The sequence below is a fragment of the Aequorivita capsosiphonis DSM 23843 genome, from assembly GCF_000429125.1.
Taxonomy (GTDB): Bacteria; Bacteroidota; Bacteroidia; order Flavobacteriales; family Flavobacteriaceae; genus Aequorivita; species Aequorivita capsosiphonis.
The window spans coordinates 220,647-278,317 of sequence record NZ_KE386849.1 but is presented as its reverse complement, the minus strand read 5'-3'; the positions used below and the strand labels follow the sequence as shown (position 1 = coordinate 278,317).

Genomic DNA, 57,671 nt, shown 5'->3' with positions numbered 1-57,671 from the left:
AGGCAATGCACTAATTGACTATAGTTTTGTAACCGGCGAGGCGGAACCCATTTCAAAACAAAGCGGCGATAAGCTCTTTGCCGGTGGAAGACAACAGGCTGGAATTGTAGAAGTAGAAGTTTTAAAACCAGTTTCCCAAAGCTATTTAACCCAGCTGTGGAGTAATGATGTTTTTAGTAAAGACAAAACGGGTATTTTTGAATCCTTGACGGACAGTATTAGTAAGCGCTTTACCGTAACGCTGCTTTCCATTGCCTGTATTTCGACTATTTTCTGGTTAATTGTTGATCCTTCAAAAGCGTTTAATGTATTTACGGCGGTGCTAATTGTCGCTTGTCCGTGCGCCATTGCATTAGCTGCTCCTTTCACATTGGGGAACGTGCTACGTATCTTCGGAAGAGAAAAACTGTATTTAAAAGAAGCTCCAATTATTGAACAAATGGCGAAGTTGGATACCGTCGTTTTCGACAAAACGGGAACCCTCACCACCAATAAGAAAAACTTGATTACGTATGAAGGCGTTGCGCTTTCTTCGGAGGAAAAAAAATTGCTAACCAACACCCTTCGGGCTTCCAGCCATCCTTTGAGTCGTTCTCTTTACAGCATTCTTGAAAAAAATGATATACAGACTTTAGATGATTTTGAAGAAGAAGTAGGAAAGGGAATTTCCGCAAGTTTTAACGACAATTCCATAAAGGTTGGTTCTTATGAATTTGTTGGTTCTTATGATGACACTATCAGGGAAGTTAAAAATAAAACCACGGTTCACATCAGTGCAAACAAGGTTTATAAAGGGTGTTATATTTTCAACAGCGAATACAGAAGTGGCGTTGCCGATGTTTTTAAACAGTTAGGGGAAGATAAAGAAGTAATAGTTCTTTCCGGCGACAATGAAGGCGAACGCGAACGTTTGGAGGCTATGCTTCCAAAAGGAGTGAAGTTGCATTTCAACCAAAAACCGAACGACAAGCTCAACTTTATAAAATCACTACAACAAGAGGGCAAACGCGTCTTGATGATAGGCGATGGGTTAAATGACGCTGGAGCCTTAAAGCAGAGTGATGTGGGTTTTGTTATTTCAGAAAACACGAATGTTTTTTCTCCTGCTTGTGATGGGATTTTGGATGCCACGCAATTCAACAAAATTGCTGATTATTTAAACTTTTCAAAGATTGGCGTAAAGATAATTAAATGGGCATTTTTATTCTCTTTGTTTTATAATTTAATAGGCTTAAGCTTTGCAATTACGGGACATTTACGACCTGTAGTGGCGGCCATTCTAATGCCTTTAAGCTCTATAAGCATTGTAGTTTTCACAACCCTCGCAACACAATATGTTGGGAAGAAATTAAGAATGAATATAAATAAGCAAAATTGACAAATGTCATATATTAAGGGCATTTTCAACAATATTTTTGACTTTTAAAATTTTTAGGTATGAACATCATTTACATGCTTTTGGCAATTAGTCTCTTTGTGGCTCTTGTCTTTTTTGTATTGTTCATTTTTTCTATGAAAAAAGGGCAGTATGATGATACCTACACCCCCTCGGTGCGGATGCTTTTTGATGATGAACTTGTGAAGGAAGGCGCCACGTCAAAAACTGAAACTGCAGAAACCATGGCTTCAGGTAGCAAGAAACAATTAACCAATCCAGATAAATAATTTTATTACCATTATGCAAACAGAACAGTTTTACTACGACAATCAGATTGTCAAAAAATTTATCTATGCGACCATTTTTTGGGGACTTATAGGTATGAGTGTAGGTTTACTGCTGGCCTATATGTTTATGTTCCCGAATATGACGGACGGAATTTCTTGGCTTAGTTTTGGTCGTTTACGGCCTTTACACACCAATGCCGTGATTTTCGCATTTGTTGGGAACGCCATATTTGCCGGAGTTTATTATTCCAGTCAGCGTTTGCTGAAAGCGCGAATGTGGAGTGATGCGCTTAGTAACCTAAACTTCTGGGGTTGGCAAGCAATTATTGTTGCTGCTGCCATTACCTTGCCTTTAGGTTATACCACATCAAAAGAATATGCGGAACTGGAATGGCCTATTGATATTGCCATAGCGGTAATTTGGGTGGCTTTTGGTATCAACTTGATAATGACCATGGTCAAAAGACGCCAGCGTCACTTATATGTTGCCCTTTGGTTTTATTTGGGAACGTGGGTAACTGTTGCCGTTTTGCATATCGTGAACAGTATGGCAATTCCTGTAACTGCCTTAAAGAGTTATTCTATGTACGCTGGAGTGCAGGATGCGCTGGTGCAATGGTGGTACGGGCATAATGCGGTTGCGTTTTTCTTAACCACGCCTTTTCTTGGTTTGATGTATTATTTTGTTCCAAAAGCGGCAAATAGACCGGTATATTCCTACCGACTTTCTATCGTTCACTTTTGGTCTTTGATCTTTATTTATATTTGGGCTGGGCCGCATCATTTGTTATATACAGCACTTCCGGAGTGGGCGCAAAACCTAGGGGTTGCCTTTTCTGTAATGCTTTTGGCCCCATCTTGGGGAGGTATGATTAACGGTCTTTTAACCTTACGCGGTGCTTGGGATAAAGTTCGTGTAGATCCAGTTTTGAAATTTTTCGTAGTAGCCATAACGGGATACGGGATGGCAACTTTTGAAGGCCCCATGCTTTCGCTTAAAAACGTAAACGCCATTGCACACTTTAGTGACTGGATTATTGCCCACGTTCACGTTGGCGCCCTTGCCTGGAACGGTTTCTTGGCCTTTGGTATGATTTATTGGTTGGTGCCGAGATTGTTTAAGACCAAACTCTACTCCATAAAATTAGCGAACGCACATTTCTGGATAGGTACTTTAGGTATTATTATGTATGCCTTACCAATGTATGTTGCAGGTTTTATGCAGGCTTCCATGTGGAATCAGTTTAACCCTGATGGAACACTTACTTATGGAAACTTCCTTGAAACGGTGACTCAAATTATGCCTATGTACTGGATGCGTGCCATTGGTGGTAGTCTTTATATTACAGGAGCCTTTATTTTGCTTTACAATATGATAATGACTGCAAGAAATGGAAGCAAGGTTACCGATGAATTAGCAGAAGCAGCACCGCTTACTCCAGTAACCAAAAGACAGACTGTTGGTGAAGGCTGGCACACTTGGTTGGAGCGTCGTCCTGTTAAATTGACAATTTATGCAACCATCGCAATTTTAATTGGGGGAATGGTGCAAATTATTCCATCGCTGATGGTTGATGATTATGTACCTACAATTTCATCTGTTAAACCATATACGCCTTTAGAGTTGGAGGGTCGCGATATTTATATTCGTGAGGGTTGCGTAAACTGCCATACACAAATGATACGTCCATTTAGAAGTGAGGTGGAGCGCTATGGCGAATATTCTAAATCTGGGGAATATGTTTACGACCATCCATTTTTATGGGGAAGTAAACGTACCGGTCCAGACTTACATCGTATTGGTGGGAAGTATTCCGATAACTGGCATTTAAACCATATGTATGACCCGCAGAGTACTTCTTCAGGCTCTATCATGCCTTCCTATAAATGGTTGGTGAGTTCAGAATTGAACAAGTCTAATACCGAAGATAAAATGCGTGCGCTTACAACAATTGGCGTGCCTTATACCGATGAGGAAATAGAAAGAGCACAACAATGGATGGATGAGCAAGGAACAAAAATAGAGCAGAATCTTTATAGCGATCCCGATTTTGTGACAACCTATGAAGCAGATAAAAAATATGCACAAGACAACGGAGAAGATTTTATTGAAATGAAAAACCGTGAAATTGTAGCAGTTATAGCTTATTTGCAGCGATTGGGAACTGATATTAAAGTACAAAACACCGAAGATGCTTCGGTCCAAAACGATTAATTATGCTGAAGTTTATAAAAGGAAATTTAGAAAACATTGATAATGTTCAAATATATCCACTCATTTCACTAATGATATTCTTTGTCTTTTTTGTGTTACTTTTTTATTGGGTAATTACAGCGAAGAAAGAGCATATTGCTGAAGTGAGCAACATTCCATTAGAGGACGATACTAACAACCAAAACGAAAAACTACTATGAAAATAGCATCATATTTAAGAGTCACTGGCTTTATGATCCTCGCATTTTTTCTAATGGAATTCATTGTTGATTCCGGAAAAGATCTAGCAATAATCAAATATCCCATTATGTGGGCAGTATTAGTGATGATACTGTTTCTAGCAATTGTATTTGAAGTAATTGCCGCTGCTTTACAGCGTATCTTGTTTGCCAGTCTTAATCCAGAAGCTCAAGAACGTTTTGTTGCTGCCGAGGAGTTACGTGAAGAAAATCGTTTTGGCTGGTTTAAAAGGAAATATCACGAAATGTTGGATTCCAGGCCAATAGAAAGCGAGCAAGAAATTGTAATGGATCATAACTATGATGGAATTCGCGAGTTGGATAACAACCTTCCACCTTGGTGGAAATACCTTTTTTATATTACCATTGTTTTTGGAGTAGCTTATTTTGTTTATTATGAGGTGTTTGACGGTCCTAACCAGATTGATGAATATGAAACTGAAGTTGCAATAGCAAAGGAAGAAATTGCCGAATTTAAGAAAAACAACAAAGATCTAATTGATGCAGAGTCTGTTGAACTAATGACGGACGCTTCAGACCTTGCTGCTGGTAAAACCATATATATGGATAACTGTGTTGCCTGTCATAAAGACAATGGTGGTGGGGGGATTGGTCCGAACCTAACCGATGATTATTGGATTTTAGGTGGGGGGATTAAAAATGTTTTCCACACTATTAGTGAAGGTGGTCGTGCCGGAAAGGGAATGATTGCTTGGAAATCTGATCTTAAACCAAGTGAGATGGCGCAAGTGGCTAGTTATGTTATTAGTTTACACGGCACAAATCCACCTGATGGAAAAGAAGCAGAGGGGGATTTATGGGCAGAGGATGATGCCACTGCGGAATTATAATGTTTTTAAACCAAGCAAAGCTTAGAGATTCAATTATTGAACGTGAATTTCAACCTTAAACTATAATAAAGAAAAAATTGGAAACTCCCGAAAACGAATCCTTTAGAGATAGTATTGGTACCTTGACCGAAGAGGGGAAAAGAGCTTGGGTTTATCCTAAGAAGCCATCTGGAAAATTTTACCAGTATAGAATATATGTGAGTTATGTTTTACTTGCGTTTTTCTTTCTAGCACCTTTTGTGAAAATTAATGGCAATCAGTTTTTGCTATTCAATGTTCTTGAGCGTCGTTTCAATATTCTCGGATTCCCATTTTGGCCGCAAGATTTTTATCTCTTCGTGATTATGATGATCATCGGAGTGGTATTTATAATCTTTTTTACAGCGGCCTTCGGAAGGATTTTTTGTGGATGGATCTGTCCGCAAACAATTTTTATGGAAATGGTATTCCGAAGAGTTGAATATTGGATTGATGGAGATAGAGGAGCTCAGATTCGTTTAGATAAAGCACCTTGGAATGCAGCCAAGATTAAGAAAAGAGCATTAAAATGGTTCATTTTTTTTATTATTTCATTTCTAACCGCCAATATATTCCTAGCCTATTTTATAGGAAGTGATCGTTTATTACAGTATGTTTTTGAAGGACCATTAGATCATATAAGTACACTTATTTCACTTTTAATATTTACCGGTGTATTCTACTTTATTTTTGCTTGGTTCCGCGAACAAGTCTGTATAATCGCTTGTCCTTACGGAAGGTTGCAAGGAGTGTTGCTAGACAATAAATCTATTATTGTTGCCTATGATCACAAGCGAGGAGAAAAGGAAGTTGGAAGGGCTAAATTCAAAAAGAATGAAGACCGGGAAGCTTCTGGAAAAGGAGATTGTATAGACTGTTTTCAGTGTGTTAACGTTTGTCCTACAGGGATAGATATACGGAATGGAACGCAGTTGGAGTGCATTAACTGTACTGCTTGTATGGATGCTTGTGATGATATAATGGAAGCTGTAAATCTTCCTAAGGGATTGATTCGTTATGCCAGCGAAGAGAATATTGAGAAAAAGACTCCTTTTAGTTTTACACCTAGATTGAAAGGCTATACCGCAGTGTTGATAATATTGATTGGAGTTTTGAGTGGTCTCCTGTTTTTAAGAAGTGATGTAGAAGCTAATGTTTTAAGACTTCCAGGTCAGTTGTATGAGCACAAAGAGAATAATATAATTAGTAATGTGTTCACCTATAAACTGCTCAATAAAACTACCAAGGATATAGAAGACATTCACTTTGTGCTGAAATCTCCAAAAGGAACAATTAAAACCGTAAAACAGGGCGAGATTATAGTACCAGCTCAGGATTTAGCTGAAGGAACACTCTTTATTGAAATTAACAATTCTGCCTTAAGCGGGGATAAAAACCGTGCTGTTATTGAAGTCTATAGCGGCAAAAATTTGATTGAAACAACGAGTGCGACATTTTTGGGACCTCGAAGTTATAAATAGATGCCGAGTGCTGGATGACCGGTGTTTCCTCCTTCGCTGGCGTACTACGCCGAAGTGGCTAAGAAGGCCGTAAAGCTATGGAGAACAAGGGAAAAATAATCAATAAATAATAATTTAGAACAAAATGAAATTTAACTGGGGTACAGGATTGGCGATTTGGTTGGGGCTTTTTATAGCGTTCATTATGTACTTTGTTATAAGAATAAGTACGGAAGATAAGTATGATTATGACTTGGTGACTGAGGAATACTATCAGAAAGAAATGGTGTTTCAAAAGGAAATGGATGATGAGGCAAACTCGAACACTTTAGAAAATAATATTTCAGGTGAAAAAATAGGAGCGGGGTGGATGCTTACTTTTCCTGAGAATATTGATTATTCAAAAATAAAGGGTACCGTGTTCCTTTACAGACCCTCCAACAAAAAATTGGATTTTAAACTTCCATTGAATCTTTCAAGCCCTAATGTGCTTATTCCAGATCAACGTTTGTTGGCTGGCCGTTGGAATACCATAGTTCAATGGAGTTATGAAGGAGAGGATTATTTGTATAAGGAGGAGATTGTTTATTAAACGAAATCGAAATCGAAATCGAAATTGAAATCGAAAATTGAGAAAAGAATAAAGAGAAAAGAAGAAAGACTTTTGAACAGTGTAAAAGTTTATGACTTCAGAAGTTTCAAAATTAAGCCTGAGTATTGAACATTGACTATTGAGAATTGAACATTTTAAACGTTAATGAGTTTAATAGTTTATTTTTTAACTTGACCACTGACCACTGACCACTGACCACTGACCACTGACCACTGAACTTTGAATCTTAAACATTGAATATGCTATACACCGCACTTTTATTTGGATTATTGGGTAGTTTCCACTGCGTGGGGATGTGCGGGCCTATTGCATTTATGTTGCCGGTTGATAGAAATAACAGTTTTAAAAAACTTGGGCAGATCTTTCTGTATCACTTCGGGAGGGTTTTGGCGTATAGTATTATTGGGCTCGCTTTCGGACTGGTTGGTAAAAGTTTGAATCTGTTTGGTTTTCAACAACAACTTTCTATTATTATCGGTGTTTTGATGTTGTTAGTGATTTTTATTCCGCAGAAAACTTTCAACAAATACAATTTTTCAAGACCGGTTTTTAAGATTATTTCAAAAGTAAAGTCGGCTCTGGGAAAAGAACTTAAAAAGAAAACTCCTGATACTTTTTTAACCATCGGTTTCTTAAATGGGTTTCTTCCTTGTGGGTTGGTTTATATGGCAGTTTTCGGAGCCATTGCTTCGGGAAATGCATTTCAAGGTAGTTTGTATATGGCCGTATTTGGGATGGGAACCATTCCATTGATGACATCGGCAATTTATCTTGGAAACTTTTTAAACGGACAGGTGCGCCAGCGAATTCGGCGTGCGATTCCTGTTCTTGTAGTTATTATAGCGTGCCTTTTTATAGTTAGAGGTTTGGGGTTGGGCATTCCATATATTTCACCAAAACCAATGACTGAAACCGTGGATGCAAATCAAAATTGCGCCCCGACGATTTCAGAAAATGAATTAATTAATAACAATTAAAATAGTTATATCATGACAAATTCAATCTTGCCACTTGCAAATTGGGGAATGGGAACCGCAATCATTATTTTCTTTGCCGTGTTGTGTGTTGCTCTTACAGCCATTGTGCTTGCCTTTGTATTTGGCGGAACAAAAAAGAAGAAGGATGAAGAAGTGACTTCATCAGAAAAAGAGAACGTTTAAAAACTTTATGCTATGAACATTTTAAATTCTATTCCGTTAGTTGATTTTACTGATGGCGTTGTAACCACAATAATATCTATTGTTATATGCTTCGCCATAATCATTGGCCTTATTCTGTATGTTAAAAACAGTAAAAAGCGAAAGAATATGGTGCACAATAAGAAAAAGAAGAATGACAATCCGGAAAAAAGAGGGTAGTCTTTAGTCGGTAGTTGATAGATTTTAGAGATCGGTATTTTTGGTACTCCCAACTACAGTCTATAGTCTACCGACTACAAACTATTTTGCTAAATCGATAATAGTTTGGACGGTTTCTTTATTGTCAACGCCAAGTCCTTCTTGTTGGTGAGCAAGTTCGCCACCCTGGTCAAAAACACTTATAATGTTTGAGTGGGAGAAATCTATTGGTGAAATTTCTTTATAGTTTACAGCCAATACGGCTGCAAATTCGCGTGTATCTTCTTCCGTGCCACGTAGAAATAGCCATTTGTCCTCTTCCATTTCATTCTCTTTGGCGAAAGCTGTTAAACGTTCAGGCGTGTCAGTTTCTGGGTCTATGCTAACGAAAACGTATTGCACATCATTTTTTTTATCTTCTGGAATCTGTTTTTCAATATTGCGCATATCTGCAACCAATCGTGGACAAGCAGCTTGACAAGAAGTGTAGATCATCACCATTGCCAATACTTTTCCTTTCAGTTCTTTTAATTCAATTTCATTGCCGTCTTGTGTAGTCCATTGAGAGGGAAGGTTATAAATGGACATATCCGATATTTTTTCACTATCAGTATTTTCCAAAATATCCGCTTCCGCAGTTTCGGAATCTTTCTTTGAAGTATCGTTACAAGATATTGCAACTAAAGAAAGTACAAGTAATATATGTTTAAAGTGTATCATAATAATTTAGAGTTTTTAAAACAATGATTTAAGACGACAGGACGCAATATCTTCTTTCCGGCAGGAATAAGATTAAAAAAATTTAAAATTCGTCCTGCGCTTGCCCTTCGTCGGAAGGTCATAAGTCTTTTTGCCCTACGTCTAGTTTTTCAATATCTTTTGCACATCGAAAGCCTAAGTTTTGTGAGCTATAACGTGCTTTCATACTTCCGCGGAAAGCATAGCGCATAAATGCAGCATAATTCATTAAATCTGAAGCACCAATGGCAGCACTTCCGCAGAAAAGATTGGAGTCTTTGTCCTGATCTTTTCTGGATTCTCCAGAGATAAGTACGGAGTTGAAATCTTGGGTCCACTCCCATACCAAACCGTGGAGGTCATAGATTCCCCAATAATTTTTAAACGTAGATCCAACAGACTTATTATAAGTTCTGGGGGCTTCATACCAATTTAAGATATACTGATTATACGACTTTATTTTTCGAGCATCTTGCACATCTTCATTCGCCATGGCGGCAAACTCCCATTCATCCATGGTGGGAAGGCGTTTTCCTTGGCACTCACAGTATTTTTTTGCGGCAAACCAAGACACATTGTTCACAGGAGCATCTGGAAGTCCAGTAAAACTGGTGTCGTCTGTCCATTTTGCCAAATAACTTTTGTCGGCAAATAAAGCTTTTACATTGCTTTTTTTCCATTTTGGATTTTCCTGTACAAATTTTAAATAATCTGTATTTGTAACAGGTAGTACGTCCATCATAAACGAATCAACGTCTATAAGTTGATCTGCGGCGCCATAAAGCGGTAAATAAACACCGCCTTTTACTGTAACCATTTTATCATTTTGGGCTGTAACCTTGCAAAATAATGACAGGATTAAGAAAAACGCGGTGCTATAAAACTTCAATCTAAACAATATTTCTATCTGTTTCTAACGGCTTCCACCATTTGTGGAGTAACTTCTTTTTTGGAGTTGCCCCAACTGTTATAAACGTAAGTAAGTACGTTTGATACTTCTTCATCACTAAGTGCTTGTGCAGTCATCACACTGTTGTATTTTTCACCGTTCACTGTAATTTCACCAGTTTTTCCGTGTAATACAATATCAATTGCACGATCAACATCTGCATTTAAATAATCTGATTTTGCAAGTGGAGGAAAAGCGCCTGCAATTCCCTGTCCATTTCCTTGATGACAGGCAACACAAGTAGCCATATACTTGTCTTTACCAAACTTCATTTTTTCCTCAAAGCTTAAGGCTTTAACTTCTTCTTTTGCTTTTTTCCTATCAAGGCTTGGCATAGACTGGATTACACTACCTTCTGGAAGGTAAATACCATCGTGGATTTCACCAGTAAATACCTTCTTGTTTTCTTCGCCTTCTACATTTAGCATAGCGAGTGCACCTTTATTAAAGGCTCTAAACATAGAGTGATCCACTAAGATGAAGGAGCCGGGAGTGTCCACTTTAAATTCAACAATAGCTGAACCACTGGCAGGAATCAAAGTTGTTTGAACGTTATGATTTAACAAGTCACCCCCTTCAACATGCACTTTGTCGAAAATCTCTCCAATTACGTGGAAAGACGAAATTAAACTAGGACCCCCATTCCCTACAAAGAGACGAACCGTTTCGCCCACTTTTGCTGTCATTGCATTGTCACCTGTTAAGGCACCAACGTGACCGTTGAATACAACATAATCTGGATTTTCATTAATGGCTTTTTGCATATCAAATGCTTGCATGCCACGGTCTCCATAGCCACCTTCTGTATAGAATTCACCTTGCATCACGTAGTATTCTCTGTCTACTGGTTCTAGTCCACCTTCTGGTTCAACTAGAATAAGGCCATACATTCCATTGGCAATGTGCATTCCTACTGGCGCAGTGGCACAGTGGTAAACATATAAGCCTGGATTAAGTACTTTAAAGGAGAATACTTTTTCGTGGCCTGGAGCAACGAAGGAAGATTCTGCACCTCCACCGGGACCATTTACGGCGTGAAGGTCAATGTTGTGTGGAAGCTTGTTGTCTGGGTGGTTTTTAAGATGAAATTCTAATTCATCGCCAACGCGTGTTCTAATGAAACTTCCTGGAACGGTTCCTCCAAAAGTCCAATAGACATATTTTACACCGCCAACCATTTCACCTTCACGTTCCTGGATTTCCAGATCCACGATCAGCTTTTTTGCCATTCTTTTTCCAACAGGTGTTGGTACGAATGGAGGGGAGGTAAGTTCTGCGACCATTTCTTGGTTTGTCGGAATATCTACCGCGTCATCATAAGTTTTGTCTGATTGATCATTAACACAGCCAGAAAGAAATGCTATTGTGCTTAAACCTAACAGCATTTTTGTGACGAAATTTTTTTTGATTCTTAAATTCATGTGGATATAATGTTTGGTTGTTAAAAAATTAGTTGTGATCTGATTAATAATTCTTGGTTGGTTTTAAATTTAATAAATACATAACATTGGTTTGTTTACTTATTATATTGAGTTAATTAATGTTTATTTATTTCTGCGGGTTGTTTTGCCAAGTGAAAATAACTGGATCAATTGTCAACATCGCCCAAGCCCAATTATTGGTGTTACCATCAAAATTATTCTTTAAAGCCTCTGTTCCTTGGGAAGCAAAGAAATGTGAATAACCCGCTTGTATACCAACAAATTCACTCAATTTTAGCGAAGTTACTAAATCCATTTCAAAACCAAGGTTTTTTGAAAGGTCTTCATCTAACTTAGCAGCTGAGAAAAATTGATGGAAAACGGCCGTTATATTTGCTTTCTTATTAAATGAATATTTAATATTTCCGTATAAATCTACTAATCCAACATTGTTTAAATGATTGCCAACATAAAAATAATCCATAAACCCATTAAACTTATGGTTGGTTCCATAAAGCGGGTTAAAAGCCTTGTTTTTTCCATTACTTGGAGTTCCATATTCATTTCCACTTTGTAATTCACCCCCAAAACTAAGGTTAAGGTTTTCTGTTGCCGAATATAAACCTTCCAATGAAAACAAATAAGCGTTTAGAGTATTATCGGCAACATCTTTTCCAAGTTGATAGTAAAAATTAGAGCTAAAGTTGAATTTACCTACACCTGCTTTTAAATGAAGACCCGCAGTTTGAGTGTATCGAGTGTCGTTTTTTGCTGGGTCTATTTCGTCAATGTATTGTTGGCCATTATTCAATAAAAGAAAACTTGCGCTAATGGTTTTCCAATCTTTATGAAGCCATATATATTGTAAGCTTTTATAGGTGTTAACTGTCAAAACATTTCCGGTTAAGAATTCTCCACCTTGATTATATGCCGCCCCCAAATGTAATTTCATAAAACTAGGCTCAAATTTTACAATGGCAGCGTCATGGCTTCTTCCCTGCTGGGCCCAATCTACGTTGCCGAAAAACCTTTGGTCGTCGTAAACAATTTCCTGACGACCTACTTTTAAGGTGAGTTCGGGAATCAGTAAAACTTCGGCCCATGCCTGGTGAAGCGATATCCCATTGTTGTCTGCAGTATTAAGTTGGGGAACATCTCCCCAAACCCGAATATCCTGCGGGCTTAAATAAATTTGAAGCTTTTCGGTTTTATAACCAAAATTCAATCTTGTTCGTTGCGAGACAAATGCAGCAGGATCAGTATGGTCAGGAAAAAGTGTTTTATAACCGTGACGGAATTCAAATCGAGGTCTTAATTGCGCATCTACTGTAAATTGTGCGTAGCCTTGAGTGATGCCTAACACAAGAATGATAAAGATAAAGTTTTTCGAAATATTCATTGACGCATTTGTTATTTATGACACAAAAGTCCGAATATACTTGCAAGGAAAAAATGACGAATATCAGTATTTCAAATAAAATAAATAATTTTTTTATCCTAAATGGTCATGGAGAACAATTGCATTTCTGGCTTGCTGCGCTGCAAAAGAAGATCGAAAGCCATACACACATTTCGAACATAAGGACGACCTTTTTCAGTAATTTGAAGACTTTCGAAACCGATTATAATTAACCCGTCATCTTGCATTTCCTGTAGTTTAGACAAGACTTCTGGCAACTCTTTAAATTGCATCTTTGGGTCGCTCCAAGAAGTTTCCAGACGACACATCATATTTAAAATATGTTTACGAATTACCAGATCTTCTTCGTTTAGATTATGACCTTTATGGATGGGAAGGATTCCCTGCTCCACCAAGTCTTGATATTCTTCTACATTTTTGGAGTTTTGCCCAAAACTGTACCAACTATCACCGATAGCAGAAACACCAAGACCGATCATCAATTGCGTTTTACTTTCAGTATAGCCCATAAAGTTTCTGTGCAGTTTCTTTTGTTCTACTGCTTTGTGTAAACTATCGTTTTTAAGGGCGAAATGATCCATCCCAATTTCTATATATCCAGCTTCTTCCAGCATTCGTTTGCCGGTTTCATACATTTCTCGTTTTTCTGAAGCACTCGGTAAGTCTTCATCCTTAAAACCGCGCTGTCCATTCCCTTTTATCCAAGGTACGTGGGCATAACTATAAAAAGCAATACGGTCTGGCATCAGTTCTTTGGTTTTTTCAATGGAATACATTACGTTTTCTCTTGTTTGAAAAGGAAGACCAAAAATAATATCGTGGCCTACTGAAGTATATCCAATTTCACGCGCACTTTCTGTTACGCGCTTTACATTTACAAAGGGTTGAAGTCTATGAATAGCAATTTGAACGGTGGTGTTATAATCCTGAACCCCGTAACTCACTCTAGTAAATCCGCAATCATAAAGCGTTTGTAAATGCTCATTCTTTGTATTATTGGGATGTCCCTCAAAGCTAAAGGAAGGGTTTTCGGCCATAGTGGCATCGCGAAAAATTTCTTTTATAAGAAGCCTTAAGTTTTCTGCGGAAAAGAAAGTGGGCGTACCGCCCCCAAGATGAAGTTCTTTAATTATAGGACGCTCATTAAACATTTCTAGGTATAGACGCCATTCCTTTAAAACGGATTCGAGATAAGGCGTCTCCACTTTGTGATTTTTTGTGATCCGCTTGTTGCAACCACAAAAAGTGCAGAGACTTTCGCAAAAAGGAAGATGTATATATAGACTTATGCCTTCAGAAGCATTGCTTTCCGAAAAACTTTGAGTCACATTTTTCTTCCATTCTTTCAGTGAAAAACTTTCGTTATTCCAATAAGGAACTGTGGGATAACTGGTGTAACGCGGGCCGGGAACATTGTATTTTGAAACTAGGTTTGTTTGCATGAGCTTTTTTAATTCTGCTCAAAATTACTTTTGTCGTGAAGACTATAAAATGATAAATGTCAGATTTATGAGAAATTGATTTTTGACACTAATGCACGAATATTCTTGGGAATCATTCGTGCATTAGTGGTTTTATACCTACGAGGAGCCCCGAGATTGCTTCGTGCCTCGCAACGCGGGGAACACCTTGCAGGAAAATCAGAAACATTTGTGCATTGGTGGCATTCTTTTTCGCGGGAGTGTCAAAAATATTGGTGCATTTGTGGCAATACTTTTATTTATTAAGAATAATCCACAAAATCAAGCCATCCTTAAAATCGTCTCGTATTTTGTTAAAGGCTATCCGCATTTGAGCCTCTACTGTTTTTATGGAAATATTCAATTCATCTGCAATTTCCTTATACTTGAAGCCTTGCATTTTTAGCCGTAGAATTTCTTGGCAGCGAGGAGGCAGCGTTTCAATTATTTTTTTTAGACGTTTGGTGGCTGCTTGTAAATCATTTTCTGGACGTTGTTCTTCTTCCTCCAACGCCTTATATTTTAATTCTTCTAGCAAATTTGTTCGTTTGTTTTTTTGGCGAATGGTTTTTAAAAACGAATGATACCCCATTCTAAAAAGATAACTTTTTACCGAAGTGTGTATTTCGATTTCTTCACGTTTGTTCCAAAATTTAACGAAAGTGCGTTGTGCAATTTCTTCCGCTGTATCAAAATCAGGGGTGTAGCTTCTAAGGTAGGCGCAGAGTGGCCCGTAGTATTTATCAAACAAAGATTTGAACGCGGGTTCACTTCCTTGTTTTATGTCGGCAATTAAATGCGCATCGTCCATTATTTTGTTCTCCTGGATTTCGGGTTCGAAGTTAGGAATATTAAAAATACTTAAAAAAAACTTAAGGGTAAATCATTTTTTCTGCATCATAGGGGTATAAAAGAGAAAAAATAGTTTTGAAAACGCTTATTATTAAATATTTGAACGAAACCATTTCCGAAGCGGAACGACTTCAGCTTACGGAATGGTTGCAAATTCCTAAAAATCAAAAGACATTTAAGGAGTTCGTAAAGATAAACCATCGCCTCAACAAGATTTCCGAATCTGTAGATTCAGAAGTAGCTTATAAAAAGTTGATGGCAAACAATTCCGAAGAAAAAGAAAAAACACCAGTAAGAAAACTTATCCCTAATTGGCTGAAATATGCCGCTGTATTTGTGGGAGTAGCAATTATTGGTTATGGTATTTATTTCAACTCCCCTAATGAAGGTACTGTAACGGCTGCTCCCCAAATTACTTTACAATTGGAAGATGGCAGCATCCGCACGGTTGATGAAAATAACGAAACTGTTATTGTTAATGCAGCAGGCAATCGCATTTCTCAGCAAAAACGTGATGAACTTATTTACGATAATACTAACGTTGCACAAACGCTACAATACAACACTCTTACCGTTCCTTATGGAAAAACCTTTAAGCTGAAGCTTTCAGATGGATCACGTGTTGTTTTGAACGCAGGTTCCGAATTGAAATATCCAGTCAACTTTATTAAAGATGAAAATCGTTCTGTATTCTTAAATGGAGAAGCTTATTTTGAAGTTGCCAAAGACGATGCCCATCCTTTTATAGTTAATACAGAAGATATGGATGTTGAAGTTCTGGGAACCCACTTTAATGTGACCTCTTATACAGACGATCAAAAAACATTCACTGTTTTGGTGGAAGGAAAGGTGGCTGCGCACGACAAACTCGATGCCAACGACACAAAAACATTAAATCCGAATGAAAAAGCCTTTTTTGAAAACGGAAAACTGCAAGTAGAAAAAGTAAACGTCACCAAATATATAGCCTGGGTTCAAGGTGAGTTGATTTTCGTGGACGATTCTTTTAAAGTAATAGCAAACAAACTGGAGCGTAAATTCAATGTGAAAATTGAAAACAACTATGCGGAGCTTGCCGAAATCAACATTACTGCAACCTTTACAAACGAAACTATCGAAGAGGTTCTAAGCACCTTCCAATCCTATAAGGATTTTGATTATGTGTTAAAAGATGGAACAGTAATCATTAGCAGACCGAAAAAATAAAGAGTGTTTAAAAGAAAAAAAGGAAGATGCGTCAACACCTTCCTCTTTAATTAGAATGATTTAACCTTATTTCCAACAAAGTAAAACCGATGTAAAATTATGAAAAATGAACCAATCAAAGATGTACTTCGGTGCATTTTCAACACCAATCATTTAAAGATGAAACTCACTTTCACATTATTGCTTGTCAGTCTTTTTCAAATGAACGCCACTAATGGCTATGGACAGAGCACTCGTGTTTCCATTATCGCCGATGGCGTTCCTCTTACTCAGGTATTTCAGATTATTGAAGATCAAACGGATTTTAATTTTTTCTACAACAGCAAAGAAATTGACGTTCGTAAAAAAGTAGTTTTTTCTGCAAGTGACGAATCTGTTTTAGCAGTTTTGCAAAATCTTTTCAGCAATAGCGCCATTTCCTATCAAATTTTGGGGAATCAGATTGTTTTGAAAAAAACTGTAAAACGTGCTGTTAATAATCTTATCACTACTTCGCAGCAACAACAGCCTGTTACGGGGACCATTATTGATAGAACGGGAATGCCTTTGACGGGTGTTACCGTAATTGTTGAAGGAACTCAAAAAGGAACCATTACTAACTTTGACGGAGAGTATGACATTACTTTGGCAGATGGTGAGAACGTGTTGGTTTTTTCTTCCCTGGGTTATAAAACGCAGCGTTTAGAAGTAAATGGTAAGACAGTTATTGACCTTGTTTTGGAGGAAGATTTAAGTCAGTTGGACGAGGTGGTGCTGATTGGTTATGGCGAACAAAAGCGCGAAGATGTTTCTGGAGCCGTTTCTTCTGTTAAAACAAAAGAGGTTATCCAGTCTTCTGTTGGGAATATTGGTTTTGACCGTGCCTTGGGTGGATTGGTTCAAGGGGTTCAAGTATCACAAGGCAGTGGCCGTCCAGGCTCTCCGGTGCGCTTGAATATTCGTGGGATTACCTCACCGCTTTCTTCTTATGGCCTTAACCAACCATTATATGTTATTGATGGCGTTCCTTTTAATATAGATGCCATTGGCGGTGCAAATCCACTTTTAACTCTTAACCCGAACGATATTGAAAGCTTTGACATTTTAAAGGATGCCGCAGCAACTTCTATTTACGGTTCAAGAGGTGCTAACGGAGTTATTCTTATTCAAACAAAACGTGGAAAACGCGGTCAAAAACCGACCATTTCTTTTTCTACCTCCACAACTTTGGCAGAACCAATCAATACTTTGGATGTTTTAAATGCAGAACAATACAAAGGTTTCTATGACCAATTGATAAGAAACAGTGTTGATGCAATGAATGCCGGACAATTGGATCCGTTCTATTCTTATGATCTCGCCAATATTGGAAATGTAGAATTAGATTTTGATACTTTTCTAGTGAACTATGATGGACTTCGGGAAGACTATTTCGGGAATGCTGATACAGATTGGAACGATGTTATCTATAGAGATATAGCTGTCACCAAACAAGCCAACTTTAGTATTAGTGGTGGTGGAAATAAAACGAATTACGCTTTAAGCCTTTCTGCAATAGATCAAGAAGGTCTTGTTGTTAAAGATAAGTTGAAGCAGTATAATCTAAGCATGTCTTTGGATAACGACGTTAACGATTATGTTAAGGTTGGTGGATCGGTAAACCTAAGCCATACTGAATCGAATTCTGGAGAGGATGATGGAATTGGCCAGTATAATGTTAATACATCGGTAGTACGTGCCCGTCCAGACCTTCCTGTTTACGATGAATTGGGAAGACTTTATGGTCAGCCAGATTATTCGTATGGTTTTGAGACTTCTGAGCCAAATCCATTGATGCGACTTCAAAACAAAAACAATAATAAGACCTATAACTTTATAGGAAATTCTTATCTAGAAATTGAGCCTATAAAGCACTTAAAAGTGAAGGCAGATGTTAATGCAGCCGTTTTTTACAATACCACCAGCATTTTTACTCCCAAAATTACGCAGACTGATTTTATGATTTTCCCTAGTGATTCGTATTTAAACGAATCAGATGCGCTGGTTTCAAACATAACCACGAACCTAACGGCCAACTATGACTTTAACCTATCTGACCACCACTTCAATATTCTTGCAGGATTGGCATGGGATAGAACAAATTTTAATAATAAAAGCCACTTTTATACTGGTTTTCCTGATGATGAAGTACTTATTAACGGATCTTCAGCAGAAACGGTACTTGGATATACCAGCAACCGTTTGGAATCTGGTTTGAACTCTGTATTCTCTAGGTTAACCTACAATTATAAAAACAGGTATAATGCTACTATCAACTTTAGATCGGATGCTTCTTCTAAGTTCGGGCCTAACAATAAGCGCGCCTATTTTCCATCGCTTTCTGCAGGCTGGAATATTGCTAACGAAAACTTTCTTTCAACAGAGAAAGTTAACAATCTTAAACTACGGGTAAGTGTTGGACGTGTAGGATCTACAAATGTTGCAGATTATACATATCTACAATTCTTCCAAACTACGGCCAGTGATATTTACAACGGAAATTCTGCCGTAATTCCTTCCAACAATTTTCCCAACATCAATGTTGGTTGGGAAACAACAGATGAAATAAACTTAGGCTTAGACTTTGGTTTTTTCAACTCAAGATTACGCGGAAATGTGGATGTTTATACTAGAAAAACTAAAGATGCCTTAACCCGTACCCCGATACCGCAGGAATTAGGATCTAACACATATTACTCAAATTACTTAGATGTTTCCAACAAAGGTATTGAGGTGAGTTTAGGAGGTGATATAATACGCAGTACAGATTTTACATGGAGTGCCAATATAAATTGGGCCTTCAACCGAAACAAACTGGATAAATTGAAAGGAGCTAAAATTGATCCTTTCCTTCAAGATTACTTTATAGAAGGGGAAGCTGTAGGTTCTATTAGAGGCTATAAAGTGGTAAAAATCATTCAGAGCCAAGAGGAAATAGACAACCTTAACAATCTTTCTCCCGATGGTACTTACGACAAGAATTCAACTGGGGTAGGAGATTATTTATTTGAAGATATCAATGGCGATGGCAAAATAACTTCCGACGATACAACGATTATAGGTGGTATAGAACCAGATTATTTCGGGGGTATTTCAAATACGTTTACGTATAAGTCTTTCAGCCTTTCAGCCTTATTGCAATATTCAGTAGGGGCAGAAACAATTTGGGATGGCGTGGCTTTTGGAACGTTTAACAGCCTTGGCGAAAACAGGTATAGTGAATATGCATTAAACACTTGGACTCCAGAAAACACAGGTGCAAAATATGCACGCGCACTTTATACAGACCCATCTTCAAGTGGAAGAACTTCGGATAAATACCTCTATGACACTTCTTACTTAAGATTAAAAAGCTTGCAATTGAGTTATAATTTGGATTCTTATTTAATGGAACGAATAGGTTTTGACAGTGCAAGAATAATGTTGACTGGAAGTAATTTATTTACGTGGACTAAATGGCCTGGTATAGATCCTGAAAGTCTTTCTGAAAGAGGCTCTATTACAGATCAAGTAAGTGCCGAGGATCCTTATCCATTGTCAAAGTCATTCTCACTAGGTATTCAACTTCAATTTTAAAAAAAGAAAACGATGAAAAAATATATAAACACATTTCAGAAGCTTTTAATACTTACAGTTGCAATAACTATTTCCAGTTGTAGTATTGACGAAATAAAACCGATTAATCAACTTACCGCCGAGAACACCATCCGGGATGAAGAATCTGCACAGAAGGTATTAAACGGAGTTTACGATTTAAGTCGGGCATTCGATATTAGTTTTTTTCCACTTCACTTGGCCGCTTATGGCGATGAGGGCATTAGTACTGGACTCAGCGGTGATGCCGGTTTTAATACCAATGAAGTGCCGGTTGAAAATAGATTTCTTTCCAATGTGTACAATGGACACTATAAAGTAATCAATATTGCCAATTTTTTAATTCAGGAATTGGAAGCTGGAAAAGCAATAGGAATAAGCGAGGAGCGAAAAGCGGAAATGATTTCCGAAGCAAAGTTCCAGAGAGCTTTTTCCTACTTTAATCTATTGCGTTATTTTGGCCAATATTACGATCTAAATTCTAGCTATGGCGTAGTCTTGCGTACTAGTTTTGCTACTGAATTGGAATCTTCTCCTCGTAGCACCGTTCAGGAAACCTATAATTTGATTGAATCGGATTTAGAATATGCCGCAACCAACGGTCCTGTTTTTATCGAACATTTTTACAGTGGAAGTTTGGCTGCAAAAGCCTTATTGGCCAAAGTAAAATTATATGAAGGTAAATATGGCGAAGCTGCGACTTTGGCGGAAGAAGTTATCAATAATGCCGAAGGTTATTCCTTGGAAGCAATTTATAGTGATATATTCTCAAATCGATTTGATTCCTCTGAAGTGATTTTTGCTCCCTTCGCAGGACCTGGAGCTGAAGGCGGAACTAATATGTACTTAGTTAGCCGAACTAACTATAGTGAATATTTTCGTTCTCTAGCCGATATGCAGGTTGGGACAGCCGATGATGGGAGCCTAGAAGGACTCGGTTCAGATTATGACCCAAGATTTAGTTTTGCGTATTCTGAGGAAACTCAAGGAGCTAACTCAAACGGAAAATATCCATTCGCTTCTAATTCCAGTTCCCAAAACAACACTTTATATCATTTGCGTCTTGGCGAGCTATATCTAGTGCATGCCGAAGCATTGACTCGAAGTGGTGGCAATTCTGCGAGCGCTTTACAAAGTCTAAACACGATTCGTGATAGGGCAGGAGTAGATCCAAAGGAATTTGTTGATGTGCCAACATTATTGGAAGACATTCGTCAGGAAAAACTTTTGGAGCTTTCCTTTGAAAATGGAGAGCCGCTATTTGATCTGGTACGTTACGATGTTTTGGGAAATATAGACGCTTCAACAGTAAAATCTACCTTGAACAATGAATATAAATTTATTTTGCCAATTCCTTCGGACGTTTTGATAGGAAACAACGCATTAGTGCAGAATCCGGGGTATTAATTAAATTTTCTGAAACCTGACAGGTTTTAAAAACCTGTCAGGTTTAATAATCATAAAAAAACATTCAAATGAAAAATTTATTTCTAATTGCAATTATCTGTCTTTTCGCTGCCTGTAAGCAGGAACAACCGCCAAAGGACTACGCCGTGATCCACGGTAAAATCACGAACCCTACCGAGAATGAAAGTCTTCGACTTTTCAACCCAGTAACTTCAGAAAATGTGGTGATTAAAGTTGATGAAAACGGAGCTTTCCGCGACACGCTAAAGCTGAAGGAACCAGCTTATTTCAGTGCTGTTTACAACGATGTGTTCAATATCTATTTAGCTAATGATATGGATGTTGAATTAAATTTTGATGCCAATAAAATTTCCAAAACGGTTTCTTATAATGGAGATGGTTCCGAAGAAAACAACTTCCTAAAATATAAAGCAAAGAAAAGCGGTGAATTGATGGGCGAAAATTACAGAGAATATCTTGGGCTTGAAACCAGCGCCTTCGATGCAAAGACTTCCGCGTTCGTGAAAGACCTGAATGACAATTTAGAAAATAAAAAAGCTGAATTGAATCCGGCATTTGTTACTTCAGAAAATGAAAATATCGCAAAATTTAAAAACGATATTCAGGCACAGCATTTACAGCAAATGGAGATTAATGCCGCTCTAAGTCCAGGAATGGAATCTCCGCAATTTACAGATTATCTAAATTATGAAGGAGGCACAACTTCTATTGGAGACCTTAAAGGAAAGTATGTTTATATAGATGTTTGGGCTACTTGGTGTGTTCCTTGTATTTATGAAATGCCTTATCTTATTGAAGTTGAAAAGGCATATGAAGGGAAAAACATTCAGTTTGTTGGAATTTCTATAGATCGTAAAAAAGACGAGGACAAATGGAGAAAAATGATTGTTGATAAAGAATTGATGGGCACGCAGCTTTTGGCTCATAATGAAATAGATTCAAAATTTATCCAAGATTATTACATCCAAGGTATTCCTCGTTTTATCATTTTAGATCCTGAAGGAAATATTGTGAGCTATGATGCGCCACGTCCATCAGACCCTGCATTAATTGAAATGTTCGATTCATTGAATATATAGTTTTTGATTTGTTTTTTAGTTGGTTAGTTAGTTTTCCCGGGATTGTTCCTTGATTTGTTTTCCCGGGATAACGGAAATATGGGCCATTGAAATTATCTCTTTGGCCCTTTTTTTAATTAATTATAATGCAAGCTATAGCTCATCAATAAGACATATAAAATCTATTCCGAATACTATCGGGACTCACGTCTAAAATCTCATTTAAAAAAAATAAATATGAAACATATCTTTTCGCTTAAATCACTGTTCCTTTTAGCTTTATTGCTAATAGTTCAGCAATCGTCAATCGCCCAAACTACTAATTCCAAATTTGAAAGAGTACAGGAATTGGGTGGTGTTGAAGAATATCTTTACACGCCAAACGGACTAAAAATACTTTTGGTTCAAGACAACGCCGCGCCAGTGGTAAATGTGCAAATGGTTTATGACGTAGGTTCCAAATATGAAGTTTCGGGTAATACTGGATCTACACACCTTTTGGAACACCTAATGTTTAAAGGAACCGAAAAATTCAACAAGAAGAAAGGTACATCTATTGATTCTGAATTAACCCGTTATGGCGCGCAGATGAATGCGACAACTTGGAATGACCGTACTAATTATTACGAAACCATCCCAAGCGACAAAATGGAACTCGCGATTGAAATTGAAGCGGACAGAATGCGCAACCTTCTTTTGTTGAAAGAAGATAAAGAAGCCGAAATGACTGTTGTTCGTAACGAATTTGAACGTGGTGAGAACAACCCGAATTCACTACTTTCTAAAGAAATATGGGCAACAGCTTATATGGCTCACGGCTATCACCACTCCACTATTGGATGGCGTTCCGATATCGAAAATATGCCGATGAAAGTATTGCGCGATTTTTACGATACCTACTATTGGCCTAACAATGCGTGGTTAACCGTAGTTGGAGATTTCCAGAAAGATAACCTTTTCAAATTAGTAGATACCTATTTTGGAAAAATTTCAAAAGCATCACACGTCATTCCACAACCTTATACGGAAGAGCCACCACAATATGGTCCTCGTAAAATTGAAATAAGTAAAGCGGGTGAAACGAGTGTAAACACCGTAGCCTATAAAATTCCTGGAACATTGGACAAAGACATTCCAGCCTTGATTATTTTAGCCAAAGCGTTGGGCGATGGTCCTTCCTCTGTTTTGAATAAAGAATTTGTAGACGCTGGTCTTGCTTATTACGCAGGTGCTTCAGCTTCACAATTTGCAGAAAACGGATTGTTTACTGTGACTTTAGGCTTTAACCCTGAAAAAGATTCGGAAGAAATGAATACCAAACTCTTGGAAACTCTTGAAAAGGTTAAGAAAGACGGTGTTCTTCAAGCAGATATTGATCGGATTATTGCGAATCTAAACGCGCAGACTATATTAGGCAGAGATGGTTCAGGAAGTATTGCTTCAGAATTGACAGAGTTTATATCTGGTGGCGATTGGACGGAATATATCAACGAAAGCAAAAAACTTGCAAAAGTTACTGCTGCCGATGTTAAACGTGTAGCAGATAAATATCTAGTGCTTGACCAAAGTACAACTGGATTTTTTATTCCGAAGAAAGCCGGATCAAATCCTGAAACTGTGGAAGGCGAGGCAAAACGCTCTTCAGAAACAGACGGAAAATATTTCTACAGAAATCCAGAAATGTTTGTGGATGGTTCAAATGAAGTTAAAACTACTTTAGAAGTAGAAATTAAAGCTGTAACAGAAACTCCGGGCAATGAAGATTTCATCAGAAAAACAGTTGCTGGCATTGATGTTATTATAAAGAAAACCGGGGCTAAAGGTTACGTTACTGTAGCTGGAAGTTTTCCAATTGGAGAGTTCTTTAACGGTAAGAACAACGAAATGATCCCAACGCTTACTACTTCTATGTTAAGCAAAGGAACAACTAAAAACGACAAATTTCAGTTTTCACAAAAACTTGAAAAGTTGGGTGTTGATATTTATGTGAGTTCAGACAATGACAACGTAAGCTTAGGTTTCAAATCATTATCAAAAGATGTTGATACCGTAATTGCACTCTTGGCTGAGGAATTGCGGAATCCACTTTTTGATGAAAAGGAATTTGATTTGCTAAAGGAACAATTTATAGGAAATATGCAACCAGGTCTTTCAGATCCTGGAACGCAGGGAAACATTGCTTTAACGCAGAGTCTATATCCAAAGGGACATCCTAACTATTCAAATTCTATTGAAAAGACGATAGAAAATATTAAAGATGTGAAATTAGCAGATATAAAGGCCTTTCATAAAAAATATTTTGGTCCTGCAGATATGCACCTTGTATTCGTTGGAGATGTAGATACTAAACCAGTTTACAAATCATTGGAGAAAAATTTCAAAAATTGGTCTGGTGGTGTAAAGAGGAGTTCTAAAAATTACGATGTAAAAAAAGGTAATGCCCTTACAAAAGTTGTAAGTATCCCAGAAAAGCCAAGTGCTGATCTTTTTATTGGGCAGTATACTGGAATGCGTCGTAGCAATGCAGATTTCCTTCCATTTCTTATTGGAAACAGTGTTTTAGGGGGTGGTTTCTCAGGAAGGCTGATGCTCACCGTTCGTGATGAAGCTGGTTTGACGTATGGTATTTCTTCACGTCAAAGTGGATATACTTTTGCAGACGGATATTGGTTTATAAATGCATCATTTAACCCAGAATTATTCGCAACAGGAGAAGAAGCAACTTTAAAGGAACTTAAAAAGTGGTCAGAAAAAGGTATCACTGCTGCCGAATTAAAGGACAAAAAATCTAGTTTGATTGGTGCTTTTAAAATTGGACTTGCCACGACTCGCGGAATGGCGGCTAATATTTTGGCCGTTGTTGAACGTGGTGAGCAACCCAGCTATATTTATGAATATCCTGCAATGTTGGAAGCTGTAACCTTGAAGCAAGTAAATGAAGCCATCAAAAAATATATTGATGTCGATAAATTAGTAATTATTAAAGCGGGATCTTTGGATCAAGAAGGGAAACCTTTAAAATAAAGATCGCAAATTAGAATACTTATAAAAAGGACTGTCTTAAATGACGGTCCTTTTGTATTTAAAAAGGTTGCAAGTTGCAAGTTTCAAGTTACAGGTTACAAGTTGACAGTTTGAACTTAAATATTTCATCAAGTCTCATTTTTTGGTTTTTCCAGATTCCAATTTCGTATTTCAAATTTAGTTGTTCGTTTGTCCTTCGAAGCTCATCCTTCAAACTTTGAGATAGAATTAATAAAACTTAGCCCTAGGTTTTCAAATCATTACAGTATTTTTATAAAAATTTCTCAATCTAATTAATAATTTATATCATCTTAAAATTAAAATATGAAATACATACTACTTTTCAGTATACTTTTTTGCTTCAGTTTAAACAGTCAAGCGCAGGAAAAAGCGGCTGATGAAAATCCGTATGAAACTGAACTTATATTTACTTCACAGGACAAGGATTATTTGCAGTTGTGGCATTACGAGCAAGTATTACAAATGGATTTAAATCAAGAAGGTCGGGATAACTATCTTTCACTTCTGAATTATTACACCTATAAAATGTCCAGATTAGGTTTGAAGAAATATGGCTACACCGATGCAGAAAGAAATTCGAAGTTTAATGATTTAGTGGATGATTTAAATACTGATATGAAAGATTTACTAAGCCCAGCCGATTATAAAATCCATAAAGAAAGCTTTAAAAAAATTGAGAAACTAGTGAAAGATAAGCGAAATTGGGATTAGTGGATATGTGAAATATTGGTACTCTATCCTTTCATTTTAAAACGTTTATCACGGTTCGTATTTAAAAATCTACTATTTTTATAAGGAGCATCGGCAAAGATTTATCACATTATAATTTTTAAAGTATATGTTCGCAGCAGTAACATTGTTTTTGGTGGTTTCGCTTTCGGCCTTGATTACGAAAATTGCAACTATCGCCTTGGTTCACACCGGGCTGTCTACACAAAGTGCGCGTTTTCAGGCCAGATCCGCTTATACTGGAGCCGGGTTTACGACAGCTGAATCTGAAAAAATAATGAACCATCCCCTGCGACGTAAAATCATTTATATCCTTATGCTGGTTGGTAATGCGGGGATTGTTACCGTAATGTCCTCTCTTATTTTAACCTTCGTGCTGCCAGATACCTTGGCTTCAAAACTATATGGGTTATTAATAGTTGTAGTTGGTATGGCTATAGTTTATTGGGCCATTAAAAGTAAGTGGGTAGATCGGGGTCTCTCTAGAATTATTAGCAGAATGTTGGAAAAATACACCGAGCTAAATATTCAGGATTTTGCTGCAGTACTCCACCTAAAGGATGATTATCGAGTGAGTGAACGAAAAATTGACACTGGAGATTGGGTATCCAATAAAACCCTAAAAAACCTGGATTTAAGAAAAGAGGGAATTACCGTGCTAGGTATAGATCGGGATGGGGAAGATTATTTTGGTTCACCAAATGGAGACTTTAAGATATTACCAGGTGATGTTGTTACTATCTATGGAAAAGCAGAAGGTATTAAAAGTCTTTACGGAAGAAAAAGAGATTATAAAGCAGAGGTTCAGCATCAAGAATTTGTGGATAAGGAGTCCGAGAGAAAGAATCAACAAAGTCATTGATAAAACCATTTTTACCCTTCATTCCAATTGAGTTTCTCAAACTATTATTTTATACAAAGTTTTCCCAAACGCAATCTAAGAGATATTTTTGTTTAATATTTTTGCTAAAAATATAAACAATGAATATAAAACACATTTTAATTATCGCATTATTACTCCCGATAATGGCTATAGCACAGACATCAAAGCTTGGAAAAGCAAACCAATATATTGATGAAATTCCTACACTAAATTTATTGGCCGCTAATCAACTATTGGAAAACGCGAGCAATAAAGCCAAATCACTTGGAAAAAATGCAACCATCGTAATTTTGGATGCTTCTGGTGAATTTATTCTAAGTGCAAGAGGAAAGAATATTGGTCCCCATAACACCGAAGCGGCGCGAAGAAAGGCATATACCTCGCTTTCTACTAAAACTGGAACGCTGGCTTTAATGCGAATGGCCCAGTCTAATCCCGATTCCCAAAATTTGAACACATTGCCAGAACTATTATTGTTAAGTGGTGGAGCACCAATTTATTGGGAAGGAAATGTTGTAGGAAGTATTGGCATAGCCGGTGGTGGCAGTGCCGAAAATGATGATATGATTGCCAAGGCGGCAGAAATACCTGAAATGGGAATAACAACAACAAACACAAACAAATAAAAAAGATGAAAAATTTATTATTAGCGGCAATTATGTTATTTGCGACAAGTGCAGGTTTCGCACAACAAAAGGAATTCCAATTATCTACGCATATCCTGGACGTTTCCGAAGGTTTGCCGGCAGAAGAGGTAACGATAAAATTAGAAAAAATGAACCCCGAAACTAAAATCTGGGACTTTGTCTCTGAAAAAGTAACTTCAGAAAGTGGTCGTGTAAATGACTTTCTTCCATCGGAAAATGACAACGAGGGAATTTATAGATTTACATTTATGGTGGAGGACTATTTTAAGATGAAAAATAAAGAAACCTTTTACCCTTTTGTAGAAGTCGCCTTTAAAATAACTGGTAAAAATCACTATCACGTACCAATAACACTTTCAGCATTTGGTTATTCTACGTACCGCGGAAGTTGATTTTTGATTGAAACCTTTTAGATTTTAGGATGACTCCAAAACTTACCAATTCCACTTTATATTTAATGAGTATTTCGGCTGGTCTCATAGTAGCCAACCTCTACTATAACCAGCCCTTATTGCATCAAATCGCCGTAGATTATGACGTTTCTGAAGCGGCTGTAAGCAATGTTGCACTCAGTACGCAGCTTGGTTATGCCTTTGGCTTACTTTTTATTATTCCGTTGGGCGATAAAATTTCAAACCACAAAATAATACAAGTGGATTTTCTGTTGATGATTATTTCATTAATCGCAGCAGCGCTTTCAGATTCACTTTTTTTGCTGATAGCAAGTAGTTTCTTTATTGGCTTCACTTCGGCAGTTCCACAGCTCTTTGTGCCCATGGCGGCACAATTGAGCGATGATAAAGGAAGAGGTCGTGCAATTGGCATCGTGATGAGCGGCTTGCTAATAGGTATCTTGGGAAGTAGAGTTATTAGTGGTTTTGTAGGGGAACAATTCGGTTGGCGGGTAATGTATTACAGTGCTGCGGTATTAATGGTGTTTTTGTTTTTTATCCTTCGTGCTAAACTTCCAAAACTCAATCCACATTTTCCAGGCAGCTATGGCAGCTTGTTGAAATCTATATTTTATTACTTCAAAACGGAACCAGAATTGCGAATTGCTTCCTTGCGCGGCGCATTAGCATTTGCAGGACTTAGTGCTTTTTGGACGATCTTGGTTTTCTTGATGGAAGATAATTTTGGTTATGGTAGTACTATTACCGGCTTGTTTGGTCTCTTAGGAATTGCAGGTGCCTTGGGAGCGACCATTGTGGGAAAACTAAATGATAAGGTCGATAAAAATAAATTAATCATATTTTCTGCGATTTTATTAATTGTTTCCTGGGTGATTTTTCTAGTTTCTGGCAATTCAATTGTTGGCTTAGTGATAGGTGTTATTCTAGTTGATTTAGGTTTGCAAGCACTTCATATTACCAATCAGAATATTATCTTCTCCAAAAACCCCGAAGGTAGAAATCGGGTCAATACCGTTTATATGGTTTCTTTTTTTATCGGTGGTGCCTTAGGAACTACTTTAGGCGCACTTGCTTGGGAAACCTATAAATGGACAGGGGTTTCGGTATTGGGTCTGGTGTTATCTGCACTTATTCTATTGGCACATTTGCTCTTCCATAAAGCCTAAATTTATCTTAAATTTCCAGTAAATTCTGTTGTTTTTTAGGTTTGGCTTGCTTTGTGCATATCTGGGCTTAGAGAAAATGAAGTTGGGAAACCTTCACTTTAATTTAGCTTTTCTATAGGCTTCTTTAAGAAATTAAAGTATTAGATTCCACTTCAATATAAATTCACCAAACCTAAAAACAATAGTTTAATTATGAAAGTACAACTTTTTACCATCGCTCTTGCAGCATTGACACTTTATAGTTGTGGGTCTACCCAAAACACCAATACCATGGAAAACCAGAATGCCACTTCAAATAATGAAATTTCAGGATCCTACTGGAAACTGGAAACGCTTGAAGGGAAAAGCATTTCAGATCTTCAAGACAATGATAAAGAAATCGGCTTTACCTTAAATGATAAAGAAAACCGAATCACTGGATTTTCAGGTTGCAATAACTTTTTTGGCACTTATACATTAGAAGATGGAAATCGAATTAATTTTTCCGCCTTGGGTGCAACTAGAATGGCTTGTCCAGACAGCGCATTTAACGAATCTGAGTTTTTAGAGGTATTTAATTTAGCCGACAATTTTACTATCAATGATGACATGCTGCAGCTTAATGTTGGAAAAAGGGCTCCTTTGGCCATTTTTAAAAGAGTTGTTAATGACGAACCTATTGTAGAAAAGTATTGGAAACTGAAAACCTTGGAAGGAAAACCTGTAGAAATGGCTAAAAACCAAGAGAAAGAAATCTATTTTATGCTGAAAAGCGAAGATAATCGTGTAACTGGTTTTGCTGGTTGCAACACGATTTTAGGATCTTATACTTTAGAAAAAGGAAACAGAATTCGTTTTAAAAACATGGGTTCTACTATGATGATTTGCCCAGATGTTGCAGTAGAAGATTCCGAATTTCTGAAGATTTTTCAACTTGCTGACAATTATACCATAAATGGTGATGAACTTTCATTAAACGTTGGCCGTAGAGCTCCGTTGGCAGTTTTTGAGGCAGTGTATTTTAATTAATTCCGAATGAATTTGAAATATTTACTTTTCATTCAGAATTAATTATAAAGCGCTTTTAAGAAATCTTCATTTCTCCATAATTGGCAAAAGTTCTAGAGTGAATTCCAAAACTTTGTCAAGTAGAGAAATGAAGGTTTTTTAGTTTCAGAAAGAGCAAAACCCACAAGATTCCAATTTTTAATTTAATTCAAACTTATATCATAATGACTAAGCAACAAGACAATCAAGAAATAGTATTGGCCAAAAGACCTTCGGGTGTCCCTGATCAAAGCACCTTTGAGTTTCGTGATATTGACGTTCCTAAACTTAAGGAAGGAGAGGTTTTGCTAAAAAGCATTTACGTTTCTGTAGATCCAGGCATGCGCGGCTTCATGGATAAAGGCGATGACGATGATAGGGGAAATAAATATGAATTGGGTAAACCTATAACAAGTAGGAGCGTGGCACAAGTTGTAGAATCCAGAAGTAAAAAATTCACAAAAGGAGATATAGTCTATGGCCGTTTAGATTGGAAAAAGCTACAGTCTTTTAATGCAGATAAACTTGAAAAGGTCAACCCAGATCTAGCTCCTATTTCAACGGCATTGAGTATTTTAGGTGTTACAGGCCTCGCCGCATATTTTGGGCTTATAAAAATTGGTAATCCGCAAAAAGGAGAGACTGTTGTAGTTTCTGGGGCGGCCGGTTCTGTAGGAAGCGTTGCTGTGCAAATTGCCAAATTGAAAGGCTGTAAAGTAATTGGCATTGCAGGTTCTAAGGAAAAAATTGATTATTTGGAAAATGAATTGGGCATAGACAAAGGAATAAATTACAAGAAAACCAATAATATGGCCAAAGCGCTTAAAGATGCTTGTCCAAATGGAATTGATGTTTTCTTTGACAATGTAGGTGGCGAAATTGCAGATGATGTTCTGGAAATTTTGAATAAAAATGGACGGATTGTCATCTGCGGTCAAATTGCTGAATACAATGATGAAAATCCACCAAAGGGACCAAGACCACAGCATGCATTAATTCAAAAAAGTGCGCGCATGGAAGGTTTTGTGGTTTTTGATTTTAAGGATGAATTTGAAGACGCCAAAAATCAGCTTTCTAAATGGTATAACAACGGTCAGATGAAATATAAGGAAAACCTTATTGAAGGCTTTGAAAATATTCCTTCGGCATTTATTGGCTTGTTTTCTGGTGATAATATTGGGAAACAGCTTGTGAAAATTTCGGAAATTGAAAAGCAGTAAAAGGGATGGAGAACAAAACAAAATCAGTATTATTGACTGGTGCTTCAGGTACTGTTGGTTTTGAAGCTTTAAAACAGCTTGTAGAAATTCCATACTTGAAGCTTACCGTTTTTGATAAAAAAACGAAAGCCGCTGTTAAGAAACTCGATCCCTTTAAAGATCAAGTCAATTTAATTTACGGCGATATTACAAAAAATGCTGACATTGAGAAAATAGTTCATGATCAGGATTGTATTATTCATTTGGCAGCAATCATTCCGCCAACAGCAGATGATTTTCCAGAAATAGCCAAAAAAGTAAATACGGAAGGAACTCGCAATTTGGTGCGATTATTAGAACAATATTCACCTAATTGTTTCTTTATTTACTGTTTATGGCGATCGATTGGAAAATCCGTATATTTCGGTTGAAGATCCTTTAGAACCTAGTCCTGGAGATGAATATGCGCTCACAAAAATAGCGGCGGAGGAAATCATTAAGACTAGCAAATTAAAATGGACAATTTTTAGATTGGCGGCAATAATGGGGGGACATAAAATGTCTAAATTGATGTTTCATCAACCATTGGCTACCTCTTTGGAAATTGCAACACCACGAGATACAGCGCGAGCCTTTGTAAACGCTATTGAAAAGGAGAAGGAGCTATCAAGAAGCATATTCAATCTTGGTGGTGGGGAAAATTGTAGAATCAGTTACGAAGGCTTTCTACAACGTTCTTTCAATATTTTCGGACTTGGCGAACTCAATTTTCCAGAGAAGGCTTTCGCTGAAAAAAACTTTCACTGTGGGTTTTATAAAGATGGGGATAAACTAGAAAATATTGTTCACTTTAGAAAAGATAGTTTGGAAGATTACTTTAAAATGGAAAAGGAAAAAATTTCGAGTTTTGAAAATTTTGGAGCATCACTTTTAAAAAGGCCGATTAAATATTATCTTTTGAAACAATCTGAACCTCTCGCCGCAATTAAAAATAATGACGAAAAGATGAAAAGCCAGTTTTTTGGAAATTAACCCTATACTGAATCGCTATACCTTTAACTAAACTTAAAACGAATGAACTACTTAATTATATTTTTCACACTTCTTTTTATTAACACTCAGTCCAATGACACCCATACACTCACTGTGACTATTGATAATATTAAAACCATGGAAGGTACCCTAGAAGTCGCTCTTTTTAACAAAAGCGATCGCTTTATGGAAGAGGGGCAGGCTTATAAAAGTGTTTCCATTAAAGTTGAAAATGGATCTGAAACCTTCGTATTTGAAAATTTACCCAAAGATGTCTATGCTATTTCGCTATATCACGATGAAAATGCAAACGGTGAATGTGACAGAAACTTCTTTGGAATTCCAAAGGAGCCTTACGCCTTTTCGAATAATTTTAAGCCCAAATTTTCTGCTCCTACTTTTGATGACTGTCAGTTTGAATTGACGGCAGATACATCAATGGAAATCGAATTGCTGAAATTCTAATTTCTGCTGTTGTTTCTTAAATTTACAGAGTCCTTTCCATCAGCCCATTGTGCCTTTATTCCTTGGATGTAGGGCCAAAAAATGGTATCTTCGCAACATTGTGTTTTTAAAAAATCGTATTAGGTATCTCAATTGCATTTTCATAGTTAATTGATATCTTTTAAAAGTCTTTCTTTTAGGCTTTTCCCGCTGCGTTTCGCGGCCATTTCACAATAGAATATTAACATCGAGCAACTACTTTTAAAGCAGGATGCTTATTATAACCTTATATAGTACTATGAACAACAAACGAACGAACAAGAAAAGAATAGCTATAATAGGTGCTGGCCCAAGCGGTTTAGCACAAATTAGAGCTTTTGAAGCATTACAAAATCAAGGAGAGGATATTCCTGAAATAGTATGTTTTGAAAAGCAAAGCAATTGGGGAGGTATGTGGAATTATTCCTGGAGAACGGGAGTTGGGAAATACGGCGAGCCCATTCACGGGAGTATGTATAAATATTTATGGTCTAACGGTCCCAAGGAATGTCTAGAGTTTTCCGATTATTCATTTGATGAACATTTTAAAAAACCTATTTCTTCTTATCCGCCAAGACCTGTATTATTTGATTATATACAAGGAAGAATTAAAAAAAGTAAAGCACGTGATTATATTCGTTTTGACACAACAGCACGTTGGGTGAGTTATGATGAAAAGTCCAAAAAATTCACATTAGTTCTAGACGATTTAAAGATTGATAAAACTTATTCCGAAGAATTTGATTTTTTGGTAGTGGCTTCCGGTCATTTTTCCACGCCCAATATGCCTTATTTTAAAGGAATTGAAAATTTCCCCGGCAATGTGATGCACGCACACGATTTTAGAGGTGCAGACCAATTTAAGGGTCAAAACCTATTGCTGATAGGGAGCAGTTATTCTGCTGAAGACATTGGAGTTCAGTGTCACAAACACGGCGCAAAGTCTGTTACCTTAAGTTACAGAAGCAACCCCATTGGAGTGGAGTGGCCCGAAGGAATTAAAGAATTGCCATTGGTTACCCATTTTGAGGGGGACACCGCTTTCTTTAAGGATGGCACCACCGAAAAATATGACGCCGTGATCATGTGTACAGGCTATCAACATAAGTTTCCATTCTTGCCAGATGAAATGAGATTAAAAACGAAAAACAACCTTTATCCAGATCATCTGTATAAAGGCGTATTCTTTAATAACCTGCCGCAGTTGATTTATTTAGGAATGCAGGATCAATACTACACTTTCAATATGTTTGATGCCCAAGCTTGGGTAGCTCGCGATTTTATGACCGGTCGTTTTCAGTTACCGGAGAAAGCGGAACGAAGAATTGATATTGATAAATGGTTAGATAGAAATGACGCCTTGGAAACCTCATTTGAACACGTAGATTTTCAATCTGACTATATAAAGGATTTATTGGCAATTTCAGATTACCCCGACTTTAATGTTGACAAGGTTGGAGAAATGTTTAAATCTTGGTTAGGAGATAAAGATGAAAATATCTTGACCTATCGCGATAAATCTTACCAGAGTGTTGTTACTGGCACTATGGCTGCCGAGCATCATACCGAATGGATGGATGAACTGGACGATAGTAAAGAACGCTATCTTTTTGAACCCGAAGAGGAAGAGTTGATTCCAGACACTCTATAAGTTAATTCTTAAGATTATAAAAAAAGGTGCTGTTTGGAGAAACAACACCTTTTTTTATACCTCTATTTCTTAGAAAATGTGTGATGCTTAAGATGAAATAAATTTCAGACCCACTATGGAACCAATAAGCGTGAGAAGAAAAAATACACGCCAAAAGGTGGCTGGTTCGTTAAAATAAAAAATACCTATCAGAACAGTACCTACAGCACCTATCCCAGTCCAAACTGCATAAGCCGTACCAATAGGTAGCGTTTTTGAAGCTTTAATGAGCAGAAACATACTTATGGTTAAACAGATAAGAAAGCCTCCAAACCAAAGCCTAGCTTCTAGTCCTGAAGTTTCTTTTACCTTACCAAGACAAGCAGCGAAACCCACTTCAAAGAGACCGCCGATTATTAGGAGGATCCAGTTCAAACTTTTATGTTTTTATGATTTGTATGCTGACCGAAATAATTCTCAATTATAAAATTTTTCAAAAGAGCAAAAATGGATTTTCTATGAATTAGGCCCATAAATCTTCTCATACAAATCTTTATACTGAGCTTTTATCACTTTTCGTTTCATTTTCATGGTAGGTGTTAACTGCCCGTCCTCGATACTCCAAACGTCAGGAGTAAGTTCAAACTTTTTCACCTTTTCCCATTGACCGAAGTGCTCATTATAAAAATCAACTTCCTGTTGAATACGGTCTATAACCGCTTGGTTTTTTACTATTTCTTTAAGATCTGTCGGGATGTTGCGTCCTTTTTTAGCACCCCAATCTTTTATAAATTCAAAATCTGGTTGTATTAATGCGGCAGGCATTTTTTCACCTTCGCCAATAACCATGATATTCTCTATAAAACGTGATTGTTTCATAATGTTCTCTATCAATTGGGGAGCAATGTACTTACCACCACTGGTTTTAAACATTTCCTTTTTTCGATCGGTAATTTTCAGAAAGCCTTCGCTGTCAATTTCACCAATATCTCCAGTATGGAAATAGCCGCCTTCCATTACTTTTTCGGTTTCCTCATCATTTTTATAATATCCAACCATCACCTGTGGACCTTTTACTAAAATCTCTCCATCTTCGGCGATTTTGATTTCCGTTTCGCGCAGTGGTTTCCCGACGGTTCCAATTTTAAATCCTTTATTGCGCATGTCATTCACTGATACAACTGGAGAGGTTTCAGTTAGTCCGTATCCTTCCATCACTGGAATTTGAGCAGCATTGAAAATACGAGCCAATCTAGGCTGTAAGGGCGCGCTTCCTGAAGCAATCGCCTTTAAATTTCCGCCCAAAGCTTTGCGCCATTTACTAAAAATTAATTTGTTGGCCAGGCTAAGTTGCGTTTCATACCACCAACCGTTTTCACCATACGGCTCATATTTTAAACCTAAATCTATCGCCCAAAAGAAGAGTTTCTTTTTAATGCCAGAAAGTTCGCCTCCTTTGGCGTATATTTTATCATACACTTTTTCAAGTACACGAGGTACTGCTGTCATTACTTCGGGTTTTACCTCCTGTAAATTGGCGCTTATAGTATCAAGTGATTCAGCAAAATAAAGTTCCACTCCACAATATTGATACATGTAGTGCAGCATTCTTTCATAAACGTGACAAACAGGCAAAAAGCTTAACGAAGATGATTTGCCTAAATCAATTGGTAAACGTTCAGCGCTAAATTTGGCATTGCTACCAATGTTTTTATGTGAAAGCATAACCCCTTTTGGTTTTCCAGTAGTTCCGGAAGTATATATTAAAGTGGCTACATCATTTTCGTCAATCGCATCTTTTCTCTTGTCAACTTCATCTTGGTTGCTTTCGTCCTTTCCTTTTTCAAGAACCTCGCTCCAATTTTTTGCACCTTTAATCTCATCAAAAGTAAATACGTCTTTTAGCGAGGGTACGTTATTTTTTATCTTCATTACTTTGTCCAACACTTCCTTATCCGAAACAAAACAATAAACACATTCGCTGTGATTAAGTACATACTCGTATTCTTCCTCTGAAATGGTTGGGTATATTGGAACATCCTGTGCTCCAGTTTGCATAATACCTATGTCGCAGATGTTCCATTCGGTACGATTGGTAGTTGATATAAGCGCAACTTTATCATTGGCATTTACTCCCATTCGTATCAAAGCCCTGCTTATTGCATTGGCTTTGTCTATATATTCTTGAGTTGACGTAGCCTTCCATATTCCATCATACTTAGTATTAAGTGCCTTTTCTTGAGGATATTTTTCAAGTTGGTAATATGGAAAATCGAAGAGTCTTTTTGGTTCATTCATGGTAGTATTGTTAAGGAAGTGAAAGTAGCAAAAATATTTTAGTTTTTCCAGAAAAGAAAAAAGGAATGACCCGTTGGAGCCATTCCTTAAAAATACTAATAATTATAGAAAGATTTTCAGGAAAAATACAAAATACTATTTTTTCTTTTCAACCCACTCCCGAGCATTCACCAAAGCCTCAACCCAAGGAGAAACTTCATCATTCTTTCTGTCTTCTGGATAATACGCCCAATTCCAAGGGAAAGTAGAACGTTCCAAGTGTGGCATCATCACTAGATGGCGCCCCGTTTTATCGGTCATCATTGCGGTGTTAAAATTGCTGCCGTTTGGATTTGCAGGTAAGGCGTTGTAGCCGTATTTCGCAACAATATTGTAATGGTTTTCATCTTTAGGAAAACTAAATTTTCCCTCTCCGTGTGCAGACCAGATTCCCAAAGTACTTCCAGCTAATGAAGAAAGCATCACAGAATTATTCTCCTGAATTTTTACCGAAGTAAACACACATTCAAACTTGCCTGTATCGTTGTGATGCATTTTTGGTTTTTCTTCGTCTTCCGGATTCAGCAGGCCAAGTTCAACAAAAAGTTGACATCCATTACAAACACCCAATGAAAGTGTGTCCTCTTTCGCAAAGAAATTCTTTAATGCTTTGTGCGCTTTTTCGTTATATAAAAATGCACCGGCCCAACCTTTGGCACTTCCTAAAACATCACTATTACTGAAACCACCAACGGCAACAAGCAATTTAATATCTTCTAAGTCTTCACGACCTTCTATCAAATCGGTCATATGCACGTCTTTTACATCAAAACCTGCAAGATGCATCATATACGCCATTTCGCGCTCGCTGTTACTTCCTTTTTCACGAATAACGGCTGCTTTTGGTCTCTGGTCGCCGATCGGAGCTGAACCTTTTCGGTCACCGAGCGGAGTCGAGGTGCTGTTTATGACCGGATATTTTCCTGTAAAATTCTCAGGAAACTTAAAAGTTAAAGGTTGCTTCTTATAATTATCAAAACGTGTTTTTGCAAGTTTATCACCGCTTTGATTTCTATCTAATAAATACGAAGTTTTATACCAAACATCTCTCAGTTCAGAAATATTAAAGCTGAATTCTTCTTTATTATTTTTAATATGAAGTGTTCCATTTCTTGAAACAGTTCCAATTTTTCTAAAATCGATATTGTTTTCTGAAAGCAATTTTTCAACGGAAGCATCGTCACTTGCTTGAATAACTACTCCAGCATTTTCAGCAAAGAATAGTTTTACCAAATCGTTTTCACCTAAACCTGAAAAGTCCAGATTTGCACCCAAATGGACATCAGCAAAACACATTTCTAATAAAGTAGTAATCAATCCACCTGAAGCCACATCGTGTCCAGCAAGTATTTGCCTGTCTTTAATCAATTCCTGCAAAGTGTTGAAAACAGTTTTTACGTATTCTGCACTTTTTACATCTGGAGCCTCATTTCCTATGGCACTCAAAATCTGTCCGAAGGAAGAACCGCCCAATTTAAATTCATCTTGGGAGATATTTATATAGTAAATACTGGCACCATTTTTCTGTAATACTGGCTCAACTACTTTTTGAATATCGTTACAATTTCCAGCTGCGGAAATAATCACAGTTCCAGGAGAAATTACTTCGCCATCTTTATATCGCTGCTTCATGGAAAGCGAATCTTTTCCTGTTGGAACGTTGATTCCCAAATCGATTGAAAAATCTGAAACCGCTTTTACGGCGGAATAAAGTCTCGCATCTTCACCTTCATTATTACAAGGCCACATCCAGTTTGCAGAAAGTGAAACACTTTTCAGCCCATCTTTTAAAGGTGCCCAAATAATATTAGTCAAAGATTCAGTAATGGCATTTCTTGAGCCTGCAGCAGGATCAATCAAAGCCGTTAATGGAGAATGCCCGATAGAAGTGGCAACGCCTTCCTTTCCGTGAAAATCTAGCGCCATAACGCCGCAGTTGTTTAACGGAAGTTGTAAGCGGCCTGCAGTTTGCTGTTTAGCAACGCGCCCAGTAACACAACGATCTACTTTGTTGGTAAGCCAATCTTTACAGGCTACGGCTTCCAATTGAAGCACTTGCTCTAAATATTCTTTAACTTTTGAAACCTCGTAAGCAGGGTTTTTATACTCTCTGTTTACGGTTTTATCTTTCATGATTGTTTTTGGCGAGCTGCCAAACATATCTTCCAAAGCGAAATCCATTGGTTTTTCGCCGTTTTTATTTTCAAAACAGAAACGTTGGTCGCCAGTTACGTGTCCAACCTCATACATTGGGGAACGCTCACGATCTGCAACTTTTTTTAATGTGTGCATATCGGCTTCGCCAATAATCAAACCCATACGTTCTTGACTTTCATTACCCATAATTTCCTTGTCAGATAGGGTAGGGTCGCCAATAGGAAGTTTATCGAGTTCAATTTTTCCTCCAGTGTCTTCAACCAATTCGCTTAAGCAGTTTAAATGTCCGCCAGCTCCGTGATCGTGAATAGAAACAATTGGGTTGTGATCGCTTTCCACCATCGCGCGAATGGCGTTTGCTGCACGTTTTTGCATTTCGGGGTTGCTTCGTTGGATTGCGTTAAGCTCAATACCACTGTGGAATTCACCCGTATCTGCAGAAGAAACCGCTGCGCCACCCATACCAATTCTGTAGTTATCACCGCCAAGCACAACAATTTTGTCGCCTTCAGCCGGTTTGTCTTTAATGGCTTGACTTGCTTTTCCATAGCCAATTCCACCAGCCATCATAATAACCTTATCATATCCCAATTTTCTATGATTTGGCTCTCCCCCTTTGGGAGAGTTGGAGGGGGCTTCCTCATGTTCGAACGTGAGAACAGAACCAGCAATCAATGGCTGCCCAAATTTATTTCCAAAATCTGATGCGCCATTACTGGCCTTTATTAAAATATCTAAAGGAGTTTGGTAGAGCCATTCGCGCTCTTTCATGCTTTTTTCCCAGGGTCTTTCCTCATTTAACCTAGAATAGGAAGTCATATAAACCGCGGTTCCCGCTAAAGGTAAAGAACCTTTTCCACCAGCCAAACGGTCGCGGATTTCTCCGCCACTTCCAGTCGCAGCGCCATTAAAAGGTTCTACAGTTGTTGGGAAGTTATGGGTTTCCGCTTTTAGTGAAATTACACTTTCAAAATCTTTTTCTAAGTACCAATCGGGCTTATCGCCACTTTTTGGTGCCCATTGCCTTACTGTTGGGCCCTTTACGAAAGCTACGTTATCTTTATACGCCGAAACAATATCGTTTGGATTTTCGGCAGCAGTTTTTTTGATCAGTTTGAATAACGATTCAGGCATTTCATGGCCATCGATTTCAAAAGTGCCATTAAAGATTTTATGTCGGCAATGCTCACTATTTACTTGACTAAAGCCAAAAACTTCACTATCTGTAAGTTTTCTACCCAGTTTTTTTGAAAGATTTTCCAGATGCTCAACTTCTTCGGCATTTAAGGCTAAACCTTCTTTTTGGTTGTATTCTGAAACATCGTCAATTTCTAGAATTCCTTCCGGAGAAACATGAATGTCAAAGATATCTTGATCCAAGGTTTGAAATTTCTGCGAAAGCATAGAATCAAACACCACTGATTTATCTGAACTATTATGAAATTCCTCAATACGGATTATTCCATCAATAGCCATATTCTGTGTTATTTCCACGGCATTGGTGCTCCAAGGTGTAACCATTGCGGCACGAGGTCCAATAAAAAAATCCGTCCCGGTTGAAGCCAGGACGGATTGCTTTATTTTAGGTTGGTTGCCGAAAAGCCACTCCAACTTTTTAGTGTTTTCTTCTGAAATAGTTCCGTGGGCTTGGACTGCGAAAACGGTGTTTTCTTCGTTCCCAAAAAAGTGAATCATTCTTGCTGATTTTTTGTTGATTTTACGAAAATTCACCTAAGTATTAGCTTCGGCGAATAAAGTTGCAAAGATAGCTATTTTTAGAGATATTTTAATCACTTAAAAAAGCCAAAATCAGAAAAAATAAATTGTTAGAAAGTGTTGTTTTTTTGAAGGTTACTCTAAGTTCTATTTCTCGCTACTCTGATGAATAAAATCTATTTCTTCTAAATGGAAAAACCGCTAAGGCTTGACATTTTATAATCAAATCTTAAAGGTTTTTGCTCAGTGATAATTACAAGCTTTCAAAACTTCGGTTGCTGAGTGGAGTCGAAGCACTGCAACCACCATCTTTTTCAAAATATTCGCTTATTTTTGGTCTTTTATCTTTGTTTTTTTCTCTTCATTCTTTTTCTGAAGTAAAGAAATATAAAATCCGTCGAATCCACTTTTGCTCGGTAATATTTTTTCCTCATTTACCAAGGTGAAATCTTTCCCTTCTTCGCGTTTTAGAAAAGCTTTTATTTGCAATTCGTTTTCTGAAGGAAGGATAGAGCAAGTGGCATAAACTAACTGCCCGCCGGGTTTTACCATTCTTGAGTAACTATCTAAAAGATCTTTTTGCGTAGCGCGGATTTTATCTAAAAACTCAGGTTGTAGTTTCCATTTTGCATCTGGGTTTCTTTTAAGTACGCCAAGTCCAGAGCAAGGTGCATCTATAAGCACTTTATCTGCTTTTTCGATTAATTTTTTTATCACTTTCGTGGAATCGATAGCTCGGGTTTCAATATTGAAAATACCGTTCCTTTTGGCACGACGCTTCAATTCGTTCAATTTACTATCATAAATGTCCATGGCAATCAGCTGGCCTTTGTTATCCATCATGGTTGCAATGTGAAGACTTTTACCTCCAGCTCCGGCACACGCATCAACCACGCGCATTCCCGGTTTGGCATCGAGGATTTCCGCTACTTTTTGTGAAGAAGCATCCTGCACTTCAAAAAAACCGTTTTTAAAAGCATCGGTAGTAAAAACATTTGCGCGCTCTTTCAGCTTTAACGCCACTGGATAGCCTTTGATGGTTTCAGTTTCAATGTCGAGATCGGATAGTTCATTTTGAAGTTTTTCAACAGTCGTTTTTAAGATGTTTACTCTTAGAACTACATCGGCCAATTGGTTTAATGCACCAATTTCCTTGTCCCATTTTTTGCCCAATTCCTTTTCTCCCAACTCGTCCATCCAATCTGGAATAGATTCGCGGTATTTTCTAATTTTTGAAAGTTCGTCAAATCTTCCTTTAATACGTCTTGTTGGCGTATCTTCAAATTGCTTCCATTCTGGAATGGCAATCCCTTTTAAGGTTGCCCAAACGGTAAATAATCTAAATAGATTAGGACGACCAAAGGGTTCGCGTACTTCGGCAATTTCTGCGTAAAGTCTTTTCCAGCGTACAATGTCATAAGTGGTTTCGGCAATAAAGCCTCTATCTCGTGCGCCCCAACGTTTATCGCGTTTTAAAGTGTTTTTTAATACTTTATCGGCTTGCTTGTTTTCGTTGAAAATCAAGTCTAGGGAATCTATTGTTGCAAATACCAGGTTTCGGTGTAATTTCATTTTAAAGGATGTTCGGTTTTTTCACCACATCCCGATAGCTATCGGGAACACGTATATTTTTTGAAAATTATTCGTGAATTTGTGTTTGACTTAAAGATTTTCAATCAGTTGAAAACCTTCACGGTTGCAAAGGTATCTCTTTGAAACTGAAATAGAAACTGAAATTGAAATCGAAATCAAAAAAAAATAAATTCACCGCTCAAAATGAATCAGAAAAACCTAAGATGGCTGTACTTACTATATGTATTTCTGGCGTGTAAATATTCAACTTATATAGTGAAACTGAAATATTTATCTAAGCGTGAATTAACCAATCCCTTTTTTACAATTTGGAATTTTAGAATCCTTACTTTTGCCAAAAAATTTTTTCAATGCGATCATTTCTTTTTCTTCTTAGCCTATTCACTGTTTTTTCTTGTAGCAATAAACCTGAAGTTGAATTTAACTCGGTTAAAATAACTCCCGTTTTTATTGATAGCCTGAGCATCCGTGCCATTCAGCCGCTTGATGAAAATAGGGTTTGGTTTGCTTCTGATAAAGGAAAAGTAGGTTTGATTGATGGCGATACGCCTAAGCTTGCGGTAATAAAATATGGCGATTCCTTACTTCATTTTCGCTCTATTGCAACAACTAACGATGCTGTTTTTGTTTTGAGTATTGCCAATCCAGCCGTGCTTTATAAAATAGGCTTCAATGGAAAAGATGCCACCAATATTGAAGAGGTATATACTGAAAAGGATGAAAATGTTTTCTACGACTCCATGAAATTTTGGAATGATAAGGAAGGCATTGCAATTGGCGATCCTATAAGTAACTGTATGTCGGTATTAATAACCCGCGATGGTGGAAACACTTGGAAGAAACTTTCTTGCGATACGTTACCTGTGGTTGAAAAGGGGGAAGCAGCTTTTGCGGCAAGCAATTCCAATATTGCAATTTTTGGAGATAACGCTTGGGTGGCTACTGGCGGAAAAAAATCGCGTGTTATGCATACTGCGGACAAAGGTGAAACTTGGGAGATTTTTAATACCCCTATTCTTCAGGGGAAAGCAATGACCGGTATCTACAGCATTGACTTCTTAGATGCTAAAAACGGAGTTGTTTTTGGTGGAAATTGGGAAGAGAAATCTTTTAATGAGGGAAATAAGGCCATTACAGAAAACGGAGGTAAAACGTGGAAACTTATAGCTAATGGTAAGAAACCTGGCTATCGTTCTTCTGTAAAATATATTCCCGGAACAAAAGGGCAAGGGATGGTAGCCGTAAGTTCTCCAGGAATTTCCTTTAGCGGGAATGGTGGGATGGATTGGAAAGAACTTTCAAAAGAAGGGTTTTATGCTATTGAATTTGTAAATGATAGCGTTGCATTTGCATCTGGAAACAATAAGGTGTCAAAACTGATTTTTCAGAAGTAGTACTTTTTTTGTATTTCTTTCTTCACCTTAATATAAGCTTTTGAAACAATAAGGCTGAATTGTATTCTCTTCTGAAGTTATTCTTCGTTTTGTAGATTAAAATACTAAATGCTTATCCATTAAGAAACCTAAAACAGACTTAGAACGGTAAGACCTAGGACATAAGACAAAAAGTATCGAAATAGCTTTTCTTTTTGTGACAGCTAATAGAGTCATACGTCTTATGTCCTTTCGTCCTATATCAAATTAGGACATTAGTCGTTTTTACGAACAATCATTAAATATTAATTATCTCTGTTTTAATCAACTGAATTTATCCCCATAATCATTTGATAGTCTTCACCCAATCGATTTCATTAACTATTTGGCAACATTAATTTATGAATAGATTAGTAAATTCGATATATAGATCTTGAAATCTTGCCGTTCTAAGGGTTACTAATTCTATAAAAACCCAAACTCATGAATTTATTGAAAAATTTTAAGGCACCTTTATTTGCAATTGTTGCAGCTGGTGCATTTACGGCTTGCTCATCTGATGATGATAATGGTCCAGACCTAGAAAACAACAAAGGTCGACTTGGTATTTACGCGGCAGCCAGCTATTCCCCATCTGCTGACAAAACTAATCTGGACGGAAATAATATCGAACTGTCCAAGTTTTTAGTGAACATGGATGAAATTGAATTGGAATACGATGCTATTATCGATGATGATATTTTTTATAATAGTGACGATGATATTGAACTGAAAGGTCCTTTTGAATTAAACTTATTGTCTCCGGACCCTATAGAAATTGTAGTTGTAGATCTTCCCAACGGTCGTCTTGAGGAAATTGAATTTGAATTTGATAAAAATGACAATCCCGACAGTGAACTTTTTAATCAAAGCATCCGTATGGAAGGAACTATAAATGGAGCTCCATTTGTATTTTGGAATGATTTTGAGGAAGAGCTAGAACTTGAATTTGATGAAAACGGATCTCAAGGTGTAATCTCAAATGATGAAAACAAGGTTTTGATCAACTTTGATCTAACTACAGTTTTAGACCCATCCGGTGGTGTTGATCTTTCCGCAGCTCTTGATGGTAACGGCGATGGAATTATTGAAATTAGCCCAAGTGATAATGATGGTAATCGCACTTTAGCAGAAGCAATGAAGCAAGCCATCAAAAATCAAATTGACTTGCTTGAGGATTTATATGATTAAGAAAAATTAAATTTTTTATCAAAACGACACCGGCTCCAATTTTGGAGCCTGTGTTTTTTGTAAAGTATCTTAATTTTTTTGATAAAATTTATTTAGAAAAATCAAATATATGACGCTTAGTGTTTTAAAGAATAAATTATAAAATTCATAAGATACGAGAACTCACTTTTAAATAATCGTATATGTTTGAATCATAGTGAATAAAGGGGTTTTGGTGGGTTGTTTAAATCGATTATATTGAAATTTTCATTTCTTCTTATTTTCTAATTGCAGATCTAATTCACATTGTAGGTTCGTTTTAATTTAGATATATTTGGCTAAATATTAACAATTAACACCCTATTATGAAGAACAAATTACTTAAAAAAGGGTCAATGTTATTCGTCTTAATGACGTTTTTAGCAATGTCCCATTCAATGAATGCCCAATATTGTGTGCCGGAAGGAACGAATCCGGATCGCTATATTAAAAACTTTTCCACAACTCTTGGCTCAGAAAACATCTCTAATCTAGAGACTGGATTTTCAACTGATGGTTATGGAGATTTTTATGATACCCAAACTGTAGCGCAAGCTACTTCGGGTACTATAGACTTTTCCGTAGATATTGAAGGAGGAACAGCCGGATTTAGAATCTGGGTAGACTGGAACCAAGATGAGGTTTTTGATACTACAGACGAGGTTGCCTATAACTCAACGTCATATCTAAGTAATCATACCGGAAGCATTGTAGTTCCTGCTGATGCATTAGGCGGTGAAACGAGAATGCGTATTGTAAGTAATTGGAATAGCTCTTCTGGAACTGTAGATCCTTGTGAAGTAAATTTTGGCAGTGGTGAATTTGAAGATTACAAATTTATTGTGGTCCTTCCAGAGCCGTGTGATGGTACACCAGAGGCGGGAACAGCCGCAGTTAATCCATCTTCTGGAAATCCTGGTTCTGAATATTTTGTATCAGCACAAGGTTATACAGTTGCTACGGAAATGACTTTTCAATGGCAGTCAAACATAAATGACGCTGGCTGGGAAGACCAGGGTGATGCCACTGCTAACTATACAGATTATACCGCTACGGCTCCAGCAGTAATTGGAGATGAAGTAGCTTGGAGATTGGCTTTAACTTGTACTGGTTCAGGAGAGACAGCTTTTTCTGAAGAGGCAACTTTTACTGCTGCAATTACTTACTGTGATATTACTGTTTCAAATACAGAACCAATAAGTAGAGTTATTTTTGCTGGAATTGATAATCCTTCTTCCCCCGATACAACTAGTGATGGGTATGAAGATTTTACTGCAATAGTAGCAGAAGTAGAAGCTGAAGAAACCTATAGTTTTACTGCAGAAGGAAACACAGGTGGATCTTTCACAAACTTCTTTACCGTTTGGATTGATTGGAACCAAAATGGAGAATTTGAAGAAGTTGAAATGTATGAGATAGGTTCCATTGAAGATTCAGATGGAACAGATGGCCAGCAAGCAACGAGTGATATTGTTGTTCCGGCCGATGCAATTGCGGGTGAAACTCGTATGCGTATTATAAAGAATTATGGCTCTTCCCGAACTAACCCTTGTGGTTTAGTAACTTATGGACAAGTGGAAGATTATACGGTAAACCTTGGCGGCGGTGGCGGCGGAACTTTCCCTGCTCCATATTGTGAGATTGCAGACGCTGATGAAGTTTCCGTTGAAGCAATCACTGCAGTTGAATTTGCAGGAACCCGTATTACTAATGACGATACAGATTCTGCTTTAATCGATAAAACGGATGTTGTTGTAAATATTGACGCTGGTGGTACATATACAATTTCTGTTGAAGGAAATACGGAAGGCGATTTCGACAATAATATCGTTGCCTTTATCGACTGGAATCAAAATGACATTTTAGACGATGCTGGTGAGGTTTATGCCATTGGAACGCTTACAAACTCTACTGGAGACGACGGAGTTTCCGCAAGTATGGAAATCACAGTACCGGCTGATGCCATTCAAGGACCAACTCGTGTAAGAATCACCAAAACATATTTTGATGATGAGTCTGCTTATGAGGTTGACCCTTGTGGAATAGTATTTAACCCAGGTGGCTATGGTATTTTTCCAGGTTTTGGTCAAGCTTTAGACTTTACAGTAAATGTAGAGGAAGCTAACGATTTAGATTGTGATCAAGGAGATGACAGCAATGAATTTGAGAATGGCTTTAATATTACTGCCGGAACAGACTTCAGAAATGCTGATGATTTTAATGTTTCTGCTGATAATACTTTAAATATTAAGTCTGTTGAAATTAACATCATAGCCAGTGCGCCTATTACTTCTTTAGACCTTAACTTTTATAACGACGAGGATGGTGCTCCAGGTAGCACGCTTGTAAATTCTGCAAGTGGACTTGTTCCTTATGGTCAAGTTATGATTGGAACGGCACTTGGTTTTAACGTTTATGCTGTTTTTGTAGAAGTTGATCTTGATTTTGAAGGAGGTGCTGAAGGAGAAACTTTCTGGATGCAACCAGTTAGTGAAGGTGCTGCTTTCTGGGAAGTAAGTACGGTAGGAACTTTAGGTGCCCCTGTTCACACTTCCGAATTGGAAGGACCTTGGGAAGCGGATGCAGATGGAGCACAAGCAGTATTTAAACTGCATTGTGACGTTGCAACACCACCAGATGAGGAATGTTTCTTTGATATTACTGCAAGCATAGAGCCAATTACTAGATTGATGATGGCAAATGTTGACAATGTTTCTGCTACAAGTAGTCCAGATGCGTTGGAAGACTTTACATCTATCAATATTATGGCAGAAGCAGGACAAGATTATGATGTGGTCTTAGAAGGAAATACATCTGGAAGCTTTACTAATTACTTTACCATTTTTATCAATACGAATACTGATAATGACTGGAGTAGTTATGAAACTTTTGAAATTGGTTCTATTACCGGATCTACTGGTGACGATGGACAGCAAGCTACAGCGAACATCACAATCCCCGCCGATTTACTGGAGGGAGCTTACCTTCTTAGAGTAGTAAAGAATTTTAACACTTCTCCCTTGGATCCATGTAGTTCTTACAGCTATGGACAAGGTGAAGACTATACTTTATTAATAGGAGAGTTAGCAGACTGTGAAGGTACTCCTGATGCTGGAGTAGCATCTGTAGATCCAGAACAAGGAAACCCTGATAGTAGCTATACCGTTACTGCCACAGGATATTCTGTTGCTAATGGATTGACTTACCAATGGCAATCAAATACTGATGGTGCAGGTTGGGAAAATGAAGGCGATCTTGAAGATCAATACACTTCGTTTGACGCAACAGCTCCTACGCAAGATGGAATTGAAGTAGCATGGAGATTAGAGGTAACTTGTACTTTATCACAAGAAACTTCTTATTCAGAAACCGCAACTTTCACAACATCATCTGCGAATGTTTATTGTACTCCTGTATTGAATTGTGCTGAAAATGATATGATAACAAATGTTACTTTCGAAGGAATTGACAATACTACTACTTGTAGCACTAATGGATATGGAGACTATACCGCAATGTCGGCTACTGTTCAATCTAATGGTACTTACTCAATTTCTGTAAGTGTAGGAGATGGATGGGCAAACGAGTCAGTTTCTGTTTGGGTTGATTATGACAACAGCGGAACTTTTGATGAAGATGAATTCTACTACATTGGAACCGGAACTGATGAAGCTTTAACGGGCGATATATCTATTCCTGCAAGTGTTGCAGATGGAGACTATAGAATGAGAGTTCGTGTTGCAGCAGTAGGTCAAACTACAGCTACTTGGGATATGGCTTGTGATGAAACTCAAGGTTATGGTGAAACGGAAGATTACACGCTTACTGTTGATGGTGTTGCAGGTGTAGATGATAGTGCGATGTACAATTTCGCATATTATCCAAACCCAGTGCAAGATGTACTATACATTACTGGCGATTTAGATATCCAATCTGTTTCGGCTTATAATGTGCTAGGTCAGCAAGTATTGAGCAACAAGCATTTTGCCGATGGTAAAGTGGATGTTTCTTCCTTACCTACTGGTACCTATATGTTCCGTATTTCTTTAGAAAGTGGACAAATAGAAAACTTCAAGGTTATGAAGAATTAATAAAATTCTTTAGTACCTAGTGAAGATTAATGAGCTGCCCCAAAAATGGGGCAGCTTTTTTTGTATTCAGCTTTAGCAGTTTTAAAACTTATTTGAATGGATGTAAGAATTTAGAATTTTTTTAATACACCGAAGAACACCTGAACATAGTGATGGATTTTTTAATGTGAAAAAATTTATTGCATCGGAAAAGTTTGGTATAATTTAGGAAAGTAGCAAATAGGCTAACAGACTTTCGGTCTTTTATTAATGTCTTGTTACACTTGTATCTTAACTTGTAACGGTTTTACGCAAATCTAAAGTGAATAATTATTTAAATTGTGTCACAACATTTCTTTTAATGAAAACTTGTTAATTTCGACTTGCACTAAATCGCTTAGCATTTTAATCAAAATATTTTCAGTTTAAAAGACGCTATTAACTTAAATAGATGTATTTTTTTCAAAGAATAAAAATTGAATTACTATGAAGCTTCAGAAAGATAGACATTGGATTGTAGTTTATGGAATAGCGGCGGTGGCGTTAATTGCTATTCATTACTTGTTAGACTTGAAGGTCTTTGATCGTTGGGAAAATTATATTCCTTTTTTGAAAAATTTAAGTCTAAGCTTATTTTTAATTTCTCTGATCTTTATGATAAGTAAAGTCATAGAGAGAGTTGTAAATAGTCAAACCCGTCTTGAAGGTGATAGGTATAATTTATTGCGAATTATCAGGTTTCTTGCCATTGTTTTCAGTCTTATAGTAGTTGTTTCCTTTTTATTTAAGAGTCTTTACGGAGCAGCCCTAAGTGTTGGTTTATTTTCCCTAATTGTTGGTTTCGCTTTGCAAGCTCCCATCTCATCATTCATTGCTTGGGTCTATTTGGTTTTTCGACGCTCCTATTTGGTAGGCGATCGAATTCAAATTAAAGGATTTCGTGGCGATGTGGTCGAGATAAGTTATCTGGACACTTCCATTTTGGAGTGTAGTGGCGACTATCTAGGCAACGACCGAAAAAGTGGTAGAATAATTCGATTTCCTAATAGCTTGATCTTAAGGGAAGAGATTATTAATTACTCGGGACCGGATATCCCATTTATATGGAACGAAACAGCGATTCAGATAGCCTATACCAGCGATTTGAAATTTGTGGAACACTGTTTATTTGAAGCCGCACTCACAGATTTTAATGAAAAGTATCCCAAAGTCTCAAAAGACGAACCCACGCTATGGGTGCCTGCGGTCTATTTTAGGATAAATACATATGCCTGGATGGAAGCGGTAATCTCATATCCTGTGGAGCCAGAAGATACCACAGGGCGTAGAAACCGAATTCTTAGACTTGCTCTCCCTGCTTTGAACGATGCGCCAGATAAAGTTAAATTTCCGGAAGGAGCTTTGCGCTAGGAAACTGATTAGGCCTAATAATCGTTAATCGGGCCCAACCTCAAAAAATTGCGGTATTCAATATGATTTAAATTAGGATAGTCTCCAAAAAGTGACTTAATATGATTTTAAATCCATCTGTAATGATACTAAAACAAGTTATAAGTGTTAAGAGATTAAAGAATCTAAAACGCTGATATTGGCATCACAAAATTAGACTGGTTTTAAATATCAACCTTAATCCTTCTTTAATCTCTTTTTTATAATTGTATTGAGATATAATTTGTAATTTGCGCATATTAATTACTTTCTTCAAAATACTGATTATCAATTCTTTAAACTTTAAAAGCTTTTTATTTATTGAAATATAGCTTTCAATTCAACAATACTTTCATTATGCGAAATCAATTTTATGTTATATCAACCCTTTCCCTGTTGATAAGCTTTGCATTAGCCTTCTTTTTAAGTGCAAACTGGTATGTGCTTTTTGCAATTGTATTAATAATTACTGCTTTGGGTTATTATGATATCCTTCAAACGCGGCATACTATTATGAGGAATTACCCCGTATTGGGTAGACTGCGTTATGTGCTGGAAGAACTAAGGCCAAAAATGTATCAGTACTTTATTGAATCTGATATCGATGGTCGCCCATTTAATAGAGTGGATCGCTCCACGGTTTATCAAAGGGCAAAGGCGGTTCGTGATACCATTCCATTTGGAACACAACTAGACGTCTATGCCGAAGGGTACGAATGGATTTGCCATTCCATAGCACCGAAGGCCTTTAATACATTAGATCATGATCCTCGAGTCATGATAGGTAATAAGGATTGTAAGCAACCTTATTCTGCTAGTATATTGAACATTTCCGCAATGAGTTTTGGTTCCCTTAGCGCCAACGCTGTGGAGGCTTTAAACGCAGGTGCGAAAATTGGAAATTTTGCTCACAATACCGGAGAAGGAGGCTTGAGTCATTATCACCTAAAACACGGTGGAGATATCATTTGGCAAATTGGAACCGCATATTTTGGATGTCGGGATGATGAAGGAAGCTTCAACCCGGAGCTATTTGCCGAAAAAGCTAAACATCCTCATGTAAAAATGATCGAGCTCAAGGTTTCTCAAGGTGCCAAACCAGGCCATGGTGGAATTCTTCCAGCGGAGAAAAATTCTGTGGAAATTGCTAAAATCCGACATATCCAACCCCATACTAAGGTTATGTCACCACCGTATCACTCTGCATTTGACTCTCCGATGGGAATGGTGAAGTTTATTCAGAAACTGAGAGATCTTTCTGGAGGAAAACCAGTTGGTTTTAAACTGTGTATTGGTTATAAAAGTGAATTTATTGCTATTTGTCAAGCAATGGTAGAATTGGATATTTATCCTGATTATATTGCAGTAGATGGCGGCGAAGGTGGAACAGGAGCTGCACCCCCAGAATTCAGTAACTATGTGGGCGCCCCATTGATTGACGGTCTTGACTTTGTTCATAATATTCTTAGAGGAATGGGAATACGCCAGCATATTAAATTGATTGCTTCTGGTAAAATTACTTCTGCTTTTCACGTGGCACGTGCTATTGCTTTGGGAGCCGACGCGTGTTATCAAGCTCGCGCCATGATGCTGTCATTGGGATGTATACAAGCATTATTATGTAATACAAATAAATGCCCCACAGGAATCACGACCCAGGATCCAAAACTGACACATGGCTTGGTTCCGGAGGATAAAAAAGTTCGAGTTGCTCAATATCACGAAAAGACAATTAAAAATTTCGTAGAACTTTTAGGAGCTTCTGGTTTAGATGAAACAAAAAATTTAACGCGCTCTCATATTTATCGTCGTATTTCATTTAATGATATGATTACCTATGAAGAACTTTTCCCATCCATAAAACCAGGATCTATGGTCAATGGTGAGATTCCAGAGAAATATAGATTGGATTTTGCCTTTTCTGATAGAACTCGTTGGGGAATCCATCCAGAAGTAGAATTCTAAAATAATCATCGTTAAAAATCCAGTCTCCAATGACTGGATTTTTTTTAGAAACCGTAGCGTCCACAGTTAGGAAAATTATAAGATGAAAGAAAATCACTTTGGTCCGCGATCACTTCATATTAATCGCTTTACCAACGTTCTTTTTTGAATTTTTGAGAACTTGTTTTTGTTTCTTGCAATTCGATTTGTCAATGTATCAGTACCTTATTTAGATCATTTTCTTTCTATTTCAGGAACGCAGCGTGCCTTTCAATTTTTTTTATAAAAACTATCAATTTTACTTAGACTTACTCTAAATAAGGCTTAAATTTGCACCAAAATTTAAAAATCAAATTTAATGAAGAAATTAGTTTTATTTAGTGCGATTGTTTTTGGACTGGTGTTTTACTCTTGTTCCAGTGATGATGATAACGTAACAGAAGATAATGTTAGTCTTGTAGGAGACTGGCGACTGACAAATGTGGATTTTACAGACATGCAAGAAGGTGGAATACCTGCTAGCGATGCCTGTATAGTCGAACTTATTGCAGGCTATGAATTCCATGAGGATTCCAGCTTCTCTTTTATTTTGGGCGAAATTGATTCCCCTATCAATTTTGATGGAGAATATTGGACCTGGGAAGGAGTTATCGACGATTTTAAAATTGTACAAACCAACCCGATGAGTCCGCCATATAACTTTGGCCTTAATCCCACTGGAATTTCGGTGAATAAAGTTGACGGAAAAACAACCATGACTTTTAATGCCGATATGTCGAATGGATCTGCAGCCAAATTTACTTTGGTGAAAGAGAATATTGACAAAACTAAGTTACCTGTGTTGACTAAACCTGACGGTTCAGCATATCATTGTGGATTTTTTGATTAATTTCAAATTATAATATCCAATAAGAAGCCTTAAAATTGGCTTTTATTGTCTGTCCTGCGCATCACGAACTAATCCTTTTAACTTTAGGGGATAAAGATGCGCTAGACAGACAAAATAATTTAGAGTAAATCTCTCAACCTGTATGTTACGGAATTTCCTATTCTTCATTTTTATGTTTTTTTCTTTATTTGCCGTTGCGCAAAATTCAGGAAGCCTTCAAGGGAACATCGTAAACTCCCTTAACGACCAACTGGAAAATATTGAAATACATATGGTAGAAAGCAGTGCGGTTGCCCTGACCAACAAAAAAGGAGCGTTTATATTTCAGAACCTAGCACCTGGATCCTATAATGTATATGCTGTTTATGACGGATTTCAGTTTCCCGTCGAAACGGTGGAGGTTGAGGCAGGGGAGATGCAGCAAGTTACGCTCTACATTGGAACTCTGAATTATACTTTGGAAGAAGTGAAACTACGAACACTTAGCTTAAGCGAGAAACTAAAAAATAGTGCCATCAAAGCAGATATTATTCCGGTGGAAGCAAATACGAGACGCGCAAATTCGGTTGAAGATCTGGTCGATAAAAGTCCAGGAGTTAAAATTCGAAATGTTGGGGGTCTTGGATCTCCAAGTAATATCATTGTAGGTGGCTTTTCAGGAAACGCAGTCAAATTTCTATATGATGATATTCCAATTGATTATCTCGGCTCTAATTACGGTCTCACTAAAGTTCCTACCAATGCCATCAGCCGGGTTGAGGTTTACAAAGGTGTGTTACCCACAAAAATTGGCGTAGATGCCTTGGGAAGTGCCATCAATATTGTTCCCAAAACCAGTAAAAAAACAAATGGTACGGTTTCCTATGAAACAGGATCTTATAATACACATATTGCCACTGCCAATGCCAACATAAAATTGAATAAGCATCTTTTTTTTGGTGTCAATAGCTTTTATAATTATTCAAAAAACAATTATAAAGTAGATAATCTGCCGTATAAAAATCAGAATACAGGGCAGGTAACCTATATCCGCGAACGTTTGTTTCACAATAAGTTTAATCAACATTCATTGGAGTTTTCTGTGCAGGCTCGCGAATTATCTTGGGCCGAATCGATTGAATTTAAAGTGAATTCATACGGCTTAAAGAAAGATATTCAAAACGATCCATTTTCGCGAACAAGACCTTTTGGAGAAGTATATCGCAAAGAACACGGCGATTTTATTCCTTCCCTTAAATACAAAAATCACTTTTTGGATAACAAGTTGAGCCTCAATCAATTTTTGGTCTACAGCCAAATTGATTTCGAAATATTCGACAAGGGCAAAAATGTTTATTATGACTGGAAAGGAATGGCTCACACGACCAATTCAGGCTCCGAGATGGGAAACCTGTTGCTGGACAATGGCTATCTGCAAAACAACTTTCAGCAGTTTACCTCTCGAACCAATCTTAATTATTTGATCAACAATTATTTTCAAATAGAAAATAATACCGTATTTAGTCATTACAACAGAAAATCGAATGTGGGCGATTTAAATGACAACGGAACTATTTACGATAAGCTTATTACCAACTTTGCCTTAAACGCCCAATTTTTTAATCAAAAGCTAGAAACCAATACGCAATTCAAATATCTTTTAGGAAATTTCGCAGGTCAATATAATGCTTCAGACAATCCCTTGGAAGAAAACATTGTAGATAAAGAAGTGAGAAATACAGGTTTAAGTTTCTCTCAGGCATTAAAGTATAATATCAACGAGAAAAGCTATGTGCGGATTTCTTATGAAAATACCTTCCGACTTCCAGAGCAGCAGGAATTGTTTGGTGACAACAATTTTATTATCGCCAATTATGAACTGACGCCAGAGGAAAGTAAAAACATAAATTTAGGATACACCTTCGCCGCAACGCATTTCGGCTTTGAAATAAACACCTACTATCGCGATACTAAAAATCTAATTCGCTTAAAAGATCTAAATCAATATCAGGCGACGTTTCTTAATCTAGACAATGTAAAAGGTTTTGGTGTTGAACTACAAGCCAATTATGAACCGGTGGAACACTTAAGGCTTTCAGGGAATTTAACTTGGAACGACTTCCGGCTACAGTCTTCCAAGGATAAGTCTTTAAACAATCAACATTTTGAGGATGCTAGAATTGCCAATATGCCGTTTTACTATGGAAATATTAGCGCTTCCTATAACTTTATGGAACTGTTGAAGCTTTCCACAGATTTATCATTCTTTTGGGATTACTCCTATGTACATCAATATTACCTGGATTATATTGAAAAACAGTTTGAACCAGATGGTTTTTTAGGCTTGTTTGGTACTTCCAAAATAAATACCAGTCGGATTATTCCAAACCAACATACCCATAATATTGGTTTTATCTATGTGCGGGATTTTTCCAAACAGAGTGTAGCCTTTAGTGCAGAACTGAAGAATGCCTTTAATGAGGACATTTATAATGAATTTAAAATGCAAAGTCCCGGCAGGCATTTTAGAATGAAAATAACCTATAGTTTCTAATCTTATGAAGTTTTCAATACTATATAAAGGCGTTTTTTGTTTCTTATTACTAGGCTTGTTTTCTTGTGAAGTTGACAACTTAGACGACCAGAACAAAAACCCTAAGACCGATTATTCTACGTTTAATTATGTATTAGCTACAGAAGATGCTTCAACTGCTGATATAACTCGTTTTTTTAGTTTTAATCTTGGCGCAGTAGATAGTGAGAAATCCTATGATTTGATTCAGGATAATCAAAACTTTGTCAATTCAGATCCATCCACTTCCTCTGGATATCAATCTTTTAAAAATTATATATTTAGCATGGCCAAGGATAAAAGAGGGTATTCTTCTACTCCCGGATTATTTCGGCTTAGCCTAAACACTTCAAACCAAGTGTTTATTGATAGCGAAATATATATTGGGAAAGACAATCTTTTTCCTTCCCGAAAATTAGCATTAGTAAATGAAAATCTTGGCTTTTATTATAATGAGGACAGTGGCGGACAGACCATCCAATCTTTCAATCCCTTAACGATGCAGTTAATGGACGAATTGGATTTAAGGCCGTATATAAAAACTTTTCGTCCTGAAGCTAAATTTGAGGATGACTACGGAAATAACTTGGTTAGAACAGGATCTTTGGTAATGGATTTTAAAGATGACAAGCTCTACGTGAGTGTGGTGTTTTTGGAGAGTGCCAATTTTAATTTGATCGCCGAGGAAGAGGAGAATTTTTATTTGGCAGTAATCGACATTCCAAGTTTTAGTTTCGAGAAAATCATTCAATATCACGGTGCTAAAACGGTAGGGTTTTTCGTGTCGGAAAACAATCCCACTACAAAAGATGAGGATGGAAACCTCTACTTTTGTTCTTGGGGTTGGAATCAGTTTAATAATCACAATCCTTCAAAAGTCTTTAGAATTAAAACTGGCGAAACAGACTTCGATCCCAATTGGGAAATTGATATAGAACCGATGTTTGGCGAAGGAAGAATAGCACAATCCATCATGTCCTATAACAACAAACTCTATTTGCATATCTCTGAAGAACCCTATCTGTTTGACTCCAGCGAAGATGTGGAAACCAGAAATGGATTAAAACTTTCCTATTACGAATTTGATACAAGCTCTCCTGAGAATTATACGAAATTGGACATGCCTACTTCCAATCCAGCTTCCAGGATGAACGTGTTCAATATTGTGGATGATAAACTCTTTATGGTAGTTCCTAATGCTATTTCGGGCAACTTTAACGGTGTTTATTCTATAGATCGACAAGGAACACTCAAAAAGGAAATGCAGATAGCAAATAAATACCGACCTACGCGATTTTATAAATTGCAGAATTAAGCTTTTATTCTTTTTGATTTTATGCTGAAGTGTACCTCTTACTCAGAATTAATTCACTTTCATGCTTTAGGGTATATCGCCCTTTCAGGGCTGGGTCTTCACTTTGGGGCTTGCGTTCTGGGTTAGGGTATTCCTTCTCGTCTGGGTGTGGTTACTAATTCTTCACGTATTCCTAGGGCTATGCCCTAGGTTATGGTATATCGCCTTTTCAGGGCTAGGTTCTTCACTTTGGGTCTTACGTTCTGGGTTAGGGTA

General features: G+C 37.3%; 44 protein-coding genes (1 of these 44 only partly in view). 34 read left to right on the top strand and 10 right to left on the bottom strand.

Translation table 11 applies throughout. The features are described 5' to 3' along the window. From G440_RS0116785 to G440_RS0116740, 10 genes are all read left to right on the top strand, one after another. Nucleotides 1–1,378, top strand: partial view of a heavy metal translocating P-type ATPase gene (locus tag G440_RS0116785; protein WP_026452355.1) — the 3' portion only. It extends 1,055 nt beyond the left edge of the window; only the last 1,378 of its 2,433 coding nucleotides appear in the window; the start codon falls outside the window, past its left edge; it ends in the stop codon at nt 1,376–1,378. Between the two features lie 59 nt (nt 1,379–1,437). Next, on the top strand, nt 1,438–1,665 hold the full coding sequence (gene ccoS / locus G440_RS20275) for a cbb3-type cytochrome oxidase assembly protein CcoS (protein WP_034259811.1): 228 nt from the start codon (nt 1,438–1,440) through the stop codon (nt 1,663–1,665). Nucleotides 1,666–1,678: 13 nt separating this feature from the next. Then, nucleotides 1,679–3,880 (top strand): cytochrome-c oxidase, cbb3-type subunit I, encoded by a 2,202-nt coding sequence (gene ccoN / locus G440_RS0116775; RefSeq protein WP_026452354.1) that lies wholly within the window; start codon nt 1,679–1,681, stop codon nt 3,878–3,880. Between the two features lie 2 nt (nt 3,881–3,882). Next, nucleotides 3,883–4,080 carry a CcoQ/FixQ family Cbb3-type cytochrome c oxidase assembly chaperone gene (locus tag G440_RS0116770; protein ID WP_026452353.1) on the top strand — a complete coding sequence of 66 codons (198 nt, stop codon included), beginning with the start codon at nt 3,883–3,885 and terminating at the stop codon, nt 4,078–4,080. Further along, nucleotides 4,077–4,970 (top strand): cbb3-type cytochrome c oxidase N-terminal domain-containing protein, encoded by an 894-nt coding sequence (locus tag G440_RS0116765; protein WP_026452352.1) that lies wholly within the window; start codon nt 4,077–4,079, stop codon nt 4,968–4,970. Before G440_RS0116770 ends, G440_RS0116765 begins: the two co-directional genes overlap by 4 nt. A gap of 77 nt (nt 4,971–5,047) precedes the next feature. Next, complete coding sequence (ccoG, locus tag G440_RS0116760; protein WP_026452351.1) at nt 5,048–6,469, top strand: cytochrome c oxidase accessory protein CcoG; 1,422 nt, start codon at nt 5,048–5,050, stop codon at nt 6,467–6,469. Between the two features lie 124 nt (nt 6,470–6,593). Continuing rightward, nucleotides 6,594–7,040 carry a FixH family protein gene (locus tag G440_RS0116755; protein WP_026452350.1) on the top strand — a complete coding sequence of 149 codons (447 nt, stop codon included), beginning with the start codon at nt 6,594–6,596 and terminating at the stop codon, nt 7,038–7,040. A 260-nt stretch (nt 7,041–7,300) separates the two neighbouring features. Then, on the top strand, nt 7,301–8,038 hold the full coding sequence (locus G440_RS0116750) for a sulfite exporter TauE/SafE family protein (RefSeq protein ID WP_026452349.1): 738 nt from the start codon (nt 7,301–7,303) through the stop codon (nt 8,036–8,038). 12 nt (nt 8,039–8,050) lie between these two features. Then, entirely contained in the window at nt 8,051–8,221 is a 171-nt protein-coding gene (locus tag G440_RS21275) for a hypothetical protein (RefSeq protein ID WP_157418048.1), read from the top strand. Nucleotides 8,222–8,233: 12 nt separating this feature from the next. Continuing rightward, the gene (locus tag G440_RS0116740; RefSeq protein ID WP_026452348.1) at nt 8,234–8,419 is read left to right on the top strand and encodes a hypothetical protein; all 186 of its coding nucleotides are present in this window, start codon (nt 8,234–8,236) and stop codon (nt 8,417–8,419) included. Nucleotides 8,420–8,500: 81 nt separating this feature from the next. Here G440_RS0116740 and G440_RS0116735 read toward each other — a convergent pair whose 3' ends face one another. From G440_RS0116735 to G440_RS0116710, 6 genes are all read right to left on the bottom strand, one after another. Further along, complete coding sequence (locus tag G440_RS0116735; RefSeq protein WP_026452347.1) at nt 8,501–9,118, bottom strand: SCO family protein; 618 nt, start codon at nt 9,116–9,118, stop codon at nt 8,501–8,503. A 118-nt stretch (nt 9,119–9,236) separates the two neighbouring features. After that, nucleotides 9,237–9,953 (bottom strand): formylglycine-generating enzyme family protein, encoded by a 717-nt coding sequence (locus G440_RS0116730; protein WP_169718973.1) that lies wholly within the window; start codon nt 9,951–9,953, stop codon nt 9,237–9,239. A gap of 86 nt (nt 9,954–10,039) precedes the next feature. Next, nucleotides 10,040–11,506, bottom strand: a complete 1,467-nt coding sequence (nirK, locus tag G440_RS0116725; protein ID WP_026452345.1) for a copper-containing nitrite reductase — start codon at nt 11,504–11,506, stop codon at nt 10,040–10,042. 127 nt (nt 11,507–11,633) lie between these two features. Then, on the bottom strand, nt 11,634–12,905 hold the full coding sequence (locus G440_RS0116720; protein ID WP_026452344.1) for an alginate export family protein: 1,272 nt from the start codon (nt 12,903–12,905) through the stop codon (nt 11,634–11,636). A gap of 98 nt (nt 12,906–13,003) precedes the next feature. Then, nucleotides 13,004–14,368: an oxygen-independent coproporphyrinogen III oxidase gene (gene hemN / locus G440_RS0116715; protein ID WP_026452343.1), complete on the bottom strand. Its 1,365-nt coding sequence runs from the start codon at nt 14,366–14,368 to the stop codon at nt 13,004–13,006. Between the two features lie 274 nt (nt 14,369–14,642). Further along, nucleotides 14,643–15,197, bottom strand: a complete 555-nt coding sequence (locus G440_RS0116710) for an RNA polymerase sigma factor (protein WP_034259807.1) — start codon at nt 15,195–15,197, stop codon at nt 14,643–14,645. A 116-nt stretch (nt 15,198–15,313) separates the two neighbouring features. Here G440_RS0116710 and G440_RS0116705 point away from each other — a divergent pair, with 116 nt between their 5' ends. From G440_RS0116705 to G440_RS0116635, 16 genes are all read left to right on the top strand, one after another. Then, complete coding sequence (locus tag G440_RS0116705) at nt 15,314–16,444, top strand: FecR family protein (RefSeq protein WP_026452341.1); 1,131 nt, start codon at nt 15,314–15,316, stop codon at nt 16,442–16,444. 99 nt (nt 16,445–16,543) lie between these two features. Next, nucleotides 16,544–20,038: a TonB-dependent receptor gene (locus G440_RS0116700; protein ID WP_026452340.1), complete on the top strand. Its 3,495-nt coding sequence runs from the start codon at nt 16,544–16,546 to the stop codon at nt 20,036–20,038. Nucleotides 20,039–20,050: 12 nt separating this feature from the next. Next, entirely contained in the window at nt 20,051–21,463 is a 1,413-nt protein-coding gene (locus tag G440_RS0116695; protein ID WP_026452339.1) for a RagB/SusD family nutrient uptake outer membrane protein, read from the top strand. Between the two features lie 68 nt (nt 21,464–21,531). Then, the gene (locus G440_RS0116690; protein WP_026452338.1) at nt 21,532–22,563 is read left to right on the top strand and encodes a TlpA family protein disulfide reductase; all 1,032 of its coding nucleotides are present in this window, start codon (nt 21,532–21,534) and stop codon (nt 22,561–22,563) included. A 216-nt stretch (nt 22,564–22,779) separates the two neighbouring features. After that, nucleotides 22,780–25,566, top strand: coding sequence for a M16 family metallopeptidase (locus G440_RS0116685; protein ID WP_026452337.1), 2,787 nt, complete (start codon nt 22,780–22,782; stop codon nt 25,564–25,566). A 324-nt stretch (nt 25,567–25,890) separates the two neighbouring features. Continuing rightward, a complete protein-coding gene (locus G440_RS0116680; RefSeq protein ID WP_026452336.1) occupies nt 25,891–26,298 on the top strand; it encodes a hypothetical protein in 408 nt (135 codons plus the stop codon). Between the two features lie 127 nt (nt 26,299–26,425). Continuing rightward, nucleotides 26,426–27,178 (top strand): TrkA C-terminal domain-containing protein, encoded by a 753-nt coding sequence (locus G440_RS0116675; protein WP_026452335.1) that lies wholly within the window; start codon nt 26,426–26,428, stop codon nt 27,176–27,178. A 119-nt stretch (nt 27,179–27,297) separates the two neighbouring features. Next, nucleotides 27,298–27,825, top strand: a complete 528-nt coding sequence (locus G440_RS0116670) for a GlcG/HbpS family heme-binding protein (protein ID WP_034259804.1) — start codon at nt 27,298–27,300, stop codon at nt 27,823–27,825. 5 nt (nt 27,826–27,830) lie between these two features. Next, a complete protein-coding gene (gene uraH, locus G440_RS0116665; RefSeq protein ID WP_026452333.1) occupies nt 27,831–28,238 on the top strand; it encodes a hydroxyisourate hydrolase in 408 nt (135 codons plus the stop codon). A gap of 29 nt (nt 28,239–28,267) precedes the next feature. Further along, entirely contained in the window at nt 28,268–29,425 is a 1,158-nt protein-coding gene (locus G440_RS0116660) for an MFS transporter (RefSeq protein WP_026452332.1), read from the top strand. A 192-nt stretch (nt 29,426–29,617) separates the two neighbouring features. Further along, nucleotides 29,618–30,433, top strand: coding sequence for an META domain-containing protein (locus tag G440_RS0116655; protein WP_026452331.1), 816 nt, complete (start codon nt 29,618–29,620; stop codon nt 30,431–30,433). Between the two features lie 203 nt (nt 30,434–30,636). Further along, nucleotides 30,637–31,671, top strand: coding sequence for an NADP-dependent oxidoreductase (locus G440_RS0116650; protein WP_026452330.1), 1,035 nt, complete (start codon nt 30,637–30,639; stop codon nt 31,669–31,671). Nucleotides 31,672–31,676: 5 nt separating this feature from the next. After that, nucleotides 31,677–32,081 carry an NAD-dependent epimerase/dehydratase family protein gene (locus tag G440_RS21535; RefSeq protein WP_245574882.1) on the top strand — a complete coding sequence of 135 codons (405 nt, stop codon included), beginning with the start codon at nt 31,677–31,679 and terminating at the stop codon, nt 32,079–32,081. Further along, the gene (locus tag G440_RS21530) at nt 32,056–32,682 is read left to right on the top strand and encodes an NAD-dependent epimerase/dehydratase family protein (protein ID WP_245574881.1); all 627 of its coding nucleotides are present in this window, start codon (nt 32,056–32,058) and stop codon (nt 32,680–32,682) included. The genes G440_RS21535 and G440_RS21530 overlap by 26 nt, the downstream gene beginning before the upstream one ends. Before the next feature lie 42 nt (nt 32,683–32,724). Continuing rightward, a complete protein-coding gene (locus G440_RS0116640; protein ID WP_026452329.1) occupies nt 32,725–33,147 on the top strand; it encodes a DUF2141 domain-containing protein in 423 nt (140 codons plus the stop codon). A gap of 277 nt (nt 33,148–33,424) precedes the next feature. Then, entirely contained in the window at nt 33,425–34,816 is a 1,392-nt protein-coding gene (locus G440_RS0116635) for a flavin-containing monooxygenase (RefSeq protein ID WP_026452328.1), read from the top strand. An 87-nt stretch (nt 34,817–34,903) separates the two neighbouring features. Here the strand turns inward: G440_RS0116635 and G440_RS0116630 are convergent, their stop codons facing one another. From G440_RS0116630 to G440_RS0116615, 4 genes are all read right to left on the bottom strand, one after another. Then, nucleotides 34,904–35,230: a DMT family transporter gene (locus G440_RS0116630; RefSeq protein WP_026452327.1), complete on the bottom strand. Its 327-nt coding sequence runs from the start codon at nt 35,228–35,230 to the stop codon at nt 34,904–34,906. An 81-nt stretch (nt 35,231–35,311) separates the two neighbouring features. Then, the gene (locus tag G440_RS0116625; protein WP_026452326.1) at nt 35,312–37,093 is read right to left on the bottom strand and encodes an AMP-dependent synthetase/ligase; all 1,782 of its coding nucleotides are present in this window, start codon (nt 37,091–37,093) and stop codon (nt 35,312–35,314) included. A 135-nt stretch (nt 37,094–37,228) separates the two neighbouring features. Continuing rightward, nucleotides 37,229–40,984: a phosphoribosylformylglycinamidine synthase gene (gene purL / locus G440_RS0116620; RefSeq protein ID WP_026452325.1), complete on the bottom strand. Its 3,756-nt coding sequence runs from the start codon at nt 40,982–40,984 to the stop codon at nt 37,229–37,231. 348 nt (nt 40,985–41,332) lie between these two features. Beyond that, a complete protein-coding gene (locus G440_RS0116615; RefSeq protein WP_026452324.1) occupies nt 41,333–42,577 on the bottom strand; it encodes an RsmB/NOP family class I SAM-dependent RNA methyltransferase in 1,245 nt (414 codons plus the stop codon). 371 nt (nt 42,578–42,948) lie between these two features. Between G440_RS0116615 and G440_RS0116610 the strand changes: the two genes are divergently transcribed. The 8 genes from G440_RS0116610 (at nt 42,949) to G440_RS0116575 (ending at nt 57,416) form a co-directional block, all read left to right on the top strand. Further along, entirely contained in the window at nt 42,949–43,992 is a 1,044-nt protein-coding gene (locus G440_RS0116610; RefSeq protein WP_026452323.1) for a WD40/YVTN/BNR-like repeat-containing protein, read from the top strand. A 462-nt stretch (nt 43,993–44,454) separates the two neighbouring features. Then, nucleotides 44,455–45,201 carry a hypothetical protein gene (locus G440_RS20265; protein WP_026452322.1) on the top strand — a complete coding sequence of 249 codons (747 nt, stop codon included), beginning with the start codon at nt 44,455–44,457 and terminating at the stop codon, nt 45,199–45,201. Between the two features lie 344 nt (nt 45,202–45,545). Beyond that, the gene (locus G440_RS0116600; protein ID WP_157418046.1) at nt 45,546–49,310 is read left to right on the top strand and encodes a GEVED domain-containing protein; all 3,765 of its coding nucleotides are present in this window, start codon (nt 45,546–45,548) and stop codon (nt 49,308–49,310) included. 465 nt (nt 49,311–49,775) lie between these two features. Beyond that, on the top strand, nt 49,776–50,699 hold the full coding sequence (locus G440_RS0116595) for a mechanosensitive ion channel family protein (protein WP_026452320.1): 924 nt from the start codon (nt 49,776–49,778) through the stop codon (nt 50,697–50,699). A 375-nt stretch (nt 50,700–51,074) separates the two neighbouring features. Beyond that, on the top strand, nt 51,075–52,682 hold the full coding sequence (locus G440_RS0116590) for an FMN-binding glutamate synthase family protein (RefSeq protein ID WP_026452319.1): 1,608 nt from the start codon (nt 51,075–51,077) through the stop codon (nt 52,680–52,682). A 337-nt stretch (nt 52,683–53,019) separates the two neighbouring features. Continuing rightward, nucleotides 53,020–53,550: a hypothetical protein gene (locus G440_RS0116585; protein WP_026452318.1), complete on the top strand. Its 531-nt coding sequence runs from the start codon at nt 53,020–53,022 to the stop codon at nt 53,548–53,550. Between the two features lie 172 nt (nt 53,551–53,722). Further along, on the top strand, nt 53,723–56,083 hold the full coding sequence (locus tag G440_RS0116580; RefSeq protein WP_026452317.1) for a TonB-dependent receptor: 2,361 nt from the start codon (nt 53,723–53,725) through the stop codon (nt 56,081–56,083). A gap of 4 nt (nt 56,084–56,087) precedes the next feature. Then, nucleotides 56,088–57,416 carry a hypothetical protein gene (locus G440_RS0116575; protein WP_026452316.1) on the top strand — a complete coding sequence of 443 codons (1,329 nt, stop codon included), beginning with the start codon at nt 56,088–56,090 and terminating at the stop codon, nt 57,414–57,416. The last annotated feature ends 255 nt before the right edge of the window (nt 57,417–57,671 follow it).

Bases quoted from the DNA above. Each gene is read 5' to 3' on its own strand.
- ccoS (WP_034259811.1), top strand. From the start codon at position 1,438: ATGAACATCATTTACATGCTTTTGGCAATTAGTCTCTTTGTGGCTCTT.
- ccoN (WP_026452354.1), top strand. From the start codon at position 1,679: ATGCAAACAGAACAGTTTTACTACGACAATCAGATTGTCAAAAAATTT.
- G440_RS0116770 (WP_026452353.1), top strand. From the start codon at position 3,883: ATGCTGAAGTTTATAAAAGGAAATTTAGAAAACATTGATAATGTTCAA.
- G440_RS0116765 (WP_026452352.1), top strand. From the start codon at position 4,077: ATGAAAATAGCATCATATTTAAGAGTCACTGGCTTTATGATCCTCGCA.
- G440_RS0116755 (WP_026452350.1), top strand. From the start codon at position 6,594: ATGAAATTTAACTGGGGTACAGGATTGGCGATTTGGTTGGGGCTTTTT.
- G440_RS0116750 (WP_026452349.1), top strand. From the start codon at position 7,301: ATGCTATACACCGCACTTTTATTTGGATTATTGGGTAGTTTCCACTGC.
- G440_RS21275 (WP_157418048.1), top strand. From the start codon at position 8,051: ATGACAAATTCAATCTTGCCACTTGCAAATTGGGGAATGGGAACCGCA.
- G440_RS0116740 (WP_026452348.1), top strand. From the start codon at position 8,234: ATGAACATTTTAAATTCTATTCCGTTAGTTGATTTTACTGATGGCGTT.
- G440_RS0116735 (WP_026452347.1), bottom strand. From the start codon at position 9,118: ATGATACACTTTAAACATATATTACTTGTACTTTCTTTAGTTGCAATA.
- G440_RS0116730 (WP_169718973.1), bottom strand. From the start codon at position 9,953: ATGGTTACAGTAAAAGGCGGTGTTTATTTACCGCTTTATGGCGCCGCA.
- nirK (WP_026452345.1), bottom strand. From the start codon at position 11,506: ATGAATTTAAGAATCAAAAAAAATTTCGTCACAAAAATGCTGTTAGGT.
- G440_RS0116720 (WP_026452344.1), bottom strand. From the start codon at position 12,905: ATGAATATTTCGAAAAACTTTATCTTTATCATTCTTGTGTTAGGCATC.
- hemN (WP_026452343.1), bottom strand. From the start codon at position 14,368: ATGCAAACAAACCTAGTTTCAAAATACAATGTTCCCGGCCCGCGTTAC.
- G440_RS0116710 (WP_034259807.1), bottom strand. From the start codon at position 15,197: ATGGACGATGCGCATTTAATTGCCGACATAAAACAAGGAAGTGAACCC.
- G440_RS0116700 (WP_026452340.1), top strand. From the start codon at position 16,544: ATGAAAAATGAACCAATCAAAGATGTACTTCGGTGCATTTTCAACACC.
- G440_RS0116695 (WP_026452339.1), top strand. From the start codon at position 20,051: ATGAAAAAATATATAAACACATTTCAGAAGCTTTTAATACTTACAGTT.
- G440_RS0116690 (WP_026452338.1), top strand. From the start codon at position 21,532: ATGAAAAATTTATTTCTAATTGCAATTATCTGTCTTTTCGCTGCCTGT.
- G440_RS0116685 (WP_026452337.1), top strand. From the start codon at position 22,780: ATGAAACATATCTTTTCGCTTAAATCACTGTTCCTTTTAGCTTTATTG.
- G440_RS0116680 (WP_026452336.1), top strand. From the start codon at position 25,891: ATGAAATACATACTACTTTTCAGTATACTTTTTTGCTTCAGTTTAAAC.
- G440_RS0116675 (WP_026452335.1), top strand. From the start codon at position 26,426: ATGTTCGCAGCAGTAACATTGTTTTTGGTGGTTTCGCTTTCGGCCTTG.
- G440_RS0116670 (WP_034259804.1), top strand. From the start codon at position 27,298: ATGAATATAAAACACATTTTAATTATCGCATTATTACTCCCGATAATG.
- uraH (WP_026452333.1), top strand. From the start codon at position 27,831: ATGAAAAATTTATTATTAGCGGCAATTATGTTATTTGCGACAAGTGCA.
- G440_RS0116660 (WP_026452332.1), top strand. From the start codon at position 28,268: ATGACTCCAAAACTTACCAATTCCACTTTATATTTAATGAGTATTTCG.
- G440_RS0116655 (WP_026452331.1), top strand. From the start codon at position 29,618: ATGAAAGTACAACTTTTTACCATCGCTCTTGCAGCATTGACACTTTAT.
- G440_RS0116650 (WP_026452330.1), top strand. From the start codon at position 30,637: ATGACTAAGCAACAAGACAATCAAGAAATAGTATTGGCCAAAAGACCT.
- G440_RS21535 (WP_245574882.1), top strand. From the start codon at position 31,677: ATGGAGAACAAAACAAAATCAGTATTATTGACTGGTGCTTCAGGTACT.
- G440_RS0116640 (WP_026452329.1), top strand. From the start codon at position 32,725: ATGAACTACTTAATTATATTTTTCACACTTCTTTTTATTAACACTCAG.
- G440_RS0116635 (WP_026452328.1), top strand. From the start codon at position 33,425: ATGAACAACAAACGAACGAACAAGAAAAGAATAGCTATAATAGGTGCT.
- G440_RS0116625 (WP_026452326.1), bottom strand. From the start codon at position 37,093: ATGAATGAACCAAAAAGACTCTTCGATTTTCCATATTACCAACTTGAA.
- purL (WP_026452325.1), bottom strand. From the start codon at position 40,984: ATGATTCACTTTTTTGGGAACGAAGAAAACACCGTTTTCGCAGTCCAA.
- G440_RS0116615 (WP_026452324.1), bottom strand. From the start codon at position 42,577: ATGAAATTACACCGAAACCTGGTATTTGCAACAATAGATTCCCTAGAC.
- G440_RS0116610 (WP_026452323.1), top strand. From the start codon at position 42,949: ATGCGATCATTTCTTTTTCTTCTTAGCCTATTCACTGTTTTTTCTTGT.
- G440_RS20265 (WP_026452322.1), top strand. From the start codon at position 44,455: ATGAATTTATTGAAAAATTTTAAGGCACCTTTATTTGCAATTGTTGCA.
- G440_RS0116600 (WP_157418046.1), top strand. From the start codon at position 45,546: ATGAAGAACAAATTACTTAAAAAAGGGTCAATGTTATTCGTCTTAATG.
- G440_RS0116595 (WP_026452320.1), top strand. From the start codon at position 49,776: ATGAAGCTTCAGAAAGATAGACATTGGATTGTAGTTTATGGAATAGCG.
- G440_RS0116590 (WP_026452319.1), top strand. From the start codon at position 51,075: ATGCGAAATCAATTTTATGTTATATCAACCCTTTCCCTGTTGATAAGC.
- G440_RS0116585 (WP_026452318.1), top strand. From the start codon at position 53,020: ATGAAGAAATTAGTTTTATTTAGTGCGATTGTTTTTGGACTGGTGTTT.
- G440_RS0116580 (WP_026452317.1), top strand. From the start codon at position 53,723: ATGTTTTTTTCTTTATTTGCCGTTGCGCAAAATTCAGGAAGCCTTCAA.
- G440_RS0116575 (WP_026452316.1), top strand. From the start codon at position 56,088: ATGAAGTTTTCAATACTATATAAAGGCGTTTTTTGTTTCTTATTACTA.